Here is a 57,671-nt window from a genome sequence, read left to right on the forward strand (position 1 = left end):
CACGCGGATCGGTTCGATCCTCCTCGCGGGCCTCCTGCTCGCCGGGTGCACCTCCCCCGCCCCCTCGGCATCCCCCTCCCCGATCCCGACGGTGTCCCCCGCGCCGGAGACGAGCCTCAACACCGAGGGCTTCGCGACATCCGGATGGACTCTGCGCACCGACGTCCTCAACCCCTTCTACGACCGGATCCAGGTCGACGTCGACATCACCGAGATCGACGACTCGGGTCTCGCGCTGTACCGGGAGCAGGCCACCGGAAAGGTGCTGCCGCATCCGATCGTCAACGCGCAGTATGCGATGGCGGCCCTGCTGCGGTGGGAGGAGACCGGCGACGACATCTGGCTGACGCGAGCCATCCGCAACGCGCAGGAGCTCGTCGACATGCACGTGGAGCGAGACGGCGCGTGGTGGTTCCAATACGACTGGGACTGGACCTACCTGGATCGCACGCTCACCGCACCCTGGTGGTCGGGGATGGCGCAGGGCGAAGCGCTGACGGTGTTCTCCCGCCTCGCCACCATCCAGCCCGAGAATCCGCAGTGGCGAGAGGCCGCCGACCGCACGGTCGAGTCGTTCTTCCAGCGCGGCGAGGGCAACACCGCACCGTGGTCGACCGTCGTCGACAACGGGTACCTGTGGTTCGAGGAGTACGCGGGCGACCAGCCGCCGCTCCTGGTCATGAACGGGCACGTCTTCGCGATCTTCGGGCTCTACGAGTACTGGCTGCTCAGCGGGGACCAGCGGGTCGCGACCTACATCGACGGCGGCGCGACGGCCATCCTGGCCGCGATGCCGCTGATCCGCGGCGGCGAGGGTGCGGTGTCGTACTACTGCACGCAGCGCGACTACTGCCGCCGTGTCGAATGGCAGAACGCCACGTACCACCCGATCCACATCCAGCAGCTCCACGCTCTGGGACGGATCACCGGCGCACCGGAGTTCGACGAGTGGGCCGCACTCCTGGAGAGCGACTGGCAGGGCTGAGAGTCGCGGTCAGCGGGAGCGCACGATCGCGCTGACCGCCGTCGCCCAGTTCTCCACCTGCGCCTCGGCGGAGAGCGCCGCGGCGTGCTCCTGCACAGCGGCCTTGAACCCGTCGACCCGCTCGGGAGTGAGTCCGTCGACGGCCGCGAGGATGCTCGACTCCGTGAAGTCCGCCGTGACGATGCCGAGGCCCCGCTCCTCCACGATGCCGGCCATCTCGATGGACGGACCGACGATGATGCCGAGTCGGGCCTGCACGAAGTCGAAGAACTTGTTCGGCAGCGCGAGCGCGTTGTTCTCGCTCGTCGGCGGCAGCACGTGGATCCCCACGTCGTAGCCGTGCAGCACATCGATCAGCTCGGCCTGCGCGACCGGCTCATGCACCGTGATCCGAGATCCGAGCTCGTCGGAGAGAGCGACGAGGTGCTCACGATCGGTGGGCGGGTTGTACGTCAGGTAGAGGTCGAGGCTGACGTCGGCCGAGGAGGCGGCGACTGCCCGCATGATCTCGGCGAGACCTCGCTCGCGGAACGGATTGCCGCTGTGCACGAGCCGGATCGGACGCCCCGTCGGCGTCGGCGCGAAGTCCCGGAACGGGGTCGCGTTCGTCACCACGCCGGGCTCGAGGGCGTACTCGCGGTAGCGCTGGGCGATCGCGGTACCGACGGTCGTGGAGGACCGGACGCGGGACGCGAACCGTGTGATGAGCCAGGTCCAGTACCGCCGCTGCCGGAGTCCGAGTTTCGTATCGTCGACGGGCAGGCCGGGGAAGAACTCATGGAGGTCGGCGTGGACCCGCTCCGCTCCCGCCACCGAGATGGCGGCTCCGAGGGTCTCCGCGTCGTTCGCGATGACCGCGTCGAACCGGCGTCCGCGCAGGAGACGACGGGTCTGCTGCACCAGGGGCACGTGGTCGTACCCCCAGCGGAACCACTCCCGCTCGCGGGCGATGTCGTCGACGAGGTCTCCCCAGCGTCCGCGGGGCCGGACGTCATCGGGGTCGAGGGCGATGTGCTCGACCCGAGAGTCCGGCGAGGCACCGGGCGAGCAGGTCGTGACCTCGTACTCGTCGGCGAGCCGGCGCACCTGCTTGATCACGCGGGGATCGATGTCGATCGCGTCGTACGAGAGGATGAGGACCCGCGGCCGCGCAGACGAGGTCACCACGTCGTCACGGTCCCGGAGGGGGAAGGGCGGACGTCCTCGTATGCGATCCGGACACTCATGCGCTCCAGTCTAGGAGGCCTCAGCGCGGTTCCCCGGAGGACACATGTCCGCCTCGGTAGACTGGGCGGATGACCGCTGTCCGTTCCACGATCGCTCCGCGCTCGTGAACCGCTACCGTCTGCCTGGCTGGATCAACTCGCTCATCGATCGGATCGCGGATGCTCCGATGAGTCCGATCGGCCGGATCGCGGCCCGCCGGATGGGTGCCCCGGCTCCGGCCGGAGCCGTTCCCGCCACGGAGTTCGACGACAAGCCGATCAGGGTCCTCATCACCCCGATGAACTACTCCGGCCAGGGCCGGGCCTGGGCGCGCGCGCTCGAGGCAGCGGACCCCTCGATCTCGGCCCGCAACACCGCCGTCGACGTTCCCGGGGGCTTCTCGTTCGACGCGGACCTCGTGGTCCCCGTCGGCACGTACCACAACGGCGCCGAGTGGCAGCAGCGCGAGTTCGAGGCTGCGAGCCGCGCCACGCATGTGCTGATCGAGGCCGAGGAGCCCCCGTTCGGGCGGATGCTGTCGCGGTCGGTCGCCGCTCAGGCCGAGGCCCTGCTGGACAGAGGCGTCGATGTCGCGTTCCTCGCGCACGGGACCGACGTCCGGCTCCCCTCCCGCCATATGACGGACAACCCGTGGTCGCACTACGGAGACCCGGACATCTACGCGCCCAGGGCGGAGGTCCTCGCCGCGAGGAACATCCGACTGCTGACCGAGAGCGGCCGTCCTCTCTTCGTCTCGACTCCGGACCTGCTGGAGGATCTGCCCTCCGCCGGATGGTGCCCGGTCGTCGTCGACCCCTCGCGCTGGGCCGCCGCGCCTCGGAGCGGTTCCGACGGCCCGCTGCGCGTCACGCACGTCCCGTCGGTGTCGGCGGTGAAGGGCACCCAGCTCATCCTCCCCGCGCTCGAGAAGCTCGCCGAGGAAGGGGTCATCGACCTCCGACTCGTGCAGGGCGTTCCGAGCGCCGAGATGCCGGCCGTGTTCGCCACCGCCGACGTGGTGATCGATCAGGTGCGCATCGGCTCCTACGGCGTCGCAGCCTGCGAGGCCATGGCCGCGGGGTGCATCGTGGTCGGACACGTCGCCGACCGCGTCCGCGGCGAGGTCGAGCGGCGCACCGGACTCGCGCTCCCCGTCGTGGAGAGCGACCCGCCGAGCATCGAGGAGACACTGCGTCGACTCGCCGCGCTTCCGGATCGCTCCGCGATCATCCGAGCAGGCATCGACTTCGTGCGGCACGTCCACGACGGACGCATGGCCGCTGCGGTCCTGACAGACGAGTGGATCCGTCCACGCACGAGCACAGACCAGGAAGGTGGCGCGCATGCATCCCGCGATTGAGCGGATCTGGAAGCTGGTGCCGAAGCCGGTGCAGGATTCCATCGCCGCCGGTGTCGACAGGGCGAACGGCGTCGTGCCCCCGCCCCCGCCCCACCCCGACCTGACCCGGCCGCACCGCGTGCTCATCGGCCCGGTGAACTACGCCGGCCAGGGCTACCGGTGGTCGCGGGCGATGGAGGAGTCCGGGGACGTCTCGGCGAAGAACTTCGTCCATGCCGAGAACAACGTCCTGCAGTACCCCGCGGACTACGTCGTGCCGTGGCGCACCTCGGAGCACTCCCGCGCGTGGCAGCGCGCGATGGTCGAGACGATCGCCCAGGAGTACACGCACGTTCTCGTCGAGGCCTGCGTTCCGGTTCTTGGCGGCATGTTCTCCGGTGATCTGCGGCGGCAGGTGGCGCTCATGCAGCGCGGCGGCGCCCGCGTGGGGATCATCGGACACGGCACGGACGTGCGGCTCCCCTCGACGCACGTGCAGTCGACGCCCTGGTCCCACTTCGTGGACAGCGACGAGTGGGTCGCTGCGGAGAAGGTCGAGACCGTGGTCGCCGAGAACCTGCGGGTCATCCGCGAGCTCGGACTGCCGACATTCGTCTCGACCGCCGGGCTGCTCATCGACATCCCCGACGCGCACTTCCTGGGCGTCGTCATCGACCCGGACAGGTGGGTGAACGACGAGCCCGTCCTGCAGCGCGACCGGCTGAAGGTCGTCCATGCTCCGACGAACCCCCATGTCAAGGGCACGCCCCTCATCGTTCCCGCGGCGCAGCGGCTCCACGACGAGGGTCTTATCGAGTTCGTGCAGCTCGAGCGCACGCCGAACGAGGAGATGCCCGCCGTGCTCGCATCCGCCGACGTCGTGCTGGACCAGTTCCGCGTCGGAGACTACGGCGTCGCGGCCTGCGAGACCATGGCAGCCGGCCGCCTCGTGCTGGCGCACGTGACCGATCAGGTGCGCCAGGAGGTCGAGCGCCACGCCTCGATGCCGCTCCCCGTCGTGGAGGCCACACCGGACGACATCGAGGCGGTGCTGCGCGACATCGTCGCGCGTCGCGAGCACTACCGTGCGATCGCCGCGTCCGGACCGGCGTTCGTGCGTCGCCTCCACGACGGCGCCTTCTCCCGCGAGGTGCTCGTGAAGCACTTCCTGGCGGTCTGAATCCATGCGCGTCGCCATCGTCTCCCGCATCTACCGACCGGAGCCGTCTGCCGCCTCGCTCTTCCTCGGCGCCGTCGCCGACGAGCTGACCGGCCGCGGGAATCGGGTGGTCGTGCTCACCGCCCGGCCGCCGAAGAGCACGAGGACTCCGCGTCATGTGGAGACCGTCCGCACCTTCCCGGTGGTCCGCGACCGCCAGGGTTACGTGCGCGGGTACATCCCCTACCTGAGCTTCGACATCCCCCTCGCCTTCCGCCTGCTCTTCCTGCGGCGCCCCGACGTCGTCTTCATGGAGCCGCCGCCCACCACCGGGGTCGTCGTGCGCGTCATCTGCGCCCTGCGGCGGATCCCCTACGTCTACGACGCGGCGGACATCTGGTCGGATGCCGCCGACCAGGCGACGAACTCCTCGCTCGTGATCCGGGTGCTCCGCGCCATGGAGGGATTCGGGATGCGCGGCGCCGAGCGCCTCGTCACCATCTCGCAGGGCGTCGTCACGCGCGCTCGCGCGCTGGGCGTCTCCCGCAGGATCGCCGTCACGGGCTTCGGTGCGGACACGGGGGCGTTCGCCCCGGACTCCGACGTCCCCGTCCGGAAGCTCTTCGTCTATGCGGGGAGCTATTCGCCCTGGCACGGCGCGGAGGCGCTGATCGACGCCTTCGGGATCTTCTCTCGTGAGCATCCCGGCTACACGCTGCGGTTCATCGGCAACGGCAGCGAACGCGAGCTGATCGAGGAGCGCGCGAGACAGGTCGGCGTCGCCGACGCGGTCGAGTTCCTCGCCGCGATGCCGGCGGAGGAGCTCCTCCCGCACCTGAACGAGGCCGTCGCGAGCATGGCGACCCTGCGCCCCGGCACCGGCTACGACTACGCCTTCACCACGAAGGCGTATTCCTCGCTCGCGGCGGGATGCCCTGTGCTGTTCGCCGGCCCCGGCCCCACCGCGCCGTTCCTGCGGGAGGCGAACCGCCACGTGCGGGCCGGGATCGCCTGCGAGTACGACGTGGCCCAGATCGCGATCGCGATGGAGCAGCTCGCGATCACACCGCTCTCCGCGCAGGAGCGCGAGGACCTCGGACGCTGGACAGCCGAAGAGCACTCCCTCACGGCCGTCGCGCGGCGCGTCGTCGACAACATCGAGTCCGCGGCCGTCCGCTCCGAGGAGCGCTGAGATGGCCGGTCTGCACGACATCGCCGGCTGGTTGGTCCGCCGCCGCTCGTCCCTGCCCGCCTGGGCGACGCGCATCATCGATGCGCCCGCGCGCAACCCGGACGGCCTGATCGGTCGACTCGCCTATCGGATCCTCGGCGGCGACGGCGCTGCGAACACCTCGGCGCCGGACACGGCCGTCCGCGTCTACATCGCCCCGACCAACTACTCCGGTCAGGGCTTCCTCTGGGCGCGGGCGCTCGAGCGGGCGCAGAGCGACGTCGGCGCGCGCAACATGGCCGTGGACATCCCCGGCGGATTCGCCTTCCCAGCTGACACGACCGTGCCCATCGCCGTCAACAGCGCCTCCGCCGAGTGGCAGCGCGCCGAGTGGGAGGCGGTGCAGGCCTTCACGCATGTGCTGATCGAGGCGGAGCGGCCGATCTTCGGCGGACTCTTCGGCCGCCGGGTGCTCGCCGAGGTCGAGGCGCTCGAGAAGGCCGGGCTGTCCGTCGCCTTCCTCAGCCACGGCACCGACATCCGCAGCCCTCGGGCGCACGCCGCGCTGACGCCCTGGTCGCCCTACCCGGAGGACCCCCGTACCGAGACGCTCCAGGCCGACGCCGATGAGAACATCGCGCTCCTCGACACGCTCCGGCGCCCCACGTTCGTCTCGACACCCGATCTGCTCCTCGACGTCCCCTGGGCGCGATGGTGTCCGGTCGTCGTGGACGCCGAGCGCTTCGCCCAGGACCGCTCCGTGCTCCTCGGGCAGACGCCGCGCGTGATCCACATCTCGAGCTCCGCCGTCCAGAAGGGCAGCCATCACATCGCGCCGGCCCTGCAGCCTCTCGTCGACGATCGGGCGATCAGCTACGACCTCGTGACCGGCGTGAGCTCCGCGGAGATGCCGGCGATCATCGGCGGCGCCGACATCGTGCTCGACCAGTTCCGGATCGGGTCGTACGGCGTCGCGGCCTGCGAGGCCATGGCGGCCGGTCGGATCGTCGTCGGGCACGTCCTGCCGGAGGTGCGCGAGCTCATCCACGCGGACACCGGCCTGGAGCTGCCGATCGTCGAGGCCACCCCCGACACGCTCCGCGACGTGGTCAGCGGGCTGCTCGCGGACCCCGATCGCGCGCGCGCGATCGCCGAGAGCGGACCGGGCTACGTGCAGGCGGTGCACTCGGGCGCACGCAGCGCCGCCGTCCTCCTGGACGGATGGATCGACCGCTCAGGCCGCCCCGACGGGGACTGAGCGCGTCGCGTCGCGCCTGTCCTTCCAGCGACGCATCCGACGCTCGACGGGGCGTTCCACGAACGCGTGCAGCGCCCACGCGGCCACGATGCACACCGCGAGCAGCACGACGTACCAGATCAGGTTCGTCCACGACGGCGGCTGGAGGCCGAAGATCCGCAGGGCCGTGTAGATCACCGTCGCGTGGATCAGGTAGAACGCGAACGACCACTCACCCAGCTTCACCTGGAGACGGGTGTCGAAGAAGACGCGGCGGCCGTTCAGGGACGCGGACGCGAGGGCGACGATCGCGATCGCGCAGCCGACGGTGAACAGCTCGTTGGCGAAGGTGCCGACGTACCCGATCAGCGGGACGACTCCGTTCAGGCGGCTGCTGAGGAGGATCGCCAGGATCGCCACCGCCATCGCGCCGACGCCGACGAACGGGTGGATGCGCGGACGCCAGCCGTTGCGCATGGCCCACGCGAGCGCCATGCCCAGCACGAACTCGGGAAGCCGCTGGACCGGCAGCGGCACCAGCGGCAGCCAGGAGTCGGGGGCCAGGGCGACGCCGGCGCGGTACACGAACGCGTAGAGCACGACACCCGCCGCCAGCAGGAGCGCTCCCCGCTTCGCCATCGGGACGAGCACGCGCGAGATCCACGGGTGCAGGGCGTAGAAGAACGCCTCGCAGGTCAGAGTCCACGCCGCCGGGTTCCCGGAGAAGAGGATCATCGGATTCGACCACCAGGCCTGCAGCAGCACGACCGAGAGCGCGAGGATACCGAGATCGAACGGCTTGAGGAAGCTGCCCTCCGGGATGGCGGCGAAGGTGTAGAACACCGGGATCGCGAGGATCAGAGCCACCATGTGCGAGGGCCAGATCCGGGCGAAGCGCCGCCAGTAGAAGGTCGAGTTCGACACCGCGGGGCGCGCCGACCACGTGAGCACGAAGCCGGACAGCACGAAGAAGAACGTGACTCCGAAGTAGCCGTAGGAGAACACCTGCGCCAGCAGCCCCGGGACCGGTGCGAAGACGAGCATGTGATAGAAGAAGACCAGGAACGCCGCCCACCACCGGAGCCCGGTCAGTGCGTCGAGTCGCTGCGTCGGCTCGGCGAGGACGTTTCGGGAGGGCAGCGACATCTCGTCTCGGTTCCGGTATCAGGGGCGGTCGATAGTCCAGGATACCCGGCGCCTCGCCCGGACCCCGCCGCCCCGTAGAATTCCAGTGATGAGCACCCCGCAGATCGACGTCGTCATTCCCGTGCACTCCGCCACCCGTCCCGTGGATCGCGCGGTGCGGTCCGTCCTCGACGGGACGAGCGCGGACGTGCGCGTCAACGTCGTGGCGCACAACATCGACCCGGCCGTGATCGCGTCGAACCTGGGCACGCTGCTGTCGGACGCCCGCGTGCGCCTGCTCCCGTTCGAGGACGGCATCCGCTCCCCTGCGGGGCCCATGAACCACGGCATCGATCAGGCGACCGCCCCCTTCCTCTCCGTGATGGGATCGGACGACGAACTCGCTCCTGGGGCCATCGACTCGTGGCTGCGCCTGCAGGCGGAGACCGGTGCGACGACGGTTCTCGCGCGCATCCGCATCGTCGGGCGCGGAAGCGATCCGTATCCTCCGGTGCGCAACGGTCGGCGTCAGCGGGAACTCGACGCCAGGAAGGATCGGCTGACCTACCGCTCCGCGCCGCTCGGCGTTGTCGACCGGCAGCGGTTCGCCGACCTCCGCTTCACCGAAGGACTGCCGTCCGGCGAGGACCTCGCGTACACCGCCACGCTGTGGTTCACCGGTCAGCACATCGCCTATGACATGACGGGGCCCGCCTACCTCGTGCACGATGACGCCGACGACCGGGTCACCTTCTCGAGCAGAGACGTCGCCGCGGACTTCGCCTTCCTCGACGCCATCGAGACCGCCCCCTGGTATCCCCGCCTCCGTCGCGCCGAGCGCCGGGCACTCGCGATCAAGATCCTGCGGGTGCACCTGTTCGATGCGATCCTCGCGCGCGCGAACGCGCCGGAAGGACTCGGCGCGCACCGGCTCGACCTGATCGCCGTGATCGAGCGCCTGGAGCGGATGGCCCCCGGAGTGCTGCGGCTCCTCGCGAGGGTCGACCGCCAGGTGATCGACGAGCTCCAGGTGAACGAGCCGGAGAAGGCGCGGATCCTCCACCTCCTCGACGCGCGGTGGAACTATCGCACGATCGGCGCGCTCACGCCCAGGAATCCGTTCCTCGCCCTGCACGGGCAGGCGCCGTTCCGCACCCTGTTCGCGGGGCTGCGCTCGATGAGCGCAGCCTGACCGCAGTCCCCGACCCGATTCGACTCAGTCGAGGTCTCGGGCGAGCCCGGCGAGCACGACCTGCTCGGCGAAGTCCGGAAGCATCGAGGCCACCTCCAGGAACGTGCCGGAGGCGGCGATCACGCCCTCGTCGACGTAGCAGATCCGGTCGTAGTCCTTGATCGTCGAGAGGCGGTGCGCCACCGAGATCAGCGTGACCTCACCCTGCAGCGCGCGGATCGACTTCGTGACCTCGTCCTCGGTCTTGGTGTCGAGCGAGCTGGTCGCCTCGTCGAGCACGAGCACGAGAGGATCGGTGTAGAGCGCGCGTGCGATGCCGAGGCGCTGCTGCTGACCGCCGGACAGCGATACGCCGCGCTCCCCGATGCGCTCGTGCATGCCGCCGGGCCGAGAGCGGATCAGCGGTCCGAGCTGTGCGCGCTCCAGCGCGTTGAGAACCCGTTCCTCGTCGACTTCCTCGGTCCAGGTGAGAGCGACGTTCTGCGCGATGCTGCCGTCGAACAGCGCGACACGCTGCGGGACGTAGCCGACGCGGCCGCGCCACTGTTTGAGCACCGATCTGAGCGGCGCGCCGTCGATCGAGATCTCTCCTCGGGAGGCCTGGCTCAGGCCGAGCAGCAGGTCGATCAGCGTGGACTTGCCGGCTCCAGACGGCCCGACGATTCCGAGCGAGCTGCCGAGCGGGATGTCGAGGGACATTCCGCGGATGACGTCCTCGGTGGCGCCCGGGTAGCGGAATCGCACATCGTCGAGACGGAGCTCCCGCGGGTTCTCCGAGAGGATCGCGGTGTCCGCCGGGGTCGTGGAGGTCTCCATGTCCTTCTCGGCCGACATGAGGTCGCCGATGACATCGAGAGCCGAGGGCGTGCTCGCCACCGCCTGCACGATGCCGCCCTGGATGCCCGTGATCGCCGGGATCAGCCGGAATCCGGTGGCGGCGAACAGCGCGACGGACGACAGCGCGGCCGTGAGGCCGCCCTGCCAGAACGAGAACCCGCCGATGAGGATGACACCGCCGATCAGCGCGGCCTCGAACGCGAAGCCGGGGATGATGCCGAGGAACGAGCCGTTGGCCCGCGCACGCACAGACCGGCTGCGGTTCGCGGTGACGAGGTCGGAGACCTCGGAGAGACGGTTGCGGAGGCTCAGCTCCTTGAGCGCCTCGATCATCTCCGTCATCAGGATGGCGACCCGGTAGCTGTACGTGAGGTTGACCTGCGCGGCCTCGAGCGACCGCTTGGTGACGACCTGGTGCACGATGAGCGCCACGAGCCCCAGGTAGCCGAAGGCGATGATGGCCGTCCAGGGGTCGGCCACGAGAAGCACTGCGATGATCAGCACGAACGTGAAGATCATGCTCGGAACGCGCATCAGCGGCAGCAGGAACCCCGCCATCGTGTTGGCGATGCCGGCATCCGCGATGCGGGTGATCTCGGCGACGGAGCGCTTCGAGCGCTCCTCCCAGCTCGAGTTGATGTACGCGTTGAACATCCGATCGCCGATCTCCAGCTCGTACTGGGCGAAACGGCGCGTGGCGAACCAGTGCAGCGTGACAGAGAGCACGGACTTGAGGATGATCAGGACGCAGGCCGCGAGCGCGAGCAGCGGCATCATCTCGGCCGACACCTCGCCGATGATGGGCAGCGACAGGGTTCCGCCCGAGAGAGCGGGACCGATGATGAGCGCCAGCAGCGACATCGCGATGACGTCGAGTGCGGTGATCACGGTCGTCGCGACCATGTAGCCGGCGAAGTAACGCCGTGCGCCTTCGGGCAGCAGCGGCAGGAGGTCCTTCAGGACCGGCCAGATTCTCTTCATACGCTCCGCTGCTCAGAAAGTGGTCGACACGCCGGTGGCGGCCGAGGTGACTGCACCCTCGACGACGGCGAGGGTGTGCAGACCCTGCTCCATCGTCACGAGGTCGCTCGGCTTGCCCAGGACCGCATCGCGGAACGCCTCGTGCTCCACCTTGAGCGGCTCGCGCTTCGCGTAGGAGTAACGGGTGATGTCCCCCTCCGAGACGCCGCGGAACGACGAGATCGAGTCCCACTCGAGCGGGATCGTGCCGTTGGCGTAGAAGGTGAGGTCGCCGGTCGCGGTGTCCGCGATGAACGTGCCGCGTTCGCCGGTGACGACGGTGACGCGCTCCTTCATCGGCGAGAGCCAGTTGACGAGGTGGTTCACGATCACACCGTTCGCCAGGCGACCGGTGACGGTGATCATGTCCTCGAACTCGCGGCCGCTGCGGTGCGCCGTCTGCGCGAACACGGTCCGGTACTCGCTCTGGGCGACCCAGCTGGTCAGGTCGATGTCGTGGGAGGCCAGGTCCTTGGCGACGCCGACATCGGCGATGCGCGCGGGGAACGTGCTCTGACGACGAGTGGCGATCTGGAACACGTCTCCGAGCTCACCCGCCTCCAGGCGGCGGCGCATCTCCTGCAGAGCGGGGTTGAAGCGCTCGACGTGACCGACGGCGCCGATGAGGCCCCGTGATGCGAAGGCATCGGTCATCCGACGCCCCGCCTCGACGTTGTGGGCGATCGGCTTCTCGACGAGCGTGTGCACGCCGGCCTCGGCCAGCTTGAGCGCCGCGTCCTCGTGGAAGCGGGTCGGCACGGCGACCACGGCGATGTCGATTCCGGCCGCGATGAGCGCGTCGATGTCGGGGAGGACCTCGAGTCCGCCGGCGACACCGTGGGGGTCTCCCCCGGGATCGGCGATGGCGACGAGGTCGACGCCGTCGACGTCGCGCAGCACGCGGGCGTGGTGGCGACCCATCATCCCGACGCCGAGAAGACCGGCACGCAGATCGGCCATCAGGCGCCCGCTCCTGCGACGGTGTTGACGGCGGCGACGATGCGCTCGAGGTCGTCCTGGCTCAGCGACGGGTGCACGGGCAGCGAGGCGACCTCGCGGGCTGCGCGCTCGGTCTCCGGCAGGTCGAGCCCCGGAGCGAAGTGCGTCAGCGAGGGCAGACGGTGGTTCGGGATCGGGTAGTAGACACCGGCGCCCACGTTGTGCTCGCTCTTGAGCGCGGCGACGAAGCCGTCGCGGTCCTCGGGGACGCGGATCGTGTACTGGTGGTACACGTGCACGGCGCCGTCGGCGACGGGCGGCACGATGACGCCCTGGAGGTTCGCGTCGAGGAACGCCGCGTTCGCCTGACGGGTCTTCGTCCAGGCGTCGACCTTCGTGAGCTGCACGCGACCGATCGCCGCGTGGATGTCGGTCATGCGGGCGTTGAAGCCGATGACCTCGTTCTCGTACTGGCGCTCCATGCCCTGGTTGCGCAGAAGCTTGACCTGGCGGGCGATCTCGTCGGTCGCCGTCGTGACCATGCCGCCTTCGCCGCTGGTCATGTTCTTCGTCGGGTAGAGGCTGAACATCGCGAACTCGCCGAACGAGCCGACCGGGCGGCCGTCGAGCGATGCGCCGTGCGCCTGGGCCGCGTCCTCGTAGAGGGCGACGCCGCGCTCGGCGGCGAGCTTCTCGAGCTCGCGCATGCGTGCGGGGTGGCCGTACAGGTGCACGGGCAGGATGCCCTTGGTCTTCGGGGTGATCGCCGCGGCGACGGCCTCGGGGTCGAGCGTGAACGTGTCGGGCTCGATGTCGACGAAGACCGGGGTCCCCCCGGTGAGCGCGACGGAGTTGCCCGTCGCCGCGAAGGTGAAGGAGGGCACGATGACCTCGTCGCCCGCGCCGACGCCGGCCGCGAGAAGACCGAGGTGGAGACCCGCCGTGCCGGAGTTCACCGCGACGGAGGGGCGCCCCGGCACGAAGTGCGCCGAGAACTCGCTCTCGAACGCCGCGACCTCGGGCCCCTGAGCGATCATGCCGCTGCGCATCACGCGATCGACAGCAGCGCGCTCTTCATCTCCGATGATCGGCTTTGCGGGGGGAATGAACTCGCTCACACGGTCTCCTTGATCAGTGTTCCGTCAGTCTCGATGTAGTGCGCACCCGTGGAGGGGCACACCCAGGTCTTCTCGTCCTCGCCGGCGACGAGGGGGACGCCGGACTCTCCCACCCAGCCGATGCGGCGGGCGGGGACGCCCGCGACGAGGGCGTAGGCCGGCACGTCCTTGACGACCACGGCGCCGGCGGCGACGGTGGCCCAGGCGCCGATGGTCACGGGGGCGACGCAGGTCGCACGGGCGCCGATGGCCGCGCCGCGCTCGATCGTCACGCCGACCGGCTCCCAGTCGTGCGCGCTCTTGATCGTGCCGTCGGCGTTGATCGCCCGCGGGTACGTGTCATTGGTCAGCACGACGGCCGGTCCGATGAAGACGCCGTCGCCGAGCTTCGCCGGCTCGTAGACGAGGGCGTAGTTCTGCACCTTGCAGTTGTCGCCCATGATCACGCCGGTGCCGATGTACGCCCCGCGACCGACGATGCAGTTCTCTCCGAGCTGCGCGTCCTCGCGCACCTGTGCCAGATGCCAGATGGAGCTTCCTGCTCCGATCTTCGCCTCAGGGGACACATCGGCCGAATCGACGATCCGGACATCGGTCGGTGAGGGCATACGGGTTCTCCTCGTACGTGTTGAAGGGGACTCGGTCATCCTATCTGTTCACCCAGTCGTTTCCTGAGAGGATAGGAGGGTGATCAACCCAGTCAGCCCCGATCCGCATACCTGGGTCGTCGTCCCGCTGTTCAACGAGGCGACCGTCATCTCGGGGGTGATCGCGACGCTTCTCCCCCATTTCCCGAACGTCGTGTGCATCGACGACGGCTCCACCGACGGCTCCCTCGAGGAGGCGCGCGCGGCCGGTGCCCACATCGTGGAGCACCCGATCAACCTCGGTCAGGGCGCCGCACTGCAGACGGGCATCGACTACTCGCTCTCGCAGCCCGGATGCGAGTACATCGTGACCTTCGACGCTGACGGCCAGCACCGCGTCGACGATGCGATCGCCATGGTCGCCGCGGCCCGCGAGACCGGCGCCGCGATCGTCTTCGGCTCCCGGTTCCTCGACGACCGCACGAACCCCGGCTGGATGAAGCGCGTCATCCTCAAGACCGCGGTCTGGGTGACCAACCTCACCACCAGCGTCAAGCTCACCGACGCGCACAACGGCCTGCGGGTCATCCGCGCCGACGCCGCGAGCCGGATCTCGCTGAAGCAGGACCGGATGGCTCATGCCACCGAGATCGTGCTGCAGCTCGGACACACCGGACTCCCGTGGATCGAGCATCCGGTCGAGCTCCTGTACACCGACTACTCGAAGTCGAAGGGTCAGTCGGTGCTCAACTCCGTCAACATCCTCGTCGACCTGATCGTGAGGTAACGCCATGTGGATCCAGATCGTCCTCATCGTCGGCGTCGTCGCCATCGGCGCCGTCTTCATGCGTCGCACCGGCGCCGACAGCCATCTCGCCATCCGCCGCCTGCTCTTCGGAGTGTTCGTGCTCGTCGCGATCGTGTCGATCCTGTTCCCGCAGTGGCTGACGTGGGTCGCCAACCTCGTCGGGGTCGGCCGCGGCACCGACCTGCTGCTCTACGCCCTTGTGCTGATGTTCCTGGTGTTCGTCTACACGCAGTCGCGTCGGAACGCCGCCCAGCAGCGTCGACTCACGCTGCTGGCGCGCAAGCTCGCCCTGCTCCAGGCGTCGAGCCCGTCGGAGCAGCCCGACGAGTCGGATGCCGGGCAGCCGGAGAGCCGCTAGTCGCAGGCGGTGATCCGCCAGAGGCTCGCTTCTCCCTCACGGGCGACCTCGTCGAAACCGGGCTGCCCCTCGAACCCGGTCATCCCCGGCATCAGGTACTCGCCGGGCCCCGTGCCGCCGATGCCGAAGTCGAGCACGTACTCGGGGGCGCCGTAGGCGGCGAGGGCCTCGCAGACCGCGGGGTCGTCCCCGGCATCGCGGAGACCGACCGCGAGCGTGTCCCATGCCTGCGACTGCGGCGGCGACCATGTGCGCGGGATGATGTCGCGGTCCCCGAGCACGTACGCGAATGCGGCGCCGGTCGAGGGGTTCGCGATGATCACGGCATCCTCGGGGATCAGATCGGGGAGCTCGCGCAGGAGCGCGTACTCGTCGGTCGAGAGGTAGCTGTCCGCGTCCATCGCGTAGCGGGACTGCTCGTCCGTCTCGGCCGCGACGCGCAGCAGGACGACCGGTGCGATGATCACGCCGATGACGCCCACCACGGCGATGACGGCCATCGAGATGACCGTCAGCGGAGTGCGGGCGAGCACGCTGACGTCCGACCACCGGCGGGCGACGACGCGGATGACCGCGGCGAGCCCGACGGCTGCGAGCGGCACCACGATCAGCGGCACGACGGCAGCGAGACGGAAGGAGTCGCCGTACCACGGTCCCGTCAGCACGCGCTTGACCACCGGGAGGTCCGTGGCGACGCTGATCACGTAGAGCAGCGAGATACCGGCCCAGGCGACGACCAGCCAGCGCAGGCGCGGCGCACGCACGGCGATCACGAGCCCGACGATGAGCAGCGCGCTCATCCCCCATGCCGGCGGGAGCAGCGAGTGGCTGTTCAGGATGACATCGACCAGGGCCCCCGGGATCCCCCGGTACGACCGCCAGAGCACGTGCCCGGCGAGGTAAGCCAGCGCGAGCCAGACCGCCACGACCGCTGCCCATCCGCCGAGGAGCACCACCAGCGATCGGCGACGGAAGACACGGTCGGCCGTGCGATAGCGGCGCAGGACGGTCCCGGTGAGCCACAGCATCACCAGCACGCCCCAGACGAGGACCGACGACGGCTGCGACAGGGTCGTCGCGGCCACGGCGAGCACGGTGGCGACCGCGATGCCGATCGCGCGGCGAGCCTTCTCGCCGGGCGCCGCACCCATCCAGATCCGCACGACGTCGATCGTGAGCGCCGCAGCGGCTGGGATCACGGCGAGCGAGAGCGCGTACGGATAGAGGACTCCCCACTCGAACATCAGCTGCGGGAAGGCGAGCAGGCCCGCCGACAGCGCCGCAGCCAGCGCGGTGACCGCACGGTTGCCGTTGCTCACCACCCGCGCGAAGAGCGCGATCGCGAGCGGCCACATCACCGCCGCGATCACCAGCGACACCATGTTGGCGGCGACCGGGATCTGGGCGACGTCGAGCGCGACGAGCGATGTGACGGCGTGCCACGCCGCGGGGTAGAAGGTCGTGCCGCCGATCAGACCGGACACGTCGAGCGAGGACGCGGTCCCCGTCTCGGATATCCACCGCAGCACGTTCAGGTGGAACACGGCGTCGTTCGTCTGGGAGAGCGCTCCCGGCAAGCCGACGTACGTCATCAGACGGGCGGCGTTGAGGGCACCTCCGACGACGAGGCCGGCGAACAGCAGCAGGTTCGGCACGCGCGACCGCGGTCGCGGCAGAGACAGTCGACCTCCCGTCGATCCGCGTCCGCGGCCGACGAGCAGCGAGAGCGCGTACAGCAGCGCGCCGATGACGACGACGCCGACGCCGACGCTCAGATGACCCCAGCGGATGCCGAGGAACGAGTACACGATCGCCAGCACGGCCAGCAGGCCGACGGAGATGCCCGGGGCGGCCGCCCACAGGACCAGACCGCGCAGCCGCAGCGCCAGGCCGAGGAGCAGACCGGGGAGGAACACCACGGCCAGAGCGAGGGCGAAGAGCCCCGTATGCGCCAGCCAGTCGGTGATCATTCGTCGACCAGCGCGATCGCGCCCTCGATCTCGCCGTCGTAGACGACCTCGCCCTTGTTGATCACCACGCCTCTGGTGCAGAGCTCTCGGACCATCTCCATGTCGTGGCTGACCACGACGAGCGTCTTCTTCTGTGCGATCAGCTCGCCGAACTTCTGGCGGCACTTCTCACGGAAGGGGGCGTCGCCGACCGAGAGGATCTCGTCGACCAGCAGCACGTCGAGCTCCACGTGGATCGCCACCGAGAAGGCGAGCCTCATGAACATCCCCGAGGAGTAGTGCTTGACCTCCTGATCGATGAACTGCTCGATCTCGCTGAACGCGACGATCTCGTCGTAGCGCTCCTCGACCTCCTTGCGTTGCATCCCGAGGATGGCCGCATTGAGGAAGACGTTCTCACGACCGGAGAGCTCCGGGTGGAAGCCTGCCCCGACCTCGATGAGACCGGCGACCCGACCGCGAGTGAGCACCTCGCCGGCATCGGGCTCCATGACGCCGGAGATCAGCTTCAGGAGCGTCGACTTGCCCGAGCCGTTCAGGCCGAGGATGGCGACGGACTCTCCCTCGTTGATCACGAGGTCGAGTCCCTTGAGCGCCTCGAAGGTGCTGCTCGTCTTCCGACGACGGATCCAGGCCACGACGGTGTCCTTGAAGGAGAGCGCGTGGTTCAGGGTGAAGTTCTTGCGGACACCGTCGACGACGATGCTCGGGCGCGAAGCGGTTGCAGTGCTCATAGGTCCTGGGCGAACTTTCCCTCGAGACGGCGGAAGACGAGCTGACCGAGCAGCAGAGTGCCGACCGCGATCAGGAACGTCCAGAGCGTGTTCCACGCGAGGTCGGGCGGGAGTGCCAACGTGGTGTCGGTGACCGGCCGCCAGAAGGCGTAGTGGAACAGCTCGACGCCCTGCGTGATCGGATTCAGCAGGTAGATGTCGACCAGCCAGTCCGGCCACCCCAGCTTGTCCATCGCCTCCTGCACCATCGTCCAGGCGTACAGCACCGGCGATGCCCAGGTGGCGAGGAGCAGCAGGAGCTCGACGATGTTCTCCGCGTCGCGGAACCGCACGTTGAGCGCGCCGAAGAAGAGCCCGATGCCGAGCGCGAACAGCGACACGATGATCATCGCGGCCAGTGCGGCGAGCACGCCGAGGATCGAGACGCTCGGGATCCACCCCATGAACAGGCACACGATGAGCAGCAGGGCGAGCTGCGGGAGGAAGTGGATGAAGGCGACGACCACCGAGGAGACGGCGAACAGCTGGCGCGGCAGGAACACCTTGCGCACCAGCGGCGCGTTGTTCACGATCGACGTGGTCGCGTTCTTGAACGCCTCGGAGAACAGGTTGATCACCACGATGCCGGAGAACAGGTACACCGGGTAGTTCGGGATGTCGCGGTTGAGGTTCAGGAAGAGTCCGAGCACCACCCAGAACACGAGGAACTGCGCTCCGGGTCGCACATACGACCAGGTCCAGCCCAGCACCGAGTTGCGGTAGCGGGTCGTGACTCCCGTTCGCACCAGCAGGTACAGGAGATAGCGCCAGCGCACGACATCGATGAGTCCTCGGCTGGTGCCGGGGGTATCGAACTCGGAACGCGGGACGACGGCGAAAAGATCTCGGGTATCTGTCACTGGCCCACTCATTCAGCTGCGGTGGCGGTCGCCACGACGCATCCCAGTATCCTATGGCACCCCTGGAAGCAGGCCGAGGACACCCCGAAGGGTGCCCTCGTGTCCTGAATCACGCCGGTCAGATGATCTGCTTCATGATCTGCCACCCCATGTTGATGCGGGTCGGATCGGCGGTCCAGCCGGCGCGGCCGTTGCCGCGGTAGATGTACATGTCGCCGGTCGTCGTGACCGCGAGCACGTCGCTGTTGCCGTCGCCGTTGAAGTCGCCCATGCTGAACACCGAGGCCATCCCGCCCCAGCCCTGTCCGATCGAGCGCGCGTTGCCCCAGTTGCCGTCGCCGGTGGTCGAGTAGAGCATGAGCACTCCCCCGGCGGTGCGGCCCATCAGGTCGGCCTTGCCGTCGCCGTCGAAGTCGCCGACGCTGAAGAGATCCGTGAAGCTGGCCCAGCCCTGGCCGATCGTGGTGCCGAGACCGGCACCCCATCCCCCGGCGCCGTTCCCGCGGTAGAGCCGGAGGTCGCCCCTCGCGTCGACGACGAGCACATCCGGCGTCCGGTTCCCGTCGAAGTCGAGGCCGCCGACGATGCGGAGGAACGAGCCCCAACCGTTGCCGATGACGATGCGCGGGCCGAAGCCGCCGCCCGCCAGACCGGGGTGCAGATAGAAGATGCCGCCGGCGTCGATCTGACCGAGGTCGCTGAATCCGTCGCCGTTGAAGTCGCCCATCGGGGTCAGCCTGTCGGTCGCCGCCCAGGTGCTGGCCGGGCGCGCGATGCCGCCCCAGTTGCCGTTCCCGGTCGTGCCGTAGACGCGCACCTCGCCGGCCGTCGTCATCGCCACGATGTCGCGACCGGCCACGCCGTCGACGTTGCCCACACCGGCCGGGAGGGATCGCGGACCCCAGACCGCCGCGCCGGATACCGACGCGTTGACGGTCTGCCAGCCCAGGCCGATCGCGATGTCCGCACCGATCGCTCCGCCGCCTGCGCCGCGATAGAGGCGCAGCGTGCCGGACGAGTTGATCGTGAGGAGGTCGGAGACGCCGTCGCCGTTGAAGTCGCCGGTGTTGAAGATGTCGGTGAAGCCCTGCCACCCGTTCCCGATCTGCCTCGACGCCTTCCAGCCGCCGCTGCCGTTGCCGGAGTAGAGGTACAGGCGCCCTCCACCGTCTCGAGCGACGAGGTCGGGCCGGCCGTCGCCGTCGAAATCGCCGTTGCCGCTGATCAGGTTCATCGCGGACCATCCGGTTCCGACGACGCGTGGGGCGAGGAAGCCCCCGCGGTTGTCGCCCGCCCGGAGCATGAGACGGCCGGCGGAGTCCGTCGTGAAGAGATCGGGGACGCCGTCTCCGTCGAAGTCGCCGGCGGGTGTGGCCAGCAGCACTCCGGACCAGTCACCGGCCAGCGTGGTCGGCGCGGGCATCGTGGTCGTCCCGTTGCTCCGCACGACCTGCGCCGGGCCGGACGTCTTGATCGCGACGAAGTCGCGACGCCCGTCGCCGTCGAGGTCTCCGACGCCGAAGAACTTCTTGACCCCGGTCATCCCTCCGCCGACCTTGACACGATCGCCCCAGGCGCCGTTCAGGTACGGATAGCCGAACACGTCGCCCGCGCCGTCGACGCCGAGCACGAACGAGCTCTGATCGATCGAGGACAGCGTCGGCGTCATCGAGGTCGGGACCTGCGTCGAGCCGAACCAGTCCGTGAAGTAGTTGTAGAAGTTGCGGTTGCCGTACGCGGAGCACGGGTCGCCGCTGTCGCCGTATCCGGCGTTGAGCGCGTTCTGGTTCGGCTGGTACGGCGTGTAGTAGTAGAGCGCCGACGTGGCCTTGTTCGCGATGTAGACCGGCGAGGAACCGCACCCGGCGTTCGGGTTGTACTGGATGTTCCAGGTCCGGTACGGCGCGTACCACTGGAACCACTTGCCCTCCATGTAGATCTGCATCTGCCGCGCGGCACCGTAGATCTGGTGGAAGAAGCCGACGTACTGCGGATCGCACGGCGCGGTGTCGGGGCAGCCCTGTCCGAGGGCGATGTCGTAGCGCCACGCGCTCGGCCACGAGTGCGTGACGAGGCCCTGCTCCTTCTGGAGCATCACGATCAGCACCTGCGGGTTGATGTTGCACGACTGCGCCACGCGGTAGATGATGCGCGCCGCGGTCTCGTTCGCGGCCCCCGTGTATCCGTTGCAGTACGCGTCAGCCGGACGCGTCACCGACGAGATCGTGAAGTCCTTGAGGCAGACGATCCGTCGGCCGTCCTCGTCCGTGCCGCCCAGGCAGCGGGAGACCTTGCTGTTGAAGAAGGTCTGGATCTGCGCCTCGGTCATTGAGTTCTTGTTCGTGAACACGGCGTCGCTGATGAGATTGCCCGCGTTGAAGCCGACGAGCGTCGTCTTCGCCAGTCCGGCGGCGACGGGGTCGGCAGAGGCGTTCGCCGCAGTCGCGACGCTCGACGAGACGGATGCCGTGGCGGCGGTGGCGGGGACCACCGTGCCGACGATCAGGGCGGAGGCGGCGAGGAAACAGGTGAGGAGTCGGGTGATCCTCAGGGTGTTTCGCGAGCGTGGGGCACGTCGAGACATGTGACCAGTGTGACGGAAGTTACAGGATGATGCCACTGTTACTGAGAATCCGCTGTATGGATCGCGCGCGTCGCTCGCTGGTGCGAGCCGGCTTCCGCCGTCAGAGATCGGCGTGCAGCCCCCACACGCGCTCTGCCGAGCCGGCCCACGAGAACGCCCGCGACCTGTCGGCGGCGAGAACCCGCAGGCGGGCCGCTCCCTCGCGGGAGGCCGCCGCGAGTGCGTCTGCGACGCCGTCCGCCGGCACCAGCAGCCCTCCGTCGGCGATCACGTCGTGGTGCGAGCCGCTGTCGACCGCGACGACGGGGATGCCGAGTGTCATCGCCTCCACCGCCCGCCACGGCCAGCCCGCGACCGGACTCGTGGCGGCGAATGCCGCCGCGCCCGCGAGGACGGCGGCTCGGTCTTCCGGCGACAGCACCCCGCGCACGTGGGCGCGCCGTTCGGGGAGCCCCGCGGCCGATGCCCGTTCGGCGAGTCGCGGTTCCGCCCCCTCGGGCGCGTCGAGAACCACCGCGTCGAGCCCCGCAGCGACGGCACCGCGGAATCCCGCCTCGAGCGATGCCGGTGTGCCGGTGAGCACCACGTACTCCCCCGGCATCGACAGCGCGGCGCGACGCGTCTCGGCGTCACGCGGCGTCACGAACCCCCGCGGCGCGGCGCCGGCGATCACCCGTACGCGACCGCGGAGCTTCGCCACCTCGGACAGTCGCTCCGCCACCGCGTGCGAGGGCACCACCACGGCGTCCGCATGCTTCACCGCGCGCTTCAGCATGGCGCGCTGCCAGGCCACCGCGCTCTTCGAGAGAAGCTCGGGAGCATCCCAGGCCTGCAGGTCCCAGACGGTCACCGTGGTCTGATCGTTGTCGTGCACGCGGTCGTGGCGCACGAGCGGTGCCATGAGGCTCGGAGAATGGATCAGGCCTCCGCCGACGCCGGGCGCGATGCCCAGCTGCCAGGCGGCGGCCAGCTCACGCCGCGCGAGGTTGAGCGTGCGCACGTCGGAGACACCGGTGACGGTGACCTCGGCACCGGCGGGAACGATGGCATCGACCGTGCACCCGGTGGGGGCCGTCGCCACGAGACCGATCGCCAGATCCACCGCGGCCGCGGCCTGATCCGCATCGACGACGTGCACGAGCTGATCCAGAACAACACGCAGCCGAGCACCCATGCGCTCAGGCTATCCTCGCGGCACCGCTCTCCCGTGGATCCCACCCCCGTGCCGTGCGAATATCGGGCTTCCCGAGGCATCCGTCCCCCGGTCCGGCAGCGGTTCGTGCTTGAATGCTCACGTGAGCGACGGTCGACTTCCCCGGCGGCGCCGATGGATCGGTTGGACCGTCGGCATCGTCCTGACGCTTCTCGTGCTCGCGATCGGATGGGTCGCCGTCCGCGGCATCGGCGCGGTGAGCGACCTGCAGCTGGTCGCCAAGGGGGCGTCGCAGCTCAAGGCGGCGATCGCCGAGGGCGACCTCGAGGGGGCGGAGCCCATCGCCGGGAGCATCGCGGGCAACGCCGAATCGGCGCGCGATCTCACCTCCGATCCGGTCTGGCAGGCCTTCGGCTACATCCCCTGGCTCGGACCGAACTTCCGCGCCGTGAGCGACGTCGCCGAGATCGCCGACGATGTGTCGGCGGATGCCCTCGCGCCGCTCCTCGACGTCGCCGCCGGCTTCGATCTGGGGAACCTCGGCTTCGCGGACGGCGCGATCGACCTCGAGCCCTTCGCCGAGATCGAGAAGCCGCTCGGCACGGCGAGTGCCGCGCTCACCTCCGCGGAGCAGCGCGCCCAGCAGATCGACGCGGATGCGACCCTCCCCCCGCTCGCCGACGCCGTGCGCGAGCTCCGTGCGTCCGTCACCGAGGCTGCGACCGTGGTCGGGTCGCTCCACGGCGCCGCGGTTCTCCTGCCGACCATGCTCGGAGGCGACGAGCCGCGCGACTACGTGCTGGCCATGCAGAACAACGCCGAGCTGCGGTCGTCGGGCGGGATCATCGGATCGATCGCCCTGCTGCATGCGGAGGGCGGCCGGATCACGCTGGGAACCCAGGCGTCCACCAGAGACTTCCCGGGGCTGGACGTCCCGCTGCCGCTCAGCGAGTCGACCGTCGCGCTGTTCGAGGACCGGCCGGGTCGGTACCTGCAGAACATCACCAGCATCCCCGACTTCGCCGAGGCGGGGGCGACGATCGCCACACGGTGGCAGGGACGCTTCGGCGGCGAGATCGACGGTGTGATCGCCGTCGACGCCGTCGTGGCCGAGCACCTCATGGAGGCCACCGGAGACCTCAGCTTCGGTCCGTTCACGGCGACCTCCGAGACCGTCATCAGCATCCTGCTCTCCGAGATCTATGCCGCCATCCCGGACCCCGCGGCCCAGGACGACGTCTTCGCCCAGGCCGCGAGCGGCCTCTTCGTCGCTGCGCTCTCCGGAGGCGACACGAAGGCCCTCATCGGCGCGCTGGCCGAGTCGGCGGGCGAGGGCCGCATCCGCATCTGGAGCGCCCATGAGGACGAGGAGTCCGTGCTCGCGGCTTCCGCCCTGGGCGGGACGATCCCGACGGACAGCGTCGATGCGACGTATGTGGGCGTGCTGATGAACGACACCACCGGCGCCAAGATGGACTACTACACGCGGGCGTCGGTCGCCACCGCGATCGGCACGTGCCGGGGCGAGCCGACGACGCAGGTCCGCGTCACGTGGACCAATGAGGCACCCGCGGATGCCGCGACGTCGCTGCCGCCGTATGTCACGGGCGCCGGGTACTACGGCGTCCCCGCCGGGTCCGTGCGGACGCTCATCGCCGTCTACGGACCGGAGGGGGCCACGGCCTCGCACATCGACCGCGACGGCTCCGAGGAGGGTGTGCAGACGGCGATGCTCGGAGACCGCTCCGTCGTGCAGCACGAGGTGCTGCTCGCACCGGGCGAGTCGACCACGATCACCGTGGAATTCCAGGGCGATGGTGCCGGCGAACGCCTCACCGAGGCGCTCGTCACCCCGCTGATCGAGGCTCCGGAGATCTCCCGCGAAGAACTCCGCTGCGGTTCGTGACTTTCGCCTCCGAATAGGCTACTGTCGACTCACTGGGGAATATCTGGGCTCTGTCTTCCTGCCGTGGGGGCAGGATGAGTCCACGCAGTCGAGCGCAGGGGTGTGCTCGGGTGCGATTCCGCGTGAAATTCTGGGGAGAAATCATGCTGAAGAAACTGGCTGCCATCAGCCTGACCGCTGGCGCGCTGGTATTCATCGCGCCCTCCGTCGCAACCGCTGCGCCTTCCGGCCCGGCTGTGACGACCGACTCCTACGCGGAGACCCCTGGCGTGAAGGTCGATGATCCGATCATCGACATCTGCGAGGTCTCGACCATCGTCTTCGGCCCCGGCTACTTCCTGCCGTCCGAGAACGTGAACGTGTCGGTGTCGGGTCTGAACGCCGCGAACGCGGCCGTCTCGGGCAACACCGCCGCTGCTGACGGAAGCATGACGGTGACGTTCCGCCCGCCGTCCGGCGGAGAGGGCTCCTACGCCATCGCCTTCGGCGGCTCGCGCTCGTACACCGCGACCATCACGGTCTCGCACGGACACGACGCCGCTGTGAGCTGCGACCACGATCCGTCTGTCGCGCCCGCAGGGTCGGAGCTGCCGCTCACCGGCGACGGATTCGAGCTCGCGCTCACCGGCGGAAGCGTATCGCCGTGGATCCTCGGCGGCGGAGCCGTCGCGCTCGTCGCCGGTGGGGCCCTGGTCGCCGCCGGTGCGGCTCGCCGCAAGCGCGCCTGAGTCTGGCTGCCGCCTCGTGCGGTGGTCGGCTGGACGACGGTGATCCCTCCCCCTCCGATCACCGTCGTCTGGCGATCCCGGTGGCCGCACCGGAAGCCCACGGCCTGCTCCTCCGGGAGACGGTCGTGGGCTGCGGCGTGCCCGCGGACGGCGTAACGCCGCTGATCGCGGACGATCGCATCTCTCCCGGCTGAAGTCAGCGGTCCACGGACCACCAGCTCACGGATCAGCGGCTCGCGGACCTTCGGGTCACGGCTCCGGCGTCGGCGTCTCGGTCGGAGGATGCAGGGTCTGCCGGATCATCTCCTGGATGTACCCGTAGTCCGGCTCGAACTCGTCGACTCCGAAGTCCGGGGTCAGCTCGATCGACGTGACGGGCAGCTCTTTGGCCTTGAGCATCAGATCGAAGAACTCCGGCAGCTTGTCCTGCGGCAGGTCGGTGCTGATGAGCGCCGTCCCCGCCGCCGCCACCTCGTTGAAGCGGGTGAGGACCGTCTGCGGAGTGAACTGGGCGAGGATCGCCTCCTGCAGCTCGCGCTGCCGCTTCATCCGATCCCAGTCGCTGGTGGTGTACCGCGAACGTGCGTACCACTGCGCGGTGTCGCCGTTCATGAGCTGCTGGCCCGGTTCGATCCAGCCGATCGCCCACTCGTTCACATCCGTGCCTTCCCAGCCCTCCGGCGGGCCGCCCATCGGCAGGCGCTCGGTCACGTTGATGTTGACGCCGCCCAGGGCATCCACGAGCTCCGCGAATCCGTGCATGTCGACGAACACGTAGTACGGGATCTCGATTCCGAGGACGCCTTCCGCGGCATCCTTGGTCGCTTCGATGCCAGGGTCTGATCCCTGCGCGACGGCGTCGGGGTAGAGCGAGGCTCCCTGATCCTCACGGCAGATCTCCGCGGCGTTGCGCACGTGGTTCATCCAGCCGTTCCAGCCGCAGTCGTCGGAGCTGTAGCCCTCGAAGCCGTTCGGATAGAGCTCCTGCATCGGGCTGCCCTCGCTGAACGGAGCATTCGGGAGCTCACGCGGGATGCCGGTGATCGTCACGGCCCCGGTGTCGGCGTTGACCGACACCACCGAGATGCTGTCGAACCGCATCGAGTCGCGCCCGTCGCCGCTGTCGGCGCCCAGGAGCAGGATGTTGTAGTAGCCGTCGCTCGGCGGGAGGCTCGGTCCGCTCTGCCCGAAGATCGTGGAGATGGTGCTGCGCGCGGACCCCACCACGGTCGCGGCGTATCCCGCGGCGCCGCCGACGAGTCCGAGCAGGATCAGCGCGACGATGGGGATCGCGAACCGCGAAGGACCCGAGACCTTCACGAGACGCACCAGACGCAGGGCGTCGAATGTCAGGACGATCCAGAGCACGACGTACGCGACGATCAGCACCTGCACGATCGTCAGCACGGCGGCGGAGAAGAATCCGCCGCCGATGGTGAGCCAGAGCAGCACCGGGCGCGCGAACAGCGCCAGGCCGGCCGTGACGATCACCAGGAACCAGGCGATCAGCGTCGCGCGCAGCCCGAAGCGTCCGAGCCGACGATTGCCCGCGAGGATCTGCGCCGAACCGGGCACGAGGAGATTGAGCGCGACGAGCCACCAGCCGCGCTTCGTCATCTGCCCAGGGTCGGAGGAGTCCGGATGCCGCAGCGGCCGGTTCTCGATCAGCGGGCGCCCTGTCGCGCGCGGTGGCGCAAGGGTCACAGCGAGCCCTTCAGCCGTTCGTTCTTCTCCTCGACCTGCGCCTCGAGGTCGCGCGCGTACGCCTCCACCCGGTCGGCGAGGTCGGCGTCGGCGGTACCGAGGATCCGTGCGGCGAGGAGCCCGGCGTTGCGCGCGCCCCCGATCGAGACGGTCGCGACGGGGATGCCGGCCGGCATCTGCACGATCGAGAGCAGCGAGTCCATGCCGTCCAGATACGCGAGCGGCACCGGCACGCCCACGACCGGGAGCGCCGTCATCGAGGCGACCATACCCGGCAGATGGGCCGCTCCTCCGGCGCCGGCGATGATCACGCGGATGCCGCGGGAACGTGCCTCGCGCGCGTAGGACATCAGCTTGTCCGGCGTGCGGTGCGCCGAGACGACCTCGACCTCGTGCGGGATCCCGAAGTCCGTGAGCGCCTGCGAGGCGTCGCTCATGACACGCCAGTCGGAGTCGGATCCCATGATCACGCCGACCAGCGGCGCGGCGGAGGAGTGCAGTGGCTCGGTCACCAGATCAGGCTACGGTCTGCTGCTGTGAGAAGCCCTGAACGGCACACCTCTTGCCCGGTCTTGCGGGACGGTCAGTCGAAGTGCGCGGCTGCCGCCCTGGCGACGTACACCGCGTCGTCGAGGTCATCACCAGAGACGTTCACGTGCCCGACCTTGCGACCCGGACGCGGAGCCTTGCCGTAGGTGTGGATCTTCGCCGTGGGGTGCTCGGCCATCGCCGCGTCGAATCGCGCCTCGAGAGTGCCTTCGGTCGGACCGCCGAGGATGTTCACCATCACCGACCACGCCGCGCGCGGCGCCGTGCTCCCCAGCGGGAGATCGGCCACGGCGCGCAGGTGCTGCTCGAACTGCCCGGTCACCGCTCCGTCCTGACCCCAGTGCCCGCTGTTGTGCGGACGCATCGCCAGCTCGTTGACGAGGATGCGCTCGTCGTCGGTCTCGAAGAGCTCGACGGCGAGCATGCCCGTCACCCCGAGACCTTCGGCGATCGTGCGTCCGATCTCCTCCGCGACCCGGGACAGCCGTTCGGTCGCCGCCGGCGCGGGCGCGATGACCTCGGCGCAGACGCCACCGCGCTGCACGGTCTCGACGACCGGGTAGGCGACGATCTGACCGGAGGGCCGACGCGCGACCTGCTGTGCGAGCTCTCGGACGAACGGCACGAGCTCCTCGACCAGCAGCGCATCGCCGTCGGCGACCGCCTCGAACCAGTCCTGGGCTTCATCGGCGGCGCGGACGACCCGCACACCCTTGCCGTCGTATCCTCCGCGCGGCGTCTTCACGACGCCCCGGCCGTCGTGGCCGTCGAGGAAGGCCTGGAGCTCATCCACGCTGCGCACGGCCGCCCACTCCGGCTGCGGGATGCCGAGCTCGGTCAGGCGCGCGCGCATCACCAGCTTGTCCTGGGCGAACTGGAGGGCGTCCGGACCCGGGTGCACGACGACGCCCTCGGCGACGAGTGCCCGCAGCACCTCCTGGGGAACATGCTCATGGTCGAAGGTGATCACGTCGACGTCGGCCGCGAACGCGCGCACGGCGTCGATGTCCCGGTAATCGCCCACGGCGGTCGCCGCGAGCCGGGCGGACATGCCGTCGCCCTCCGCGAGCACCCGCAGGTCGAGTCCGAGCTCGACCGCCGGAGCGATCATCATCCGGGCCAGCTGTCCTCCGCCGATCACGCCCACACGCAGCGTCATGTGCCGCCTCCATTCGTCTCGACCATTCTCGCGCACGCAGGCGACGATGTCCGACACGGTTGCCGCGGCGCTCGGGCGGCGCCGTGCGCCGCGGGAGTCAGATGTCGTCGAGGTTGTCGGTGCTGCCCTGCGCGTCTCGATGCGCGAGGATCTGGCCGACCTCGATCTGGTCGGCGAGCGTCTCATGGACGAGCGTGACGTTGGGCACATTGGCCAGGCGCAGCGGTTCGTCGACACCGTTCGAGAGGGTGATCGTGCCCGTTCCCCACAGACGCTGCAGCGGCCCGCGACGTACGGCTATCGTGTAGCCCCTCGCGTGCGACATCTCGCGCCGACGACGCGCCCCGATGCCCTGATGCGCGATGACCCTCCGGGTGGTCACGGTCGTGCTCTGCGAGTACCAGACGATGAACGGCACCACCACGACGAGCAGGACGACGAGACCGGCCGCCGACAGCAGCATCCAGTTCTCGAGGCCCGCGGGCAGATTGTCGTAGAAGTAGGCCGTCGCCCCGAAGACGCCGATCAGGACCAGCGCCGACCAGAACAGTCGACGGGCGTGGCTCCGCAGCCGCGCGATGAGCAGCTCTTCGGTCGGCACGCCGGGCGGCGGCATCACCGGCCGGCCTCCGAGCGTCACGGGCTGAGTCACCCCACCATTGTGCCCGTGATCTGCGACAAAGCGGACTGCGCGGCGGCGTGTCAGATCAGGCGGGCCGCACGTGCACGACATCGCCCGCCGAGACGGCGTGCGCGGAGCCGTCCGCCGACACCAGGAGACGGCCCTGAGGGTCGAGCGCCGTGGCGCGGCCCTCGAGCAGGACACCGCCGGGCAGCGAGACGCGGACGACGAGACCCAGGGTCGCGCATCGGGCCGTGACGGCAGCGTGCAACCCGCTCGCGACCGCGTCATCGGCCGCGGCGAGCGCGGCGACGGTGGAGGACAGCGCCCGCAGGTAGTCCGCCAGCAGCCGGTCCTCGTCGACCTCGACGCCGAGCACCGCGAACGAGGTCGCCGTCGGCACGGGGAGCTGCTCCGCAGTCATGGCCGTGTTGACACCGGAGCCGACGATGACGGCATCCGTCGTCGCCTCGGCGAGGATCCCGCAGATCTTGCGCCCGTCGACCAGGACGTCGTTCGGCCACTTCACCGCGACGTCTCGCCCCGGGAGCTGGGCGGCCACCGCCTCTGTCATCGCCAGGCCTGCGGCTAGAGGGATCCAGCCGCGTGCGGCGGGGTCGTCCGGCAGGGTGCGCAGCAGCACGGAGATCGCGAGCGATGCGCCGTCGGGAGCCACCCAGGTGCGGTCGAGACGCCCGCGCCCCGCGGTCTGGTTCCTCGTGATCAGGGCGGAGAGGTGCGGCCAGCCCTCGACATCGTCGGCCCGCTCGCGGAGATCGGCGTTCGTCGAGCCCGTGCGCGGGAGGACCTCCAGGCGCGCCGCGACACCATGGGAGCGCGGGAGGTCACCGCTCATGTGTCTTCCTCGTCGGCCTCTTCGTCATCGTCGTCCTCGTCCTCGCGGATCGCGCCGATGTCGTTCGCGTGCCACTGCTCCCACTCGTGCATGAGCCGCTCGACGGCTGCGTGGAACTTCTCGGTGGCGACGCCCGGAGTCGTGTCGCCGAAATAGTGCTGCACCCACATCCGGAGCCGGGCGACGGCCGCCTCATCCGCACGGACGCGCTCGACCTCGGAGACGATGCGAGACGCGTCGTCGACCGTCAGCCACTCGCAGTCCGCGAGGTAGCCGGTGGAGTCGATCGCGGCGCGCTCGTCTGCGGGGCGCGTGATCATGAGGGGCTTGCCAGCGGCGAGACGGTCGTAGACCATCGCCGAGATGTCGACGACGGCGACATCGGCGGCCGAGAGCTGCCAGCCGAGTTCCGGTCCGTCGTCGTAGACGTGCTGCGCGCTGCGGTCCGCGGCATTGGCCGCGTTGATCGCCGCGATGATCCTGCGGTGGGCGGCCCCGTACGCCTCATCCACGACCCCGCTGCGGGGATGCGGTCGGTAGATGACCCGATGCCGGCCGGTCGCCAGGAGCTGTTTCACGAGCGTCTCGCCGTGCGTCGCGATCGAACCGTAGTGAGCGCTGGGACGGTCCCCCTCCCAGGTCGGCGCGTACAGCACCACGGTGCGCTCATCCGGCGTGTAGGGCAGCGTCCCCGAATAGTGATCCGCCTGCGGTCGACCGATGTCCATCGTTCGACGGTCGACGTCGTAGTCCCACAGCGTGCGCGAGAGACGATCCCGCGCCGCCTGACCCGCGACGAAGGCGTAGTCGTAGGCCTTGTACTGATTCGTGGTCATGTACATCTTGTCGGACTCGCCGTGGTTGATGAACACGTGCCAGCGGCGTCCGTAGCGGAACATCTGGAAATTGCGGGTGTTCTGATTGACGTACAGCACGACCCGGATGTCCTGATGGGCGATGAACCGCTCGAGGTCGCGGACCTTCGGCACGAAGGCGACCGGCGGTCCGTCCTCGTCGAGCAGCTTCTCGGCGCCCGTCGCCGACCGGGAGAGCACGACGACCGGCCAGCGCTTCGCGAGCTCCGCGAGCGGACGGTACCACTGGCGCATCTGGTACATGTTCACCGCGCCGTCGGCGAAGTACACCGCGACCTGGAAGTGATCGAGCGGATGCGGTTCGCGCTCGGCGAGGCGCCGCCGCACCCGCTGCACGGCGCTGCGAGACGCGAGCGCGCGCGTGAGGAGACGGTACGCCTTCTTGGCGTCAGACAATGCACCCATCCCTCCAGAATAGTTCGTTCCGCGCTCTCGCCCCGCGGACGGATCAGGGAACGCCCGATGTCGTCGTGCCATGATCGTCATGTGCCAGCCAACGAATCCGTCACGCCCGACACCGGGGTGTCCTTCGTGATGCCGGTGCTCAACGAGCGGGCGTACCTCGAGCACGCCGTCGCCTCCGTGCTCGCCCAGGACGTCGACGGACCCGCCGAGCTCGTCCTCGCGCTCGGCCCCTCGACCGACGGGACCACCGAGCTGGCCGAGCGGCTGGCTGCGGCCGACGACCGCATCCGGCTGGTCCGGAACCCGGCCGCGCACATCCCGGTGGGGTTGAACGCCGCGATCGGCGCGAGCCGGTACGCGACGATCGTCCGCGTGGATGCCCACTCCGAGCTGTCCCCCGGCTACGCGGCCCGCGCCCTGGAGACGCTCGAGCGTACACAGTCGGCCAACGTCGGCGGCGTCATGCACGCCGAGGGCCGCACGCCCTTCCAGAAGGCGGTCGCGCGCCTCTACAACTCCCCCGTCGGTCTGGGCGGCGGCGCGTACCACGGCCGCACGCACGAGGGCGAGGCCGAATCGGCGTACCTCGGCGTCATGCGCCGCGAGGTGCTCGACGAGGTGGGACTGTTCGACGAGACGATCCGCCGTGGCGAGGACTGGGAGCTCAACCTCCGCATCCGCCAGGCCGGACACCGCGTCTGGTTCGACCCGACCCTGTCCGTGACGTACTGGCCACGGGAGAGCTGGCTCCGCCTCGCGCGTCAGTTCCGCGCGACCGGCGCCTGGCGCGGCGAGCTCGTGCGCCGATTCGGCCGCCGCAACGGCATCCGCTACTTCGCTCCGCCCGCCCTCGTCCTCGTGGTCGCCCTCGCCGTCATCGTCGGTGCGCTGCAGCTCACCGGCGTGCTGACGGGCGTCGCGTCCCTGATCGCGGCGATCGTGGCCTACGTCCCGCTCGCGCTGTATCTGCTCCTCGTGCTCGCCGTCGCCCTGGCTCCGGGGGGAGGCGGGCTGCGTCAGAAGCTGTGGACCCTGCTCGTGCTGCCGACGATGCACCTGTCCTGGGGTATCGGGTTCCTCGGGGGCGTGCTGCGTGGAGCGCGCGACACGGTCGACGCGTCGCGTCTCGGCACGCAGAACACGCCGCTGCCCTGACGCGGGCCCTTCGGATCAGCGGCTGACGAACCCGAGGTCGAGAATCCGGTCCACCACGCGCTCGGCTGCGTGCCCGTCGTCCCGCCTGTTGAACTGCGCGCGCCACGCGGCGTACCTGCTCGCGTAGGCGGATTCCTGGCCGGGGTCGCCCAGCGCCGCGGCGAGCTCGTCTTGCGTGCGCACGAGGGGGCCGGGCGCGCGCTCGGCGAGGTCGAAGTAGAAGCCGCGCAGCTGCCCGCGGTAGTGATCCATGTCGGGAACGAGGAAGTACATCGGCTTGCCGGTGACGCTGAAGTCGAACATCACCGAGGAGTAGTCGGTGATGAGCGCGTCGGCGGCGAGGAGCAGCTGAGCCGTCTCGGGATAGCCGGTCACGTCGATGACCCTGGCGCCGGAACGGTCGCGCCCCTGCTGAAGCGTGCGGGTGTGTCCGCGGACGAGCACCACGGCGTCGGCCTGCCGGGCGAGCAGCTCCGGGTCGATGAAGTCGACCATCTCGCTGCGATCGTCACGCCAGGTCGGTGCGTACAGGAGCACACGCTCCCCCTCGCCGATCCCCAGAGCCGCACGGACCGCGGCCGGATCCCCGGTGGTGAGCGCGTCGTTGCGCGGGTAGCCCTCGACCCAGATCGGCCTTCCGAAGAACGCATATGCCTTGCGGAGAATGCGCTCGGAGTAGGTGTTCTGCGCGAGCAGCACATCCCATCGTCGCGATTCCTTCACGACCGCCGCCATGCGACGAGGGTCGAACCCGGGACGATGCAGGGCGAGTCGCTTGAGCGGCGTGCCGTGCCAGGTCTGCAGCACCTTCTGCCCCGGCTTGCGCTCGAACCGGCGGCGCAGCCAGTCGTTCACCACCAGCAGTCGGGCGGCACCGCGGGCATGCCACCACTCCGGACTGCCTTCGACGACGGCGATCGCCCCCTCCGGCACCGCGACCGAGAGGTCGACCACGCTCCAGTAGCGCCGCAGATCCGGCACTCGGGACGCGAGCTCCCGATCGATCGCCTGCGGGTTGCAGCCGACGCTGCGGCCGTAGAAGCTCTCGAAGAACACGGCGTTCTCGGTGCCGCCGGTCTGGGCCACGTAGCGTCCCTCCAGCGTCGACTGCCCCTCGACCGTCTCGTAGACGGGATCGATCGGTGCGGCGATGCGCACAGCGCCGCCGTCGACAGCGACGCGGACACCGGTCATCACGGTCGGCGCGATCCGCAGGTCGTCGAGATCCGTGTCGGCGATGCGCAGCTCGTATTCGCCGGACGGCAGCGGCAGAGCCGGCCCGCCCCAGCGCGAAGCCTGCAGCGGGAACACGGCCTTCCAGGTCTTGCCCCCGCCGGTGATGCGCGCATCGACACGTGCCCGCGGTCCGGAGAGCTGCGCTGTCGCCGGTCGCTGACCGGTCCCTGCGATGATCAGCGCTTCGGCCGCTTCATCGATCCGGGCCGTTGTCATGCTGCTCCCTTCGGTGCGGGGATCCCCCGCGCGCGGATTGCCTGGTACACCCGATCGGTGTTGCGCCCGTCTCGGAATGCATGCATCTCCGCGCTGAGCGTAGCGGAACGCGCCGACGCCTCGTCGTAGGCGGCGTCGTCGGCGAGAAGGCGCCGGAGCTGCCCGAGGAGTGCGTCCCAGTCGGCCGCGGGGTCTGCGCCCGCGACGTCCTCGTATCGGCCGTAGAAGCCCCGTGTGCGCGCGTACTCGGTCGCGTCCGGGGCCAGATACAGCACCGGTGTCGCGAGCAGCCCCACGTCGTACGCGAGCGAGGAGTAGTCGGTGATCAGCACGTCGACCGCGGCGAGCGCGGGCGTGACGTCGGCGAGCACCGACGAGCCCAGCATCCGCACCCTCCTGCTGGGCAGCGGCGGGGCATAGCCCCCCTCGCCGAGAGGATGCGATCGCACGAGCAGGATCGCGTCCTCGTCTTCGAGCACACGGATGATCCGCACCCACTCCGCCGCGGAGGGCACCGCGGGGTCCGCCGCGCCGTCGCGCCAGGTCGGAGCGTAGAGGATCACGCGCGCGGCCTCCGGCAGAGGACCGACGGCGCGATCCAGCAGAGCGGAGGCCGCCGCCCGGCGCTCGTCGACCGATCCGGCGGAGAGCACGTCGACGCGCGGCTCACCCGTCACGACGACCCGGTCGTCGCCCAGTCCGAACGCGGATTCCAGACGACCGCGAGAGCGATGCGAGGCGGCGGGCAGCACTCGGATGCGCTGGGCGGCTCCGCGGTACAGCAGCCCGACGGCCCGGCGCAGCAGCGGCGCGCCCGGCACGTTCGGGACCTGCGTCGTGGCCGGCGAATCGAGGCCGATGCGCTTCAGCGGGATGCCGTGCCAGAGCTGCACGACGAAGGCCCCGCCGTTCGCGTAGCGGTTGACGTCGCCGAGGCCGTGCGTGACGACGAGCACGCCGGCCCTGGCCGTCGCCCACCAGCCCCGCAGACCGCTCTTGCGCACGGTGCGGAGGCCGAGCGCGGCGGCATCCCGATCCTCGCGATCCGATGACGTGAGCCACAGCGTGTCGTATCCCGCCTCCGACGCGTGCCGCTGCAGAGCCAGCGCGCCGTCGCCGATCCCGGCGCCGCAGCCGAACACCCAGCGTCGACCGCGCGGGACGAGGAACGTACCCATGCGTCCTGCGGCATAGAGCGGGATCCGGAGCAGCTTGGCCGCATTGCCGGTGCCGAAGGAGAAGGACGCCACCCCGCGAGCCTATCGCGGGGTGGCGTCCTTCTCGGCGAACTCCGGATCAGCCGGCGAGCTCGCCGAGTGTCACCTCGAGCTCGTACTCCTTGCCGCCGCGGACGTAGGTCACCTTGGCATCGCTGCCCGCGGCCGCCGCACGCACCTGCGCCGTGAGATCGCTGGCGCTGCTGATCGGGACCCCGTTGAACGCCGTGACGACGTCTTCGGCCTTGAGCCCGGCCGCGGCCGCCGCTCCACCGTCGGTGACCTCGGCGATGTACGCTCCCGCGACGTTCGCGCCCTCGACGCTCGCCGCGTCGCGGACCGAGGCGCCGAGCAGGCCGTGCGTGGCGGCGCCGTCGGCGATGATCTCCTCGGAGACGCGCTGCGCGATGTTCGCGGGGATCGCGAAGCCGATGCCGATCGAGCCCGACTCCTCGGACCCGCCCGAGCTCGCGATCGCCACGTTGATGCCGATCAGCTCTCCCTTGCTGTTCACGAGAGCGCCGCCGGAGTTTCCGTGGTTGATCGCGGCATCCGTCTGGATCACGGCGATCGAGATCGACTCGGTCGGCTGCTGTCCGGTGTTGCCCGGCAGATCGAACTGGAACGGACCCTGTCCTTCGCCCTCTTCCGGCGCCTGCTCCTCCGGGGCGTCCTCGGACGACGAGTCGGGCAGCGCGGACGACGCGATCTGGATGCTGCGGTTGAGCGCGCTCACGATACCCGTGGTGACGGAGTTCGCGAGACCGAGCGGAGCGCCGAGCGCGACGGCGGTGTCACCGACGTTGAGCTTCGACGAGTCGGCGAACTCGATGGGCGTGAGGCCCTTCGCGTCCGTCAGCTTGATCACGGCGAGGTCGTAGATCGGGTCGGTGCCGACGACGGTGGCGTCGAAGATGCGGCCGTCGGATGTCGTCACGCGGATGCTGGGGTCGGCCACGGCTCCGCCGAGGGTCACGACGTGCGTGTTCGTCAGGACGTAGCCGTCCTCGCTGATGATCACGCCCGAGCCGCTGCCGGCCTCCTGGGATCCCGCGACCTCGATCGTGACGACCGAGGGAAGAGCGGCGGTCGCGACCGCGGTGGTCTCGTTGACCGATCCGGGGTTGTTGACGGTGACGGTCTGCGGTCCGCCGGCGGTGCCGCCGGTCGGCTGGTCCTGCAGACCGCTCAGCAGCGCGCCGCCGCCGAAACCGGCGACGCCGCCGACGAGGGCCGCGGCCACGATGAACGCCGCGAACTTCGCGCCGCCCCGCGACTTGGGTTCCTTGGTCTTGACCCCGTCGGCCGGCGGTTCGCCGAACCCGAGGGGCGCGGTGCCGTCGAGCGGCTGCGTCGGCTGCGTGTGCGCGGTCGCGGTGGGGATGCCGAAGGCGGCTCCCGGAGCCGAGGCTGTCGCCTGCTGCGCCGTGTGCGGCGCGGCGAAGGGCTGCGGCGCTGCGGGGGCCGTCGGGGCGGAAGCCGGCGCGGCGACGGCGGCCGCGGCGGGCGCCTGCGACGTGAAGGTCGACGGCACCTCGTGTCCCTGGGCCGACGCGGCCGTGGTCTCGGCGGCGGGCGCGGGCTGAGCGGCGGCCTCTGCTGCCTCGGTGGACGGCACGGCGTCGTGCGACGCGGGTGCCGACTGGTTCTGGGTCTCGTCTTCGTTCATGGTGTGCTCCTTCATCGACGCCCCTTCAGACTGCCGCCTGTATCTGTGCGTTTCGTATGGCGAAGATGAGTTTCAGCTATGGCCTTAGCCTGTTCTTCATGAGTGTCATTCCCGGCGCATGGCGGCGCACGGCGGCCGGTGCAGGTCTGCTCGCCGCAGACGGAACCGTCGCACCTACGATCTTCGCAGAGATGTCAGCGGCTGCGGCCAGAACGGGGGCGATCAATCTCGGTCAGGGCTTCCCCGATGAGGACGGGCCCGCCGAGGTGCTGGAGGCCGCGCGCGCCGCGATCTCCGCGGGCGCGAACCAGTATCCGCCCGGTCGCGGCAACCCGGACCTGCTCGCCGCGATCAGCGAGCACCAGCATCGCTTCTACGGCATCGACGTCGACCCGGCGTCCGAGGTCATCGTCACCGCGGGTGCGACAGAGGCCCTCACAGCCAGTCTGCTCGCGCTGATCGACGGCCCCGACGACGAGGTCGTGGTCTTCGAGCCGTACTACGACTCCTACGCGGCGGCCGTGGCCCTCGCCGGCGCCCGCCTGCGCACCGTGCCGCTGCGCGCCCCCGACTTCCAGCCCGATCTCGATCTGCTGGCCGCCACGGTGACCGATCGCACCCGCATCATCCTCGTGAACGATCCGCACAACCCGACCGGAGCCGTGTTCGGCGCGGAGGTGCTCGCCGAGGTCGTCCGTCTCGCCCAGCAGCACGACGCGATCATCATCACGGACGAGGTCTACGAGCACCTCTCGTTCCACACGCCGCACACGCCGATCGCCACGCTGCCGGGCGCGGCCGAACGCACTCTCACGATCTCCTCCGCGGGGAAGACCTTCTCCGCCACCGGGTGGAAGATCGGCTGGGTGCACGGCCCGGCCGATCTGATCACGGCTGTGCTCACGGTCAAGCAGTACCTCACGTACGTCAACGGCTCGCCGTTCCAGCCGGCCATCGCCGTGGGCCTGCGTCTCGACGACGCCACCTTCACCCGGGCCGCCGCGACGCTCGCGCACAAGCACGGGATCCTCGGCGACGGCCTGCGTGCCGCCGGGTTCACCGTGCACGCGCCGCAGGGCGGCTACTTCACCGTCGCTGACGCCACCGCTCTCGGCGGAGAGGATGCCGCGGCGTTCTGCCGCGCGCTGCCCGAGCGCGCCGGTGTCGTCGCGATCCCCCTGACGGCGTTCGTGTCGGCGGACCGGCGCAGCGAGTACGGCGGGCTGGTGCGTTTCGCCGCCTGCAAGCGCGTCGAGGTCCTGGAGGAGGCCGCCGCGCGCCTCGCCGCCTCGGCGCTCTGAGGCGGTGCTGCTCCGCGTCAGCGGGGAACCACCGCGTACCGCCGCACCCGCAGGGACGGGTTGACGGCGCGGACGCGGTCGATCGCCGACCGCTCGAGAGCCGCGACCGCGATGCCCTCGGCGGTGCCGACGCCGGCGAGGACGACGCCCTGCGGATCGACGATCTGCGAGTGCCCGACGCCGATCGGCGTGGGGTGGTCGGCGGCGACCACGTAGACCGTGTTCTCGATCGCCCGCGCGGCGAGCAGGGTCGTCCAGTGGTGCTCCTTGAGCGGCCCCCGCACCCATTCGGCCGGCACCACGAGAACATCGGCGTCCGCGTCGACGAGCGTGCGCGCCAGCTCGGGGAAGCGCAGGTCGTAGCAGGTCATCAGCCCGAAGCGCAGGCCACCGAGCACGAACGTGGCCGGCTCCCCCGGGTCACCCGGTTCGACCCAATCGGACTCCGTCTGCCCGAAGGCGTCATAGAGGTGCTGCTTGCGGTAGACCGCGAGGATGCCGTCGCCGCGCACCGCCACGACCGTGTTGCGCACCCGCTCGCCGTCCGCAGCACGCTCCGCGAGGCCCGCGACGATCACGACCGCGTAGTCGGCAGCCAGAGACGTGAGGGTCGCGACGAACTCGCCGTCCAGCTCCTCGGCGTTCGCGGCGAGGGTCGCATCCATCGGATCGACGAAGTAGCTCGAGTACTCGGGGAACACGATCAGCTTCGCACCGCGCGCCGCCGCATCCGCCGTCAGCGCGGCGATCCGCTCGCGGTTGTCGGAACGGGACGCCGTCGGCGCGAACTGGCACACGGCGACGGATACGGCTGCGGTCTCGGACATGACCTCATCCTCTCGCATCCGTGCGCACCCGGCCTCGATTCGCCGACCTCTCGAATCCGTGATAAGTTACTTCTTGTGCCGCGGGGTGGAGCAGTTCGGTAGCTCGCCGGGCTCATAACCCGGAGGTCGCAGGTTCAAATCCTGTCCCCGCAACGAGAATGCGACACAAGAAAGGCCCCTGATCAGGAGAAATCCGGATCAGGGGCCTTTCGCTTGCCCGGCGGAAATCCGCAGGACCGCTGTCAGCCGCGTTCCGCACCGAAGCTGACCGAGCGTACGCCCATCGCCTCGGCCTCTTCCGTGGCGAGTCGACGTTCCGCGCCGAGATCGAGTCCGCGCGCGAGAAGCACGTACGCGACAGCGGATGCTGCGAGCCCGACGAACAGCGCGATGTCGATGCCGCCCATCGCCGCGGCGATCGGACCCGTGAACCACGTCGTCACGACGAACGGGATCATCCCGGCGATGCCGATGACGTAGGCGGTGATCCCGCGCCATCCCCAGGAGCCGTAGATGCCGTTCGGACGGAACATCTCGGCGACCGCGTAGCGCCCGCGCCGCACGACGTAGTAGTCGACGAGGTTCACCGACGTCCACGGCACGAGCACGTAGAGCAGCACCACGAGGAAGCTCCCGAACGAGTCGAGGAACTCCCCCGTCGAGAACGCCGCTCCCAGCAGACCGCCGAGTCCGATGATGCTGCAGGCGACGATGCGGGCGAACCGCGTCGGTCGCACGGAGCGGAAGGAGTCGGCGACCGTGATCAGCTCGATGCTCGCGGCGTAGATGTTGATCGTGATGACCGTGATCAGGGCCGGCAGCGCCGACCAGAGCAGCACCGCCCCCGCGCCGGGCACGATCGCGTCGGCCGCCGCGGTGATCGCCTGCACAGGGTCGGCATCCGCGAAGAGGGAGGCGACGAACGCCCCGAGGATCATGAGCCACCCCGCGCCGACGATCACCCCGGAGGAGGTGTAGAACAGCGCCTTGCGCGGACTCGTCTGCGGCGGCAGATACCGCGAGTAGTCGGACACGTACGGCGCCCAGCCCAGCGCGTAGGCCGCGGCGGCCGCGAACTGCACGAGGAACGCCGGACCGTCGAACGCCCCCAGCGAGAAGTCTGCCGCGGGGAGCGGAAGAGCGAAGAGCGCCACGACGCTGAACACGCCGAAGGTCGCGAGGAACAGCCAGGTGAGCCACTTCTGCACGCGGTGGATCCAGTGGTACCCGACGATCGCCAGCGTGAGCGCGAGCGCTGTGATGAGCACGTACCAGCCGGCGCCGGCGTCGACTCCGGTCGTCGCGGTGAGCACCTGCCCGGCGAGCAGCTGGTTGAAGATGTTGAATCCGACGATGCTGGCGACGACCACGAGGCACACGATGGCGACACCGCGGTAGCCGAACTGCGCCCGCGACTGGATCATCTGCGGCAGACCCAGCTGCGGTCCCTGCGCGGAGTGGAACGAGGTGAACACGGTGCCGACGCACACGCCGAGGACGATCGCGAGCAGCGACACCAGGAAGTTCGCGCCCATCGCGACCCCGACCATGCCCGTCGCGAGCGTGGTGAGGTTGGCGTTGGACATGAACCACAGCGGGAACAGGCTCGACGGCTCACCGGTGCGCTCGGAGAGCGGCACCCAGTCGATGGACTTGACCTCGATCCCCGTCGCCCTCGGTGCTGCCACCTCGGTCTGCACGGCGCCGGGCTCCGGAATATCGCGCTGGGGCTCGTTCATGGTGCAACAGTAGGTCGCCGCCCGATCTCGTCCCATCCCCGGAATCCGATGGGGCCCATAGGGTTCGCCGATACGCGAATCGGGCGCCCCCGAAGGGACGCCCGATGCGCTTCAGCTGCGCGAGGTCACTGACCCGCGGCACCGTCCAGCTCGAGGAGCTTCTGGACCGCTGCCGTCAGGCGCTTGTCGGCGGCCGCGAAGGCTTCGAGGTCTCCTGCCTTCAGCGCTGCCTCGCGGTCGAGCAGCGCCTGCTGGGCCGCCGCGAGGGCCGCGGCCTCATCGCCCGTGGGCTCTGCGGGTTCGGTCGGCTCGGTCGGCGTCTCGCCGGTGCTCGGATCGTCCTCACCCGGTTCCGTCGGCTCGACGGTGTCGTCACCGCCGGTCGCACCCGAGTCGCCCCCGAAGAGCGTGTCGAGCGCCTCCGTGAGCGTGTTCTCGAAGGCCACCCGATCGCCGAAGGCGACGAGCACCTTCTGCAGCCTCGGGAGCTGCGTGCCCTCGGAGGACTGCACGTACACGGGCTGAACGTAGAGCAGACCGCCACCCACCGGAAGCGTGAGCAGGTTGCCGTAGATCACCTCGGACTCGCCCTGTTGCAGCAGGTTCAGCTGCGGCACGACGGCGGTGTCCGAGTTGTAGGTGTTCTGCACCTGGCCGGGACCGGGCACCGTGGTGTCCGTGTCGATCTCGAGCATCCGGAGCTGGCCGTAGCCCTCGCCCTTCACTCCGGCCTCCGACCCGGCATCCGAGTCCACCGCGAGGTAGCCCATCAGCACGTCTCGGCTGCCGCCCGCTCCCTGGGAGACGGGGATGAAGGTGGAGAACATCGAGAAGCGCGGCGAATCCTGCCCCGGCATCTGCATCGTCAGGTAGTACGGCGGCTGCAGCATCGCGTCGCTGCGGGGGTCGTTCGGCGTCTGCCAGCGGTTGTCCTGCTGTGCGAACGATCCGGCCGTGTCGACGTGGTAGATCCCCAGCACGTCGCGCTGCACCTTGAACAGGTCGGTCGGGTAGCGCACGTGGCTCATGAGCTCGCCGGACATCTCGCTGATCGGCTTGACCGTCGACGGGTAGACCTTCTGCCAGGTCTCCAGCACCGGGTCCTCCTCGTCCCACGCGTAGAGCGTGACCGAGCCGTCGTAGGCGTCGACCGTGGCCTTCACGGAGTTGCGGATGTAGTTGATGTCGTCGATCGCGAGCGTGGGCGACGGGACGTTGGAGTCGGCGATCGCGTCCGACAGGCTGACGCCGGTCGAGTACGGGTACGTCGAGCTGGTGGTGTAGCCGTCGACGATCCAGACGATGCGGCCGTCGACGACGCTCGGGTACGGGTCGCTGTCGAGCTCGAGGTACGGGGCGACCTTCTGCACGCGCGTCTTCGGATCGCGGTCGTAGAGGATCTGGGAATCCTCGTTCACGAGGTTCGAGAACAGGATCTGCTCGGACTGGAACTTCAGCGCGTACAGCAGCTTCGTGAACGTGTTGCCGACGGCGGGGCCGCCCTCGCCCTCGAACGTCGTCTTCGTCTCACTGGACCCGTCCTTGCCGCGCGGGTAGTCGATCTCCGCCGGCTCCGAGCCCTCGGGGGCGCCGACGATCGAGTACTCCGGGGAGTTCTCGCCGAAGTAGACGCGCGGTTCGAAGTTCTCGCGGTCGGTGAGGAACCCGGACGACGGGATGCCGCGCTCGAGGAACACCGGCTCGCCGTCGCTGGTGCGCTGGTTGCCGGCGGCAGCGACGAGGCCGTAGCCGTGCGTGTAGACCGCGACGCGGTTGTTCCAGTTGTCGCCGTCGCCGAGACCCGACATGTCGAGGTCTCGCACGGAGACGACCGTGTCCTGCATCACGCCGTCGATCTCGTACCGGTCGACGTCCATCGTCGTCTGGAACTGGTAGTACCCGCGGTACTGCTCGAGCTGGCGCACGGTCGGCGGGATGACCTTCGGGTCCATGATGCGGATCGACGCCGTGGTCTCGGCGTCCTCACGCAGCTGGCCCGCAGCGGCATCCGTCTCGGCCTCGAAGGCCGTGGTCTCGAGGTCGGCGATGCCGTAGGCCTCTTTCGTGCCGTCGATGTTCCGCTGGTAGTACTCGGCCTGGTAGGCGTTCTGGTTCGGCTTCACCTGGAAGGTGGTGACGATCCACGGGTATCCGACCCCGACGACGAGCGACGTGACGATCAGCAGCGCGGTCGCCGCGAGCGGGAAGCGCCAGCGGCCGATGACCGCGGTGACGAAGAAGAGCACGGCGACCACGGCGGCGACGACCGAGAGGATCGCCAGACCGGGGATGGTCGCGTTGACACCCGTGTACGCCGCACCGGTGATGCGGTCGTCCGGAGCGGTCAGGGTCTTGTACTGGTCGAGCCAGAAGCTCGCCGCCTGAACCAGAAGGTAGAGACCGGCGATCACCGCGAGCTGGATGCGCGCGGGCTTCGAGATGCGCAGCTCGCCCTGGCCGACGCGCACCGAGCCGTAGAGGTACGACACGAGAGCGGTGACGAGGAGCGAGAGCAGCAGCACGGCCGAGACGAACGCGAGCAGGATCGAGTAGAACGGCATCGCGAACATGTAGAAGCCGGTGTCGATGCCGAACTGCGGGTCGACCGTCGAGGTCGCCACGCCGTTGGCCCACAGCCAGACGGTCTTCCACTGTCCGGCGGCGGCGAAGCCGGCGAAGAGGCCGAAGAAGATCGGCATGCCCCACATCGCCAGGCGACGCAGCGGCTCGATGACCTCCTGGTAGCGGTCCAGCTGCGAGCTGAGCCGCACGTAGACCGGTCGCAGCCGGTAGGCCAGCTGGATCACGAGGAAGAGCGGCGCCGCCATGCCGAGGAAGCCGACCACGAACATCACGGCCGTGGCGATCCACTGCGTGGTGAGCACGCCGGTGAAGCCCACCTGGTCGAACCAGAGGTACTCCGTGTAGAGCGAGGCGAACACGAAGAACGCCGCGATCAGGGCGGCGATGATCACCAGGGAGATGCCGAGGATGCGTCGGGAGGTTCGAGGCGTGGCCGGATTCGGAGCAGTGGCTGAGTTCGAGGTCACCGTTCCATCCTAGGCGCGCCTCACTGTGCGGCGGCTGTCATCCCGGTCACGGCGAGGTCACGGCCGCTCCCCTGCTCACGAGCCGGCGAGCTCGCACGTGGGGAGAGAGGAGACGTCGCCGTCCGCCGCGATCACCTCGAGCGCGTCGAGCGACTCCTCGAGCGTCGCGGTGCGGATCACCTGCAGTCCGTCGGGCACATGCCCCACCACCTCGTCGCAGTTCGAGGCCGGCGCGAGGAAGAAGTCCGCTCCGGCGTCGCGCGCGCCGTAGAGCTTCTGACGGATGCCGCCGATCGGCCCGACCGTGCCCTCGGCATCGATCGTGCCGGTGCCGGCGATGTTGTGGCCGCCGTTCAGCTCGCCCTCGGTGAGCGTGTCGATGATGCCGAGTGCGAACATCATCCCCGCGCTGGGGCCGCCGACGTTGTCGAGCTGGAGCGTGACGTCGACCTCGAAGTCGTAGTCCGTGCGCAGCGTGATGCCGATGAGCCAGGTGGTCACGTCGTTCTCGGTGTGCTCCTCGGGAGTCACCTCGACGGTCTTCTCCTCGCCCGCGCGCAGGACGGTGAGGGCGACCGGGTCGCCGCCCGCCTTCTGGATCGCCTCGCGCAGCTGCGTGGCGGAGGTGACCGGCGTCCCGTCGATCGCGGTGATCACGTCTTCGCCCTCGAGCAGCCCGTCGGCCGGGGCGTCCGCCACGGCCTCCTGCACAACGACCTTCGCTCCCGTGTCGTAGCCGAGCTCGTTCAGGGCTGCGGCCGTCGCCTCGTGCTGGGAATCGACCATCAGCATCGCATTGCGCTCATCGCGCTGCTCGGTGGTGACGCCCTCAGGGAAGACCGAGTCGAGCGGCACGACCGCGCGGGACCAGTCCATCCAGGCGAGGGCGAGCTCGAACCAGCTCGGAGTGCGCTCGCGGTTGCCGACGACCTGCACGGTCGTGAGGTCGAGCGTGCCGCCCGTCTCGAACGTCTCGGCACCCTCGACGCTGATCAGCGGCACCTGCTCGCCGTCGGTCCCCGTCGCGGTGCCGAGCGTGTCGTAGACGGGACCGGGACGCTGAATCACGTACGGCGTCGGCAGGAAGGTCAGGACCACGAGGGCGATGAGCGCGACGATCAGCGCCCAGACACCGAGTCCGGGCTTTCCAGACCGCGTTCGATCCACAGCATTCCTCCGTCGTTCGCGAGCGGCGTACAGCGATCTGCTCGCTTCGGGGACGCGTGCAGAAACCTGTGACTAGCGTAGATGCCACGGCTATAGGCGTGCTGAGAGGGCGAACGACATGGCAGACAACGACCCGACTCCCGAGGACTTCCAGGAGTTCCTCCGAAAGATGCTCTCGAACCAGGGCGGCGGGGACATCGACCCCGAGGCCCTGCGGGATGCCATGCAGGGCATGGAGGGCTTCCAGTTCGACCCCGCGATGATGCAGACGATCATGTCGCAGCTGCAGGGTGCGTTCGTCGGAGACCCGTGGGAGAACGCGCAGCGCCAGGCCCTGCACATCGCGAATCGCGACGGCCAGGGGGTGACCGACGGCTCGCGCAGCTCGCTGGTCGACTCGTTCACGCTCGCGAACCTGTGGCTCGGCGAGGCGACGACGATCTCCGAACTGAGCGAGGCTCCCACCGCGATGACCCGCGGCGAGTGGGTCGAGAAGACCCTGCCCGTCTGGAAGGAGATCGCCGGGCCGGTGTCGACGAGCATCGCCGATGCGCTGACCTCCGCCCTCGACACCCAGGTGCCCGAGGAGATGCGCGGCGTCGTCCAGGGCGCGGGCAAGCTCATGCGCGGCCTCGGCGGCTCGGTGTTCGCCGCGCAGTTCGGCCAGGTCCTGGGCAATCTCTCGCTCGAGGTGGTGTCCGGCGGCGACGTCGGCATCCCGGTGCTCCCTGCCGGGACGGCCGCCGTCATCCCGCAGAACCTCACCGCGTTCGGCGAGGGACTGGAGATCCCCGAGGACCAGATCGCGCTGTACCTGGCGACGCGCGAGCTCGCCTATGCGCGCCTGTATCGGCACGCGAAGTGGCTGCACCTGCACGTGATGGCGCAGATCACCGACTTCGCACGCGGCGTGAGCGTCGACGTGGATGCGCTCGAAGACGTCGCCAGCCGCCTCGACCCCTCTGACCCGGAGGAGCTGCGGGCGGCGATCGAGGGCGGGGCGCTGCTCCCCGCGCAGACCGAGGCTCAGCGCGAGGCCCTGACGCGTCTCGAGAACCTCATCGCGACGATCGACGGCTGGGTGGACGTGGTCACCGCTCAGGCCACCGCGCGGCTCCCCGACGGGGCGCGCATCGCCGAGGCGGCCCGTCGTCGTCGCGCGGTCGGCGGCCCTGCCGAAGACGCCCTGGGCGCTCTCGTCGGGCTCAAGCTGCGTCCGCGGCGGATGCGCGAGGCCTCGGCCATGTGGCAGGCCGTGACGGATGCCGTCGGCATCGGCGCCCGCGATGCCCTGTGGGACTATCCCGACCTCATGCCGACCGCCGACGACATCGACGACCCGAGTGCACTGGTCGCCCGGCTGCAGGCCGCCGAGCGCGGTGAGCAGCCGGTCGCGGACGAGTTCGACGAGGCTCTCGCCCGTCTGCTCGACGGCGACGACTTCTCCGCCGAGGATCCGACGGACAATGCCGACGGGTCCGACGACCCGGACGGGGACGGCGCACCCGAGGGCGAACGACCGGTCTGAGGTCTCCGGGTGGAGCGGGCGATGCGCACCGCTCCTCCCCTGGCTCGGGAAGCACGGAAGTTCTCCACGGACCGGCCTTCTCCGCACCACGGCATCCTGGGCTTCACCAGAATCGGGGGATGCCGCTGACCCCGCCGACCCTCACCCGTCTGGATCCGAGCGCGCCGCTGCTCTGGCGGGATGAGCGGACGCTCCAGCTCGGCGTCGACGAGGGGCCGCGCATCGCGGTCGACGCACCGTGGGTGGAGCTGCTGCTGAGTCGCCTGCGCTCCGGCTTCCGCCGAGCCGCCTTCGACGTGATCGCGCACGGCGTGGGAGCCCCGCGACAGGACGCCCGGATGCTGCTGGCCAGGATCGAGCACCTGCTGATCGACGATCCGCCGACGGTTCGCCCCGCGTGGGTCAAAATCATCGGCGTCACCGACGGACGCGCCGCCCACCGCGCCAGAGAGGTGCTCGAGGACGAGGGGATCGCGCTGGTCGACCGCTCGGTCCGCGGTGCGGTCGGCGTGATCCTCGTGCAGGGCGCCGCCGCCGCCGTGCAGTTCGCGCGCTACCTGCGCGAGGACATCCCCCATCTCCCCGTCGCCTTCGAGCCGGGCCGGGTCTCGGCCGGTCCCCTGGTACTCCCCGGGGAGTCACCCTGTCTGGCCTGCCGAGACGCCGACGATGCGCGCCTCGACCCGGCGTGGCCGCTGCTGCATGCACAGATGATCGGCCGCGGTCCCGCTGTGCTGCGGGCGGCGCAGGTGGCGGAGGGAGCACTCGCGGCGGCGCGACTCCTCGCGGCGGGAGGCGGCGGCGAGATCGTGCGGGTCAGCGCGGACGGCTCGCGTGAGCATCGCGCGGTGACGTTTCACGAAGGATGCCGGTGCCGCGCGCCGTCGTCCCCATCTCCGCCAGGAACCGCGACGGTGCCCGCTCTCCTCGCCCTGCCGACCGCGACCACGAGATGTCCAGCGTCCGTGCGGCGCGCGTGACCCCCACATAGGCCAGTCGCCGCTCCTCATCGATGGCCTCGAAGCTCGATGCGTAGGAGATCGGCAGCGATCCCTCGGCCCACCCCGCGAGGTGCACGTGCGGCCACTCGAGGCCCTTCGCGGCGTGCAGGGTCGACAGCGTCACGGTGCGCATGGTGGGCTCGTGCTGATCCTTCGCCCGCGCCATCATGGCGTCGCTGAACGTGCGCAGGTTCGCCTCGGAGCCCGCTTCCTCCGCGAGTCGCAGGATCGCCCGTCGCGCCTCCCAGCCGTCGCGCTGGGCGCCGCCGGCAGCGGGCGGCTCGTCGGTCAGGCCGAGCTCGCGCAGCACCCGCTGCACGTTCGGCAGGAAGCCCTGCTCGGTCGGAGCCACGGCCGCGGCGCGCAGCGCGAGGATCGCCTGTCGCACCTCGGGCATCGCGAAGAAGCGCGTGCCGCCGAGGACGGAGGTCGGGATGCCCTCCGCCGCGAGCGCCTGCTGCAGCACCGCCGACTGCGCGTGAGCGCGGTACAGCACCGCGATCTCGGCCGGGGAGGCTCCCGCGGCGATCCGGGCGGAGATCGCCGCGGCGATGCCCGCGGCCTCCTCGGACTCGGAGTCGTAGGCGGTGACGGTGGGGGCATCCGCGGTGAACTGCTCTCGGGCGGGGACGAGTTCGAGAGCGCCGGGACGACCGTGCATCAGCGCGTTGGCCGCGGTGAGGATGGGAGCCTGCGACCGGTAGTTCGTCTCGAGCCGCACGACGGTCGCATCCGGGTGACGGCGTTCGAACTCGAGCAGGAAGCGCTGCTCGGCGCCCGCGAACGAGTAGATGGTCTGGCTGGCGTCGCCGACGACGCAGATGTCCTGGCGATCCCCCAGCCAGAGCTCCAGCAGCCGGTTCTGCAGCGGCGAGACGTCCTGGAACTCGTCGACCGTGAAGTGGCGGTACTGCTCGTGGACGGATGCCGCGACGCGCGGCTCCGCCTCCAGCATGCCGGCGCAGGCGAGCAGGACGTCCTCGAAGTCGAGCTGCCGGCGCTCGTCCTTCAGCGCCTCGTAATTGCGCATCAGCTCGACCAGCTGCCCGGAGTCGACACCCGTCACCGTGCGGCCGAGCGCGGCATGCTGGTCGATCGAGAGCATCGACACCTTGCGCCACTCGATCTCGGATGCGATGTCCCGGAGGGTGGCGGTGCTCGGTCGCAGCCGGATCGCGTCGGCCGCCTGCCCCAGCATCCGCACCTTGTTGGTGATGATCGCCGGGGCGGGCGAGCCGGCCAGCGTCGGCCAGAAGAAGTTCAGCTGCGCGAGGGCGGTGGCGTGGAACGTGCGCGCCGCGACGCCCTCGACGCCCAGAGCGCGCAGCCGGCCTCGGAGCTCCCCCGCCGCCTTCGCGGTGAAGGTCACCGCCATGACCCGCGACGGCGAATACGCCCCGGTGTCGACGCCGTGCGCGATGCGATGCGTGATCACGCGGGTCTTGCCGGTTCCCGCGCCGGCGAGCACGGCGACCGGACCCCGCAGGACGGATGCCGCAGCCCGCTGCCGCTCGTCGAGGGCATCGAGTGCGCTCACGCGTGGTCCTCGTACCAGTCGATGATCAGCGCGCGCGCGATGGATGCCGGACCCGGCAGCCCCACAGGGCCGTCGCCGGCGAGGGCGGAGGCGATCTCGCTCCGGGTGAACCACCGGACGTCGACGATCTCCTCGCCGTCGGCGAGAGCCGCGGACTCGTCGTCGACGACCGCTCGGAAGCCGATCATCAGCGAGCGCGGGAAGGGCCAGGCCTGGGACGAGATGTAGCGCAGCGAGGAGAGGCGCACGCCGGACTCCTCCTCGATCTCCCGATGCACGGTCGCCTCGAGCGACTCCCCGGCCTCGGTGAAACCCGCGAAGCAGGAGTACATGCGCCCGCCCCAGTTCGCGTTCGCTCCGAGCAGCAGTCGCTCGCCGTCGCGACTCTCGACGGCGACGATCACCGCGGGGTCGTTGCGTGGGAAGTGGTCACGCCCGCAGACGAGGCAGCGCCGCGACCAGCCGGCCTGCCGCACCTCGGTGCCGCCGCCGCAGGTCGGGCAGAAGGGTGCGTCACGCAGCCATCCGGCGAGTGCGATCGCCTCGACGAGCAGTTCGGACTCGACGCGGTCGATGCGTCCGCCGAGGTCGCGCAGCCCGAGCCAGATCTCGTCCGGAGCCGTGTCGAGGGCATCGTTCTCGGGCGGTGCGACGGCGAGCAGCAGCACGGTCCCGTCCTGATCGCGACCGAGCAGCGCCCAGATCGCGTCGCCGACGGCGTCCGCCTGCACGCGCAGCAGGGTCGAGTCGACGACCCGCACGCGCCCCTCGCGCACAACGATGACCCGGGTTCCGGGGTCGTCTCGCAGACGCTCGAGCACGTCCGGCTCCTCGCGGAGCTCGGCGGCGCGGTCGAGGGACGGGGGCTGAAAGGTCATCGACTCCCTCTCTCACGGGCGTGGCGGAGGCGGGACCGCCCCGGCGTCGACCTACCCTGGGGGCATGGGACGCTCTCCATTCACTCTAGCCGCGGCGGTGACGGCCGCACTGCCCGGCGCGGAGGTCACGGGTGCTCGCCCTCTGAGCGCCGACGGCGACGGCCGGTTCGACTCGGCGGTCGCCTCTCTGGCCGACGGCCGTGAACTCGCGATCCGCGTCGCCGACGACGAGGAGGCCGCTCGAGAACTGGCCGCGGAGGCCCTGGCGCTGCGTGCCCTGACCGACGGCGTCCGCGCGATGCTGCCGTTCCAGGCGCCCGAGTACATCGGCGAGACATCGGTCGGCGCGGGCCGCGCGCTGGTGACCGAGCTCCTCCCCGGATTCCAGATCGACGCCTCGCTCGTCCCGGCCGGGCGTGGCGCGGCCGAATCGATGGGTGCCGCGATCGCCGCCGTCCACGGGATGCCGACCTCGGTCGTCCGCGGAGCCGGTCTCGTGACCCGCTCGGCAGACGAGACCCGTGACGAGCTGAGCCGCCTCATCGACTCCGCAGCGGCGACGGGCCGGGTGCCCGCGCGCCTCACGGTGCGCTGGCGCGACGCCGTCGCCGACGACGACCTGTGGCGGTTCGAGTCGACCGTGGTCCTCGGTGGCGTCCAGGCGACCTCGTTCGTCTTCACGGATCACCCCGAGCGCGGCCCCGAGGTCACCGGCCTCGTCGGATGGCACGGGCTCTCCGTCGGCGACCCCGCCGTCGATCTCTCCTGGCTGTCGGCTGCACCGGATGCCGCGCCCGACGTGCACGCGACCTACGCGCGTACGGTCGATCGCGCACCGGATCCCGGTCTCGAGGTCCGCGCACGACTGCTGGCAGAGCTCGAATTCGCCCGGTGGCTGGTGCACGGCGACGCGATGCGCCGGCCCGACATCGTCGATGACGCGGCCGCGCTGCTCGAATCCCTCGCCGAGGGCCTGCGCACCGACGACCTCAGCATCATCGCGGCCCGGAGCGAGGGGGTCGATTCCGCACTCGACGCTCTGGACCGTGTGCCGGCCACCGCGGCGACCCACGTGGACACGTCCATGCAGACGGACGCCTACAACCCGAACGAGCTCTGGGCCGCCGCCGCAGACACCGACGACGCGCGCGATGATGACGCCGATGCCGATGCCGATGCCGAGCCCACCCCGCCGTGGGCCGCACGCGAGGAGGCATCCGACCCGGAGAGCGCCGATGCCGCCCACCGCGCCGAGATGCTGAATCTCGAGACCGAGGATCTGTCCGGCGTCGCGAGCATGTTCGCCGGCACGAACGGGGTCGCCGGCGTGCTCGAGGACTCGCATCCGCTGGCTCCGCAGCGCCGCGAAGCCGACGCCTCAGGCGACGCCTCCGCGGAGGAATCCGCCGACGACTCGGAAGAGGCTCAGCGCGCGGCGCGCGCCGCGCTCCAGCGCTGGAAGAGCTCGTCCTCGGAGTAGACCCGGTCGCCGCGGATGACGAGATCGTCCGCGACGTAGTACAGCGCGACGTCGATCTCGTCCAACGGCACCTCGAAGCGTCGGTGGTAGGCGAGACGGTAGAGCGCGAGCTGCAGCATCCGCTCGTCCCGCTCCTGCGCCGTCCGCGGCGCCTTGCCCGTCTTCCAGTCGACGATCTCGATGCGCCCGCCGCGGTCGTCACGACGATAGACGGCGTCGAGCTTGCAGATGACGATGTGCGCCTGCTCGGTCCCCTCCACACCCGCGCCGAGCGCGAAGTCGATCTCGATCTCGACGGCGATCGGCTTCAGGGCGCCCCACTCGCTGCGCTCGAACGTCTCCTGCAGCGCCGCGAGATCTGCGGCATCCGCCGACGACGTCGGACCGTCGGCGCTGCCGCCGGCGGCGAACCCGGCTTCGGTGGGCGGCTCGTCCTCGTCGAGCTCCCACAGCGCCTCATCGACGCGGCTTCCGACGCCGACGAGCTCTGAGCGCTGCTCGACCCAGGCGTGGAACAGCGTGCCCAGCCGCGTCTGTCGGTAGGGCCGTTCGGGCATCGGCCGCACGATCGAGGACAGCGTGCCGGTGAAGTCCGTGACGTAGTCCTTGAAGCGCGAGGCCGGGACGCGGGTCGGGGCCGCGGCATCCGTCCCCCGCTGGCGTGCGGCGCGCTCGGCGAGCAGGCGGGTCAGCTCCGGGGAAGGCTGCGCGACGCCGGTCCTGGTCGCCTGATCGACAGCGGCCACCGCCGCGGTCACGGCGGCGCGCCGTGCACCCAGCGGATCGAGCGGCCAGGTGAGCGTCGACCCCGGCCCTTCGTACGGATTCTCGTCCGGGTCGACCGGCTCGATCGGCTCCAGCCGCTGCACCTCGATGGCCTCGACGAGGTAGGGGCTCGGCGTGCGCGGCGCCTTCTGCCCCGCCCAGTGCGCCCCGCTGAGCAGCAGATCGGTCCGCGCACGCGTCACCGCGACATACGCGAGCCGACGTTCCTCCTGCTGCTGATACGCGCGGTACGCGTCTTTGAAGCGCTTGAGGGCACCGCCCTGAGGGTTGGCCTTCGTCGCTCCGCCCGAGAGCGAGGCCTGCGCGAGCTTCTGCCGCTTGTCGGGGTCGGCCTCCTCCCCCATCGCCTCGACGGGATCCCACTCGAAGCGCGGCAGCGCATCGCGATCGCCGCGCAGCGCGAACGGCACCACGCCGAAGCCGAACCAGCCCGAGGTGTCCGAGACGCGACTGGGCAGCTCGTCGGCCACGAGCCGGACCACGGCGACCGCGTCCCACTCCAACCCCTTCGAACCGTGGATCGTGAGCAGCTGGACGACCCCCGGTTCCGGCGGTTCCGGTCGGGGCATGAGCTCATCGGTGCTCTCGGCCTTGTCGAGCCAGGCCAGGAGGCTTCCGATGGTGCCGCGGTCGTCCGCGGCGAGGAACGCCCGCACCTCGTCGGCGAAGGCCCGCAGCTGGGTCGCCGCGATCCGGGCAGGGCCCCTGGTCTCGTTCGACGCGAGCTCGATGTCCAGCCGCAGCTCCATCTCGATCAACCGGATCAGCTCCGGGATCGGCTGCGAGGATGCCCGCCGCAGGCGCTCGAGCATCTCGCCGGCCGCGCGGATCCGTGCGCGCCCCTCCGGCGTGATCTCCTCGAGCATGCGGTAGTCGTCCCTGACCGCGCGCACGACGTCGACGGCGTCGATGATCGACACCGCCTCGTCGGCCCCGCGCGACGAACGCAGCCTCGCCCGCACCTCCTCCGGCAAGGGCGCCATGTCGGTGTCTCGTTCGGCGAGCGTGCGACCGAGGTCGTACAGCGCACCCATGTCGGCGACCCCCACGCCGAAGCGCGGTCCGGTGAGCAGGCGGATCAGTGCCGACCCCGCCGTCGGGTCGTGGACGACCCGCAGCGTGGAGACGACATCGACCACCTCGGGCGTCGTGAGCAGTCCCCCGAGGCCGAGGATCCGATGCGGGATGCCGCGGGCGGCGAGCGCTCCGGCGAAGGTCTGCATGTGCCTCTTCGAGCGGAAGAGGATCGCGCCGGTGTGGGGACCGTGGTCTCCCTGCCCTCCGGCTGCACCCTGCGCCTCGTGCGCGGCGCGACGCTCGGCGAACCATTCCGCGACGGCCGCGGCCTCGTCGTCGACCGTGAACGGGAAGCGCACGCTCACGACTCCGTCGCCCGCGCCCGGACGCGGTTCGAGCGGCGGCACATCGAGTCCCGGCCGCTGCAGGGGTTCGAGCACCCGGTTCGCGATGTCGAGGATGCCGCGGTCGTTGCGCCAGCTCGTCATCAGGCTGTACGTCTGCGCGGCTCCCGTGCTCGCGAATGTCTTCGAGAAGGCGTACAGGTTGTCGGCGCTCGCGCCCCGCCACCCGTAGATCGACTGGTGCGGGTCGCCGACCGCCATGACCGCGGCATCCCGGAAGAGCTCGGCGAGGAACCGTGTCTGGATGACGGAGGTGTCCTGATACTCGTCGAGGAGCACGACACGGTGCTGCTCGCGGAGCTCGGCGCGCACGTCGGGGGCGGACTCGACGATGTCGTAGGCGCCGCCCACCTGGTCGGCGAAGTCGAGCACGCCGCGCCGCTCCTTCTCGGCCATGTAGTCGCGAACGAGGTCGGCGAGGGTGGGCAGGCTCAGCAGGTTCGACGCCGCCTTCTCGACGTCGGCGTTCGACCGGTAGGGGGCGAAGGCGAGTGCCTGCTCCCGCGCGATCCGCTCCGCGAGGTCGAGATCGACGCGGTGGTCCAGCGCATCCCCGGCCAGCCGCTGCACGGCGTCGATCACGGTCCCGAGAGCGAAGTCGATGTTCTCGAGCTCGGGAAGGTCGCTGCGCAGCACCACTTCGCGCGCCAGCATCCAGGACGCGGCTTGGCTGAGCATCGCCACGTCGGGGTCGCGACCGATCCGCGCGGCGTGCTCGCGGACGATCCCGTCGGCGAAGGCGTTGTACGTCGACACCCGCGGACGGATCATCAGGTCCTCGGCGGCGCGGGGCGTCGCCGGATCCCACCCCGTCCCGAATCCCGACGCCAGCTCGTCGAGGACGTGGGTGCGCACGAGCTCGCGCTGACGTCCCGACGCCGCATCCGTGACGCGGCGGAGCGCATCGCCGCGAACGATCTCGGCGAGATGCGGCAGCAGTCCCCGTCGTCCGTACTCGTCGATCACGGAGAGGCGGGTCCCGATCCGCTCGGCGAGCTCCCCTGCCGCCTTGCGCGTGAAGGTGAGCCCGAGGATCTCGTCGCGGCGCACGTGCCCGTTGGCGACGAGCCATACGACGCGTCCCGACATGGTCTCGGTCTTGCCGCTGCCCGCGCCGGCGACGACGAGCGCCGGCTCAGGTGGCGCCTCGATCACGCGCTGCTGCGCCGCGGTGGGCGGCGGCTGCCCCAGGGCGGCGGCGATGTCGGTCGCGGACAGGCTGCCGGATACCGCCCATGCCGTCACGAGCTCACCGCCGGCACGGTGTGGATGCGGCACGGGTGCACGCGGCGCTGCGTGTCGGCGCAGTGCGACTCGACCTGGGCCGTGAAGCTCGACGCCGACATGCCGCGCGCCGCGCCCGCCACTCGGCGCAGGAAGGCCGAGCGCGACTCGTCGTCGAGCGTGTGCTGGTGGGCGATCCGGTAGTCGCTCTTCGCGAGGGTCTTCGACACGATAACGAGGCGCGCACCGGCGAGCGATTCGGGCGGAGCCCCCTCGATCAGCCCCTGCTGCACGGCGACCTGGTACGCCGCGAGCTGGGCATGCTCGAGCACGCCGGAGTCGGACTCCGGATCGGTCTTGCCGGTCTTCAGGTCGACCACCACGGTCGGCCCGGCCGGACCGCCCGACATCGACTCCCAGCCGCGGCCGCGCGCATGCGCATGCTCGCCGAGCCCCGGCGGATAGGCCTCGACCCGGTCGATGTACCCGTGGATGATGGCCTGATTCGCGCGGTCCTCGCCGACGGCGTGCACGACGGGTGCGGCCTCCTCGTCCGCCAGGTCGACGGCGAACCGGAACTCGACCTCGCTGCCGATGACCTGGCCGTCGTCACGGCGCACGTCGCCGAGGTACGCGTGCAGCCGATCGACGAACAGGTCGGCGCGCCGACGCTCCTTGCGCCCGATCCACTCGGTCTCGAAGTCGAGTTCGGGCCAGTGCTCGGCGACGATCGCGCGCATCTGCTCGAGGTCGCCGTCGGGAACCCGCTCCATCGCCTCGTGCACGATCGTCCCGATCCCCGCCGTGGGGGGCATGACGGTGTCGCCGCCGAGAGCCGCGACGACCCAGTTCAGGCCGCACTCCTCGTACGATTCCATCTTCGAGGGCGACACGCGCGCCCCGGCGACCGCCAGATCGCGCAGCGGAGCATCCGTCGATCGCGGGGTCACGCCGTACCATTCGGCCGGATCGGCGCCCGGCACGCCTTCGCGGGCGAGGACGGCGAGTTGCGCGGCCGCCTCGCGCCGCAGCGTCTCGGAGGGCACGGAGGTGAGCGTGCGACGGTGACGGGCGACCATGCCGCGCAGGGTGAGCGGATGCTCGGCCGACACGTGACGCTCCGGCGACTCGGGGGCGGGCAGGAAGCCGAAGAAAGCGCTGGGCGTCATGTCGTCGTCGTCGACCGCGGTGATGAGGAGCCGGTCGCGCGCGCGCGAGATGGCCCGCACGAACAGGCGCAGCTCGTCGTGCAGAGCCGCGCGGCGACGGTCGACGACGCCGGGGGCCTCGATGCTCGTCCCCGTCCGAGCGGCCTCGATCTCGTCGGCGAGCCGCCAGGTCTGCAGCAGTCCTCCGCGCAGGCGGACGTTGGGCCAGACGCCGTCCTGCACACCGGCGACGACCACGACGTCGAATTCGGTGCCGAGCGCGGTCGCCGGCGTCAGCAGCGTCACCTTGCCCGGTCGATCCGGCGTCGAGAGCGAGTCCTCGGGGACCTCGCTGTCGAGGATGTCGCGGACGAACGTCTCGGGCTTCTCGTTCGGCGAGCGCTCGACGAAACGCTTCGCCGCGTCGAACAGCGACACCAGCGCATCGAGGGAACGTGCGGTCTCGGCACCGGTCGGCAGAAGCGAGATCTCCCGCCAGGCCACATGCAGTCTGCGTCCGTCGACCGCGCGGGCCTGGTCCCACACCCGCCACAGGAGGTCGTGGATGGTCTCTCCCGCGGACGCGGCATCGGCGAGCGCAGCGATCGTCTCGGCGAACCGCGCCGCGCTGCGGGACTCGGCAGCGTCGATCAGCGTCAGGTGGGCGGGAGCGGTCATCGCCTGCCGCAGCAGCTCGCGGGCAGGGGTCGACCCGCCCTGTTCGAGCTCGATGTGCCGCAGCCGCGCACGCAGACGCCGCAGCCCGATGGCGTCCATCCCGCCGAACGGGGTGCGCAGCGCCTCCTCCAGCGCCTGCGGGGTCCGCTCGTCGGCCGGCGTCAGCGCGAGACGCACGACGCCGACGATGTCGCGCACGATGCCCTCGCTGCCGAGCGGACGCTGGACGCCTGCCGCTCGTGTCGGGATCTCGCGGGCCGCCAGCTCGGTCTCGAGCGTCGTCACCTGACGGGTGTCGTGCGCGATGACGGCCATGCGATCCCAGCGGACGCCGTCGGTCAGATGCCAGTCGCGCATGACGCCCGCGATGCGGTCCAACTCCTCGTACGGCGAAGGGGCGATGAAGGTGCTCACGGCCGCCGCAGCCTCGTCGGCCACCGGCACCGGCGCCCGGCGGTGCTCGACGCGACCGGAGACGCCGATCGCCTGGGTCACGGTGCGCGTCAGAGCGGTGAGCGCCGGACGCTGACGGTGCGACCCGTCGAGGACGCGCACGTCGCCCAGCACGCCGGCGAGCTGTGCGAAGAGCTCGGGGCTGGCGCCGCGGAAGGCTCCGGAGGAGATGTCGGGATCGCCGAACGCGAGCACCGCGATCCCCCGGCTCCGCAGAGCCCCGACCACGGCGATCCCGCCTCGGGTCAGCTCCTGCGCGTCGTCGATGAGCACGACCCGCAGCGACGCGAGCGGACCGAGCGCAGCAGGCTCGGCGGTCTGCAGTATCGCGCTCGCCTCGCTGAGCAGGTCGGCGGCGTCGCGGTGCGCCGAGCGCAAGGCGTCGAGCACCGCACGGTACTCGACGAGGAACTCGGCCGCGGCGGCCCACACCTTGTTGCCCGACGCGCGGAGCTCGTCGGGGTGGGCGCCGATCTCGGTGCACTCCGCGAGGAAGGCTCGCAGCTCGGAGCGGAATCCCTTGGACGCGCGCACGGATGCGCTGAGCGCCTCGGGCCACGGGATGCGCTCGTCTTCGGCGTCGCCCGCCAGCAGCTCCGCGATGATGCGGTCCTGGTCGGCGCCCGTGAGCAGAGCCGGCGGCTCGGCGCCGGCACGCACCATCGCGCCGCGCACGAGCTGGAAGGCGAACGAGCCCAGCGAGCGAGCGAGGGGCCCCGGTGTCGCCTGCCCGAT

General features: G+C 70.2%; 42 protein-coding genes and 1 tRNA gene (2 of these 43 running past the window's edge). 15 read left to right on the plus strand and 28 right to left on the minus strand.

Annotation, left to right across the window (positions count from 1 at the left end):
- Positions 1-985: the 3' portion of a D-glucuronyl C5-epimerase family protein gene (locus LBN7_RS01935; protein ID WP_407360798.1), read on the plus strand. It extends 26 nt beyond the left edge of the window; only the last 985 of its 1,011 coding nucleotides appear in the window; its start codon lies beyond the left edge, outside the window; the stop codon is at positions 983-985.
- A 9-nt stretch (positions 986-994) separates the two neighbouring features.
- On the opposite strand, the gene LBN7_RS01940 is transcribed toward LBN7_RS01935, so the two are convergent.
- Positions 995-2,152 (minus strand): glycosyltransferase family 1 protein, encoded by a 1,158-nt coding sequence (locus LBN7_RS01940; RefSeq protein WP_407360799.1) that lies wholly within the window; start codon positions 2,150-2,152, stop codon positions 995-997.
- A gap of 103 nt (positions 2,153-2,255) precedes the next feature.
- Here LBN7_RS01940 and LBN7_RS01945 point away from each other — a divergent pair, with 103 nt between their 5' ends.
- The 4 genes from LBN7_RS01945 to LBN7_RS01960 are packed head-to-tail and all read left to right on the plus strand — an operon-like array spanning position 2,256 to position 7,118.
- Positions 2,256-3,551: a hypothetical protein gene (locus LBN7_RS01945; protein WP_116636503.1), complete on the plus strand. Its 1,296-nt coding sequence runs from the start codon at positions 2,256-2,258 to the stop codon at positions 3,549-3,551.
- The gene (locus LBN7_RS01950; RefSeq protein ID WP_133192836.1) at positions 3,535-4,710 is read left to right on the plus strand and encodes a glycosyltransferase; all 1,176 of its coding nucleotides are present in this window, start codon (positions 3,535-3,537) and stop codon (positions 4,708-4,710) included. The genes LBN7_RS01945 and LBN7_RS01950 overlap by 17 nt, the downstream gene beginning before the upstream one ends.
- Before the next feature lie 4 nt (positions 4,711-4,714).
- Positions 4,715-5,881 (plus strand): glycosyltransferase family 4 protein, encoded by a 1,167-nt coding sequence (locus tag LBN7_RS01955; protein WP_116636505.1) that lies wholly within the window; start codon positions 4,715-4,717, stop codon positions 5,879-5,881.
- Between the two features lies 1 nt (position 5,882).
- Entirely contained in the window at positions 5,883-7,118 is a 1,236-nt protein-coding gene (locus LBN7_RS01960; RefSeq protein ID WP_341945775.1) for a glycosyltransferase, read from the plus strand.
- Here LBN7_RS01960 and LBN7_RS01965 read toward each other — a convergent pair.
- Positions 7,095-8,243, minus strand: coding sequence for an acyltransferase (locus LBN7_RS01965; RefSeq protein WP_116636507.1), 1,149 nt, complete (start codon positions 8,241-8,243; stop codon positions 7,095-7,097). The genes LBN7_RS01960 and LBN7_RS01965 overlap by 24 nt on opposite strands.
- Before the next feature lie 88 nt (positions 8,244-8,331).
- Here LBN7_RS01965 and LBN7_RS01970 point away from each other — a divergent pair, with 88 nt between their 5' ends.
- Positions 8,332-9,414, plus strand: coding sequence for a glycosyltransferase (locus LBN7_RS01970; protein WP_116636508.1), 1,083 nt, complete (start codon positions 8,332-8,334; stop codon positions 9,412-9,414).
- Between the two features lie 24 nt (positions 9,415-9,438).
- Here the strand turns inward: LBN7_RS01970 and LBN7_RS01975 are convergent, their stop codons facing one another.
- The 4 genes from LBN7_RS01975 to LBN7_RS01990 are packed head-to-tail and all read right to left on the minus strand — an operon-like array spanning position 9,439 to position 13,936.
- Positions 9,439-11,232, minus strand: coding sequence for an ABC transporter ATP-binding protein (locus LBN7_RS01975; RefSeq protein WP_116636509.1), 1,794 nt, complete (start codon positions 11,230-11,232; stop codon positions 9,439-9,441).
- Positions 11,233-11,244: 12 nt separating this feature from the next.
- The gene (locus LBN7_RS01980) at positions 11,245-12,231 is read right to left on the minus strand and encodes a Gfo/Idh/MocA family protein (RefSeq protein WP_116636510.1); all 987 of its coding nucleotides are present in this window, start codon (positions 12,229-12,231) and stop codon (positions 11,245-11,247) included.
- Positions 12,231-13,328: a DegT/DnrJ/EryC1/StrS family aminotransferase gene (locus LBN7_RS01985; protein ID WP_341945776.1), complete on the minus strand. Its 1,098-nt coding sequence runs from the start codon at positions 13,326-13,328 to the stop codon at positions 12,231-12,233. The genes LBN7_RS01980 and LBN7_RS01985 overlap by 1 nt, the downstream gene beginning before the upstream one ends.
- Positions 13,325-13,936 (minus strand): acyltransferase, encoded by a 612-nt coding sequence (locus LBN7_RS01990; protein ID WP_341945777.1) that lies wholly within the window; start codon positions 13,934-13,936, stop codon positions 13,325-13,327. The genes LBN7_RS01985 and LBN7_RS01990 overlap by 4 nt, the downstream gene beginning before the upstream one ends.
- 79 nt (positions 13,937-14,015) lie before the next feature.
- Here LBN7_RS01990 and LBN7_RS01995 point away from each other — a divergent pair, with 79 nt between their 5' ends.
- Both LBN7_RS01995 and LBN7_RS02000 read left to right on the plus strand, forming a co-directional pair.
- Entirely contained in the window at positions 14,016-14,702 is a 687-nt protein-coding gene (locus LBN7_RS01995; RefSeq protein ID WP_116636513.1) for a glycosyltransferase family 2 protein, read from the plus strand.
- 4 nt (positions 14,703-14,706) lie between these two features.
- Positions 14,707-15,081 (plus strand): DUF2304 domain-containing protein, encoded by a 375-nt coding sequence (locus LBN7_RS02000; RefSeq protein WP_116636514.1) that lies wholly within the window; start codon positions 14,707-14,709, stop codon positions 15,079-15,081.
- Here the strand turns inward: LBN7_RS02000 and LBN7_RS02005 are convergent.
- From LBN7_RS02005 to LBN7_RS02025, 5 genes are all read right to left on the minus strand, one after another.
- A complete protein-coding gene (locus LBN7_RS02005) occupies positions 15,078-17,051 on the minus strand; it encodes a DUF6541 family protein (RefSeq protein ID WP_407360800.1) in 1,974 nt (657 codons plus the stop codon). The two genes, LBN7_RS02000 and LBN7_RS02005, sit on opposite strands and share 4 nt — an antisense overlap.
- A complete protein-coding gene (locus LBN7_RS02010; RefSeq protein WP_116636516.1) occupies positions 17,048-17,785 on the minus strand; it encodes an ABC transporter ATP-binding protein in 738 nt (245 codons plus the stop codon). Before LBN7_RS02010 ends, LBN7_RS02005 begins: the two co-directional genes overlap by 4 nt.
- Entirely contained in the window at positions 17,782-18,684 is a 903-nt protein-coding gene (locus LBN7_RS02015) for an ABC transporter permease (RefSeq protein WP_243408988.1), read from the minus strand. The genes LBN7_RS02010 and LBN7_RS02015 overlap by 4 nt, the downstream gene beginning before the upstream one ends.
- A 118-nt stretch (positions 18,685-18,802) precedes the next feature.
- A complete protein-coding gene (locus tag LBN7_RS02020) occupies positions 18,803-21,268 on the minus strand; it encodes an FG-GAP repeat domain-containing protein (RefSeq protein WP_407360801.1) in 2,466 nt (821 codons plus the stop codon).
- A 100-nt stretch (positions 21,269-21,368) separates the two neighbouring features.
- Positions 21,369-22,442, minus strand: a complete 1,074-nt coding sequence (locus tag LBN7_RS02025; protein ID WP_116636519.1) for a glycosyltransferase — start codon at positions 22,440-22,442, stop codon at positions 21,369-21,371.
- Positions 22,443-22,563: 121 nt separating this feature from the next.
- Here LBN7_RS02025 and LBN7_RS02030 point away from each other — a divergent pair, with 121 nt between their 5' ends.
- Both LBN7_RS02030 and LBN7_RS02035 read left to right on the plus strand, forming a co-directional pair.
- Positions 22,564-24,327 (plus strand): DUF4012 domain-containing protein, encoded by a 1,764-nt coding sequence (locus LBN7_RS02030; RefSeq protein WP_407360802.1) that lies wholly within the window; start codon positions 22,564-22,566, stop codon positions 24,325-24,327.
- A gap of 143 nt (positions 24,328-24,470) precedes the next feature.
- Positions 24,471-25,055: a hypothetical protein gene (locus tag LBN7_RS02035; protein WP_407360803.1), complete on the plus strand. Its 585-nt coding sequence runs from the start codon at positions 24,471-24,473 to the stop codon at positions 25,053-25,055.
- A gap of 249 nt (positions 25,056-25,304) precedes the next feature.
- Here LBN7_RS02035 and LBN7_RS02040 read toward each other — a convergent pair whose 3' ends face one another.
- From LBN7_RS02040 to LBN7_RS02065, 6 genes are all read right to left on the minus strand, one after another.
- Positions 25,305-26,672: an LCP family protein gene (locus LBN7_RS02040; protein WP_407360804.1), complete on the minus strand. Its 1,368-nt coding sequence runs from the start codon at positions 26,670-26,672 to the stop codon at positions 25,305-25,307.
- Positions 26,673-26,755: 83 nt separating this feature from the next.
- Positions 26,756-27,223 (minus strand): 5-(carboxyamino)imidazole ribonucleotide mutase, encoded by a 468-nt coding sequence (purE, locus tag LBN7_RS02045; RefSeq protein WP_116636626.1) that lies wholly within the window; start codon positions 27,221-27,223, stop codon positions 26,756-26,758.
- Between the two features lie 119 nt (positions 27,224-27,342).
- Entirely contained in the window at positions 27,343-28,467 is a 1,125-nt protein-coding gene (locus LBN7_RS02050) for a 5-(carboxyamino)imidazole ribonucleotide synthase (protein ID WP_116636523.1), read from the minus strand.
- 97 nt (positions 28,468-28,564) lie between these two features.
- Entirely contained in the window at positions 28,565-29,083 is a 519-nt protein-coding gene (locus LBN7_RS02055; RefSeq protein ID WP_116636524.1) for a PH domain-containing protein, read from the minus strand.
- Positions 29,084-29,174: 91 nt separating this feature from the next.
- On the minus strand, positions 29,175-29,945 hold the full coding sequence (locus LBN7_RS02060) for a biotin--[acetyl-CoA-carboxylase] ligase (protein WP_407360805.1): 771 nt from the start codon (positions 29,943-29,945) through the stop codon (positions 29,175-29,177).
- Complete coding sequence (locus tag LBN7_RS02065; RefSeq protein WP_407360806.1) at positions 29,942-31,225, minus strand: CDP-glycerol glycerophosphotransferase family protein; 1,284 nt, start codon at positions 31,223-31,225, stop codon at positions 29,942-29,944. Before LBN7_RS02065 ends, LBN7_RS02060 begins: the two co-directional genes overlap by 4 nt.
- Positions 31,226-31,282: 57 nt before the next feature.
- Between LBN7_RS02065 and LBN7_RS02070 the strand changes: the two genes are divergently transcribed.
- Positions 31,283-32,380 (plus strand): glycosyltransferase family 2 protein, encoded by a 1,098-nt coding sequence (locus LBN7_RS02070; protein WP_407360807.1) that lies wholly within the window; start codon positions 31,283-31,285, stop codon positions 32,378-32,380.
- Between the two features lie 15 nt (positions 32,381-32,395).
- On the opposite strand, the gene LBN7_RS02075 is transcribed toward LBN7_RS02070, so the two are convergent.
- From LBN7_RS02075 to LBN7_RS02085, 3 genes are read right to left on the minus strand one after another with little or no spacing between them, the layout of a single operon-like run.
- Positions 32,396-33,832 carry a CDP-glycerol glycerophosphotransferase family protein gene (locus tag LBN7_RS02075; protein WP_116636528.1) on the minus strand — a complete coding sequence of 479 codons (1,437 nt, stop codon included), beginning with the start codon at positions 33,830-33,832 and terminating at the stop codon, positions 32,396-32,398.
- Positions 33,829-35,082, minus strand: a complete 1,254-nt coding sequence (locus tag LBN7_RS02080) for a CDP-glycerol glycerophosphotransferase family protein (protein ID WP_407360808.1) — start codon at positions 35,080-35,082, stop codon at positions 33,829-33,831. Before LBN7_RS02080 ends, LBN7_RS02075 begins: the two co-directional genes overlap by 4 nt.
- Before the next feature lie 46 nt (positions 35,083-35,128).
- Positions 35,129-36,718 carry a S1C family serine protease gene (locus LBN7_RS02085; protein ID WP_407360809.1) on the minus strand — a complete coding sequence of 530 codons (1,590 nt, stop codon included), beginning with the start codon at positions 36,716-36,718 and terminating at the stop codon, positions 35,129-35,131.
- 98 nt (positions 36,719-36,816) lie between these two features.
- Between LBN7_RS02085 and LBN7_RS02090 the strand changes: the two genes are divergently transcribed.
- Positions 36,817-38,019: an aminotransferase class I/II-fold pyridoxal phosphate-dependent enzyme gene (locus LBN7_RS02090; RefSeq protein WP_407360810.1), complete on the plus strand. Its 1,203-nt coding sequence runs from the start codon at positions 36,817-36,819 to the stop codon at positions 38,017-38,019.
- 17 nt (positions 38,020-38,036) lie between these two features.
- Here the strand turns inward: LBN7_RS02090 and LBN7_RS02095 are convergent, their stop codons facing one another.
- Positions 38,037-38,846 carry a carbon-nitrogen hydrolase family protein gene (locus LBN7_RS02095; RefSeq protein WP_407360811.1) on the minus strand — a complete coding sequence of 270 codons (810 nt, stop codon included), beginning with the start codon at positions 38,844-38,846 and terminating at the stop codon, positions 38,037-38,039.
- A gap of 79 nt (positions 38,847-38,925) precedes the next feature.
- Here LBN7_RS02095 and LBN7_RS02100 point away from each other — a divergent pair.
- A tRNA-Met gene (locus LBN7_RS02100) sits at positions 38,926-38,999 on the plus strand.
- Positions 39,000-39,088: 89 nt separating this feature from the next.
- Here the strand turns inward: LBN7_RS02100 and LBN7_RS02105 are convergent.
- From LBN7_RS02105 to LBN7_RS02115, 3 genes are all read right to left on the minus strand, one after another.
- Positions 39,089-40,585, minus strand: a complete 1,497-nt coding sequence (locus LBN7_RS02105) for a purine-cytosine permease family protein (RefSeq protein ID WP_407360812.1) — start codon at positions 40,583-40,585, stop codon at positions 39,089-39,091.
- A 125-nt stretch (positions 40,586-40,710) separates the two neighbouring features.
- Positions 40,711-43,635 carry a UPF0182 family protein gene (locus LBN7_RS02110; RefSeq protein WP_407360813.1) on the minus strand — a complete coding sequence of 975 codons (2,925 nt, stop codon included), beginning with the start codon at positions 43,633-43,635 and terminating at the stop codon, positions 40,711-40,713.
- Between the two features lie 75 nt (positions 43,636-43,710).
- Positions 43,711-44,802, minus strand: coding sequence for a PDZ domain-containing protein (locus LBN7_RS02115; protein ID WP_407360814.1), 1,092 nt, complete (start codon positions 44,800-44,802; stop codon positions 43,711-43,713).
- Between the two features lie 118 nt (positions 44,803-44,920).
- Between LBN7_RS02115 and LBN7_RS02120 the strand changes: the two genes are divergently transcribed.
- Positions 44,921-46,330 carry a zinc-dependent metalloprotease gene (locus LBN7_RS02120; RefSeq protein WP_407360815.1) on the plus strand — a complete coding sequence of 470 codons (1,410 nt, stop codon included), beginning with the start codon at positions 44,921-44,923 and terminating at the stop codon, positions 46,328-46,330.
- An 816-nt stretch (positions 46,331-47,146) separates the two neighbouring features.
- Here the strand turns inward: LBN7_RS02120 and LBN7_RS02125 are convergent.
- Both LBN7_RS02125 and nudC read right to left on the minus strand, forming a co-directional pair.
- Entirely contained in the window at positions 47,147-48,868 is a 1,722-nt protein-coding gene (locus LBN7_RS02125; protein WP_407360816.1) for an ATP-dependent helicase, read from the minus strand.
- On the minus strand, positions 48,865-49,746 hold the full coding sequence (nudC, locus tag LBN7_RS02130) for an NAD(+) diphosphatase (protein ID WP_407360817.1): 882 nt from the start codon (positions 49,744-49,746) through the stop codon (positions 48,865-48,867). Before nudC ends, LBN7_RS02125 begins: the two co-directional genes overlap by 4 nt.
- A gap of 64 nt (positions 49,747-49,810) precedes the next feature.
- On the opposite strand from nudC, the gene LBN7_RS02135 reads away from it, so the two are divergent.
- Positions 49,811-51,226 carry a hypothetical protein gene (locus tag LBN7_RS02135; protein WP_407360818.1) on the plus strand — a complete coding sequence of 472 codons (1,416 nt, stop codon included), beginning with the start codon at positions 49,811-49,813 and terminating at the stop codon, positions 51,224-51,226.
- Here LBN7_RS02135 and LBN7_RS02140 read toward each other — a convergent pair.
- Complete coding sequence (locus tag LBN7_RS02140) at positions 51,172-54,711, minus strand: UvrD-helicase domain-containing protein (protein ID WP_407360819.1); 3,540 nt, start codon at positions 54,709-54,711, stop codon at positions 51,172-51,174. The genes LBN7_RS02135 and LBN7_RS02140 overlap by 55 nt on opposite strands.
- Positions 54,675-57,671: the 3' portion of an ATP-dependent helicase gene (locus tag LBN7_RS02145; RefSeq protein WP_407360820.1), read on the minus strand. It continues 213 nt past the right edge of the window; only the last 2,997 of its 3,210 coding nucleotides appear in the window; its start codon lies beyond the right edge, outside the window — the gene reads right to left on this strand; its stop codon occupies positions 54,675-54,677. The genes LBN7_RS02140 and LBN7_RS02145 overlap by 37 nt, the downstream gene beginning before the upstream one ends.

The organism is Microbacterium sp. LBN7 (genome assembly GCF_045690345.1).
Lineage (GTDB): Bacteria > Actinomycetota > Actinomycetes > Actinomycetales > Microbacteriaceae > Microbacterium.

What these genes read in the sequence shown, in the direction of transcription:
- LBN7_RS01945 (WP_116636503.1), top strand. Translation starts at nt 2,256, where the DNA reads ATGTCCGCCTCGGTAGACTGGGCGGATGACCGCTGTCCGTTCCACGAT.
- LBN7_RS01950 (WP_133192836.1), top strand. Translation starts at nt 3,535, where the DNA reads ATGCATCCCGCGATTGAGCGGATCTGGAAGCTGGTGCCGAAGCCGGTG.
- LBN7_RS01955 (WP_116636505.1), top strand. Translation starts at nt 4,715, where the DNA reads ATGCGCGTCGCCATCGTCTCCCGCATCTACCGACCGGAGCCGTCTGCC.
- LBN7_RS01960 (WP_341945775.1), top strand. Translation starts at nt 5,883, where the DNA reads ATGGCCGGTCTGCACGACATCGCCGGCTGGTTGGTCCGCCGCCGCTCG.
- LBN7_RS01965 (WP_116636507.1), bottom strand. Translation starts at nt 8,243, where the DNA reads ATGTCGCTGCCCTCCCGAAACGTCCTCGCCGAGCCGACGCAGCGACTC.
- LBN7_RS01970 (WP_116636508.1), top strand. Translation starts at nt 8,332, where the DNA reads ATGAGCACCCCGCAGATCGACGTCGTCATTCCCGTGCACTCCGCCACC.
- LBN7_RS01975 (WP_116636509.1), bottom strand. Translation starts at nt 11,232, where the DNA reads ATGAAGAGAATCTGGCCGGTCCTGAAGGACCTCCTGCCGCTGCTGCCC.
- LBN7_RS01980 (WP_116636510.1), bottom strand. Translation starts at nt 12,231, where the DNA reads ATGGCCGATCTGCGTGCCGGTCTTCTCGGCGTCGGGATGATGGGTCGC.
- LBN7_RS01990 (WP_341945777.1), bottom strand. Translation starts at nt 13,936, where the DNA reads ATGCCCTCACCGACCGATGTCCGGATCGTCGATTCGGCCGATGTGTCC.
- LBN7_RS02000 (WP_116636514.1), top strand. Translation starts at nt 14,707, where the DNA reads ATGTGGATCCAGATCGTCCTCATCGTCGGCGTCGTCGCCATCGGCGCC.
- LBN7_RS02005 (WP_407360800.1), bottom strand. Translation starts at nt 17,051, where the DNA reads ATGATCACCGACTGGCTGGCGCATACGGGGCTCTTCGCCCTCGCTCTG.
- LBN7_RS02010 (WP_116636516.1), bottom strand. Translation starts at nt 17,785, where the DNA reads ATGAGCACTGCAACCGCTTCGCGCCCGAGCATCGTCGTCGACGGTGTC.
- LBN7_RS02020 (WP_407360801.1), bottom strand. Translation starts at nt 21,268, where the DNA reads ATGTCTCGACGTGCCCCACGCTCGCGAAACACCCTGAGGATCACCCGA.
- LBN7_RS02025 (WP_116636519.1), bottom strand. Translation starts at nt 22,442, where the DNA reads ATGGGTGCTCGGCTGCGTGTTGTTCTGGATCAGCTCGTGCACGTCGTC.
- LBN7_RS02035 (WP_407360803.1), top strand. Translation starts at nt 24,471, where the DNA reads ATGCTGAAGAAACTGGCTGCCATCAGCCTGACCGCTGGCGCGCTGGTA.
- LBN7_RS02040 (WP_407360804.1), bottom strand. Translation starts at nt 26,672, where the DNA reads ATGACGAAGCGCGGCTGGTGGCTCGTCGCGCTCAATCTCCTCGTGCCC.
- purE (WP_116636626.1), bottom strand. Translation starts at nt 27,223, where the DNA reads ATGGGATCCGACTCCGACTGGCGTGTCATGAGCGACGCCTCGCAGGCG.
- LBN7_RS02050 (WP_116636523.1), bottom strand. Translation starts at nt 28,467, where the DNA reads ATGACGCTGCGTGTGGGCGTGATCGGCGGAGGACAGCTGGCCCGGATG.
- LBN7_RS02055 (WP_116636524.1), bottom strand. Translation starts at nt 29,083, where the DNA reads ATGCCGCCGCCCGGCGTGCCGACCGAAGAGCTGCTCATCGCGCGGCTG.
- LBN7_RS02060 (WP_407360805.1), bottom strand. Translation starts at nt 29,945, where the DNA reads ATGAGCGGTGACCTCCCGCGCTCCCATGGTGTCGCGGCGCGCCTGGAG.
- LBN7_RS02065 (WP_407360806.1), bottom strand. Translation starts at nt 31,225, where the DNA reads ATGGGTGCATTGTCTGACGCCAAGAAGGCGTACCGTCTCCTCACGCGC.
- LBN7_RS02070 (WP_407360807.1), top strand. Translation starts at nt 31,283, where the DNA reads ATGTCGTCGTGCCATGATCGTCATGTGCCAGCCAACGAATCCGTCACG.
- LBN7_RS02075 (WP_116636528.1), bottom strand. Translation starts at nt 33,832, where the DNA reads ATGACAACGGCCCGGATCGATGAAGCGGCCGAAGCGCTGATCATCGCA.
- LBN7_RS02085 (WP_407360809.1), bottom strand. Translation starts at nt 36,718, where the DNA reads ATGAACGAAGACGAGACCCAGAACCAGTCGGCACCCGCGTCGCACGAC.
- LBN7_RS02090 (WP_407360810.1), top strand. Translation starts at nt 36,817, where the DNA reads ATGAGTGTCATTCCCGGCGCATGGCGGCGCACGGCGGCCGGTGCAGGT.
- LBN7_RS02095 (WP_407360811.1), bottom strand. Translation starts at nt 38,846, where the DNA reads ATGTCCGAGACCGCAGCCGTATCCGTCGCCGTGTGCCAGTTCGCGCCG.
- LBN7_RS02105 (WP_407360812.1), bottom strand. Translation starts at nt 40,585, where the DNA reads ATGAACGAGCCCCAGCGCGATATTCCGGAGCCCGGCGCCGTGCAGACC.
- LBN7_RS02120 (WP_407360815.1), top strand. Translation starts at nt 44,921, where the DNA reads ATGGCAGACAACGACCCGACTCCCGAGGACTTCCAGGAGTTCCTCCGA.
- nudC (WP_407360817.1), bottom strand. Translation starts at nt 49,746, where the DNA reads ATGACCTTTCAGCCCCCGTCCCTCGACCGCGCCGCCGAGCTCCGCGAG.
- LBN7_RS02135 (WP_407360818.1), top strand. Translation starts at nt 49,811, where the DNA reads ATGGGACGCTCTCCATTCACTCTAGCCGCGGCGGTGACGGCCGCACTG.